Origin of the sequence: Sphingopyxis lindanitolerans, from assembly GCF_002993885.1 — a bacterium.
Lineage (GTDB): Bacteria > Pseudomonadota > Alphaproteobacteria > Sphingomonadales > Sphingomonadaceae > Sphingopyxis > Sphingopyxis lindanitolerans.
This window is the reverse complement of sequence record NZ_CM009578.1, coordinates 485,230-541,116: the sequence shown is the minus strand read 5'-3', so window position 1 is coordinate 541,116 and position 55,887 is coordinate 485,230. Positions and strand designations below refer to the sequence as shown.

The following is a 55,887-nucleotide window of genomic DNA, read 5'->3' as shown; positions in this document are numbered from 1 at the left end:
TCGAGCAAGACCGCGCCGATCGCATATTTTCGCATCGCCCCGACACCATGCGTCAGCACCAGCCAGCCTTCGTCCAGCTCGATCGGGGCGCCGCAATTGCCGATCTGGACGAATTCCCAGGGGAAACGGGGTTCGAGCAGCAGCTCGCCGCCCTCCCAATGATCGATCGAATCCGACCGCAGCAGGTAGAGATTCTTGCCGTCCTGCCGACCAATCATGCAGAATTTTCCGTCAATCTTGCGCGGAAACAGCGCCATGCCCTTGTTGCGGCCGGCGCCGCCCTTGATCGGGGTCAGCGTGAAATCGCGGAAATCGCGCGTGCGAAGCAGTTCCGAGCGAATATCGCGGCCGCTGTAGGCGGTGTAGGTGCCGATCCATTCGCTTTTGCCGCTATCGCGTTCGAACTCGACGAGGCGCAGGTCCTCGAGCCCGTTGCGCTGCGCCTCGGTGATCGGGAAGATGACGGTGCCCGAAATACTGCTGTCGGGATCGCGGTGAACCGAGATGCGATCTTCCTGATTGTCCGCCTGATGCGTGCCCAGCATGGCCGCGGTCGCAAAGGTCGGCTGGGGCATCAGCGTCAATTCTCGCCCCGGCGACACGATCCCTTCGCGAAAGGCGATCGTCGAAATATGCCCTTCGCCGACCGCGCGTAGCGAAAGGAGAATGCGAACGCTGCCCTCCTGCAACCCTGTCTGATCGGGGTGCCGTACCACGCTCGGGTTCATCAGCGCCGCCGCGGCATAGCTGTATTCGTGACAGAAATAGGCCCCGATCAGGAGCCGCATTTCGCGCTTCAAGACCGATCCGTCGAGGCCGAGCCTGGGCTCGATTTCGACGAAGCGCTCTTCGAACACTTTTTCGATTTGCCAGTGCCGATCGGCGAAATCGCGCAGGACCGAACCCAGTTCGCTTCGCACGGTCCGCATGTCGAGACCGATGACATCATGCGCGAGCCGCTGCACCCGGGCCAGATCGGGGCCCGATGCCTGCCAGGCCAGATGAAACGGTCGCACCACGACCCGGGTCGGGTCCGCGTGGAGCCGCATGTCGTGCTGGACGAGATCGATGGGGCGGGGGCGCCTAATGGATTTTGGCCGTCAAGGCGCGAAGGGCGCAGCTTGCGTGCTGATAGGCCAGGACCGATTCGGCGCCCTCGTTAAGGTTCAGGCCGCGCCGGTTGATGCCGTCGCGGCACGTACCCGAGTGCGGATCGCCAACAGCAAGTCCGCGGTCGTTGGCTCCCGAAAACCAGCGATAGGCCCGCTGGGCGTGCGTAAGCCAGATCGCGTCGCCCGTGAGGTCATAGGCCGCCGAGGCGGCGTCGATCGCCGCCCAGGCCTCGACCGGTTGCTGGTCGAAGGGGCGGGGCAATTCGTGATGCCGGCCAAAGCTGTCCGAACCCACCGGCCGGAAATGACCCGCAGGCGCGATCTGGGCGGTGTTGAGCCAGCGGAGCGTGTCGAGGCCGCACTGGGTCGCGTCGGCGCGGCGCAGCCTGATGCCGGCGCGAATGAGCGCTTCGGGGATGCGGCCATTGTCATAGGCCAGCACGGGCTCGAACCAGTGCCAGTCGGGCGTCGACGCCTGTTCGTAAAGCGCGAGAAGCCGATCGGTGCCCTGCTGCAACATTGTCATTGCGGGGGCATTTTCTTCATCGACGGCGAGGAGATAGTCGGCGCCCAGCATCGCGAAGGCGATCGCGCGCGGCGAACGGAAAGCGGACATCGAGGGCGCGGCGCGGATGAACAGCCGCCCGGCCCATAAGCGGGTGCTCGCGCTCCGGCCTTCGCGCGCGGTGGCGCCAAGGGCCCAGAGCGTTCGTCCGCAACTATCCTCGGATCCGCTGTCTTCCAGCCAGTTCCGGCGATAATCCATGAAGTTTCGAAACTGCCCGCTATCCTCGTTCCAAGACGCCTCGACGAAGGCGGCGAAAATGCTGGTCAGCCGGCTGCGATGCGGCTCGGCCTCCTTGCCCAGCCGGTGCGTCAGCATCAGCGCGCGCGCATTGTCGTCGACGCAATAGCCGTGCGCCCGGTCGGGAATGTCGTGGACGCTGTGCTGGAGGATGCCGGTGTCGTCGCAAATGCGGAGCAAGCCATCGATTCCGACACGCGCGGGAATCGGCGAAGCCCATGGGTTCACCTTGGTCGCGTCGATCAGCGCGACGAGCCGCGCGGCAAGCGCCGACCAGATCATTTGCCGCCCGCGCTGGTACGCGCGCCTTTGCATCGCGCCGAGCCGCTCGCGGTCGCTCAGCAGCGCCACGATTTCCCTCGCGATCGCCGGGCTGTCGCCAAAGGGTACGAGGATGCCGTGCCCGTCGGCCAGCAGTTCGGTCGCATGAACATAGGGCGTCGACACGACGGCCTTTCCAAGCGCCATGGCATAGGCAAGCGTTCCCGACGTCGACTGGCCCGCGCCGGTATAGGGGGTGACATAGATGTCGGCGGCCTCGATCAGGTCGAGCAAGGCATCGGTTTCCAGAAAGGCATCGATCCATTTGATATGGGCTTCGACCCCCAACGCCTTCGCCTGGTCCTGCAGCCGTTCGCGATAGGCCTCGCCTTCGCGTGCCAGCAGGTTGGGATGCGTCGCGCCGACGATGCAATAGAGGATGTCGGGACAATCGGCGATCACCGCAGGCAGCGCCGCGATCGCGGCCTCGATGCCCTTGCCGGGCGACAGCAGGCCGAACGTCATGACGACATCACGGCCGACCAGGCCCGCCGGGGCTTTGAACATTTGGGTTCGCCCGAACGGGCGGTCGGGCACGCCGTGCGGGATGACGACGATCTGCTCGTCATCGGCGGCATAGAGCGTCCTCAGCAAGAGACGCGAGCATTCGGACATGACGACCAGCTTGCTGGCGCTTGCGATCAGCCTTTGCATCACCCGCATCTGATCGGCGTCGGGGTCGGCGAGTACCGTGTGAAGCGTGACGATAAGCGGGGCGCTGATGCGATCGACGAGTTCGAAAATCATGTCCCCGGCGAGCCCGCCGAACAGGCCGAATTCATGCTGAAGCCAAATCACGTCGGCGCCGCTCGCCTCGATCCGACGCGCCGCGTCGGCAAAGCTTTCGGCCTCGCCTTCGGTGATCGTCGAACAGGTTTCGGGGTCGAAAGCGATCGCATCGGTCGCGGGCGTCATGGCATAGATATCGACAGCAAGGTCCGGAGCGGCGCGCTTCAGCGAGTCATGGATGTCGGTCGTGAATGTTGCGATCCCGCATCGCCGCGGAAGGAAGCCGCCGACAAGCGCGAGGCGCGTTCCCGATTGCGCGGCGGCTTTGGGCGCGCCTGCCGGCCAGTCCGCTTCGTCGAAGGCTGCGCGATCGATGACTTCGTACATTTTTTCCAACTTTCAGATGACAGCGCGCGCCGACGCATCGGCGATGCCTCGGGCGCCATGGTTCATGGCGTTCCCCCGACGGTGTCCCCAAGATATGTAAGAAACACATCTCCCAAAACAAGGTTGAAAATATGAATTTATAAAATATATATTAGAATATAAATATAGTATATTATAAGTAATGATAAAACTGTTCTTATTTTTTAATGGAAATTACTCAAATTTCTCCGTTTCTAGAATGCATCGCGTCATTTTCGGCAACTGCGCCTTGCCAACAACGGATCGGCGCCTTCTCGGTTCCCGGTCGATCACGGCTTCATGCAACCGACCGACCAGCGGGGGTTGCAGGAATGCGGCTTTCCTGCGGTTCAAGGAGGGACCGATGCCGCATCGCACCTTGCTGCCAGTTTCGGCCACCGCATTTCCGACAATCGGAACTCGCTGCGCGCCGGTCAACCTCAAGCCGCCAGCCAATGGTCGCAATTCCCGGCCTCAAAAGGGGAGTGCGCTAAAACTTCTTGCATGAGAGGACTTCCTCCTCCGCAAAATCGTCGAGAAGAGGAAAGCATGATTTTTGTGCTGGGTCCGGCGCTGGCGCTCGCCGCGTGCGGCGGCCCCCAAGACGGCGGGAAGGACGAAACAGCAAAGGGCGAGTCTGAGTGTTGTGCTTCGCCAATGATGCCCCGATCGGAGCGTCCATGGATTGACCGGCTGCTCGATCGGGTCAGGCGGTGGACGCCGAATAGCGGCGCGGCCAAATGAGCTCAAGGCGATCGAAATATATTTGATTTGTCGCGCGGCGCGACCGTCTGCAGACTCAATCCGTCAAAGATGGGGAGAGATATGCATTCATCCAAAGAGGTTCGCTTGGCCAGAACTCCCGCCGGGCCGCCGACCAAGGCGGATTTCGAGCTGGTAGAGGTGGATTGCCCCGGGCCAGCGGACGGGGAAGCGTTGGTCGAGTCTCTCCTTCTCTCGGTCGACCCATTCATGCGCCTCAGGATGCATGAGAGCGATTATGTCGGCCGCAATTTTGGTGGCGGTGGCGTTGGACGCGTGGCGGTTTCGCGGCATCCTGATTTCGCCGAAGGCGCGCTGGTACGTCACTTTGCCGGCTTTCGCGAACGCTTTGTGAGCGATGGCCGCGCTCTCACCCTGCTCGACGTCGCGCCGGACCTGCCGCTGGAGGTTCAGATCAGCGCCCTCGGCGGGATCGGCATGTGCGCCTATGGCGGGTTGCTCGGTATAGCCGGATTGCGCGATGGCGAGCAGGTCTTTGTTTCCGCTGCCGCTGGTGCCGTAGGATCTCTGGCGGCGCAGATTGCGAAGATCAAGGGCTGCCGCGTCGTGGGATCGACGGGTTCGGACGCAAAAACAGACTGGCTTCGCGAACTCGGGCTCGATGCCGTCATCAATTACAAACGTGAAGACATTGTCGCCGCGGTCGCCGCCGCGACGCCGGACGGGATCGACGTCTATTTCGAAAATGTCGGCGGACGGCACCTCGATGCCGCCTTGCTGCGGATGAACCCGGACGGGCGCATTCCTGTCTGCGGGATGATTTCGGCCTATAACGACAATGGTTCGCCGGTGACGGGCCTGCATCAGCTTGTCGCCAAGCGGCTCGTGATCAAGGGTTTTCAGGTCAATGAGTTCCCGCATCTGCAAGACGCATTCCGCCATGACATGCGTGATTGGATCCGAAGCGGTGCGATCCGGACGCGCGAGACGGTTTTTCAAGGAATCGAACAGGTTCCGGATGCGCTCATCAGCATCTTCAATGGTAACAGCATCGGCAAGACCATGGTACGAGTCGCCGACTAGAATGACCGAGAATATCGAGATGGACTTTGCCGTGATCGACCCGCAACCCGCGCACCCCGCCTGGCCGGCCATGACTCTCGACGAAGCGCGAGCGATCCTGTGCGCACACGGAGCGTTCTTCGAAATGGAGACGGTCGCCGTTCGCGGGGTGCCGACGCGGACGTGGGCGAACCAATGCCCGAACCTTGGAGCCTTGGCTCGCCGCGCGCGCGACCAGTTCGCCGAGCGCGAACTCGTCGTTTTCGAAAGCGAGCACATCACCTATGACGGGTTTTTTCGTGCTGCCGCTGCGGTGGCGCGGCACCTGCGGGAAGCAGGGGTCGGAAAAGGTGATCGGATCGCGATCGCGATGCGTAACCTGCCTGAATGGATACCCATTTTTTTTGGGATTACAGCGCTCGGCGCGATCGCGGTGCCGCTCAATGCCTGGTGGACCGGGGGTGAGCTTGTCTACGGGCTTGCGAACTCGGGCAGCAAAATCCTGATCTGCGACGAAGAGCGCTGGCGGGTCATCGCGCCGCATCTCGGCGAACTTCCCGATCTGTGCGAAATTTGGGTCGCGCGCGCGAATGGCGCGGAGTTGCATTCGCCCGCGCGGGCGCTGGAATCGTTGATCGGTCAGCCGACAGCATATGGCGCGCTGCCGGACGGTGATTTTCCCGCTGTGGCGGTCGAGCCCGACGACGATGCGACCATCTTTTATACGAGCGGCACCACCGGCTCGCCGAAGGGCGCGCTTGGAACGCATCGCAATATCCTGACCATTTCGCTGACTGCGTCGTATAATGCCCATCGCGCAGCCTTGCGCCGCGGGGAGGGAACCCCGCCCACCGACGCACGCACGCATCTGCTCGTCATTCCGCTTTTCCATGCAACGGGCTGTCATGCGACGCTGATGAACACGGTAATGGCGGGCAATCGGCTCGTCCTGATGCGCAAATGGGATCCGCTGGAAGCGATGCGGCTGATCGAGCGCGAACGCATCTTTTCAACCGGGGGCGTCCCGACCATCGCCTGGCAGCTGATCGAACATCCCGAGCGGCATCGTTTCGACCTGTCGTCGCTTGCCGCCGTCTCCTACGGCGGTGCGCCATCCGCACCGGAGCTGGTGCAGCGGATCGGCGGCGACCTCAACGCTTTTGCCAGTAATGGCTGGGGGATGACTGAAACATCGGGCACGGTCACCCTGCACAGCGCCGAGGATTATGCGCAGCGCCCCGACAGCTGCGGACCGCCGGTCGCGGTTGCCGACCTCCGGATCATGTCGCCCGAAGGCGACCGCGAACTGCCCACCGGCGAAGTTGGCGAACTATGGGCAGCGGGTCCGCAGATCGTGAAAGGCTATTGGCGAAATCCCGCCGCGACCGCCGCGACATTCGTGAATGGATGGGTCCGCACTGGCGACCTTGCCCGCATCGATGCCGAGGGTTTCTGCTATATCGTCGACCGGGCGAAGGACATGATCATCCGGGGCGGTGAGAATATCTATTCGACCGAGGTAGAGAATATCCTCTACGGGCACCCTGGGGTCATCGACGCGGCGCTCGTCGGTATCCCCCACCGTATATTGGGCGAGGTCCCTGGCGCAATCGTTCATCTTGCCGATGGCGCGGCCGCCACCGAAGCCGACCTGCAGGAATGGGTTCGCGCGCGCATCGCGGCATTCAAGGTGCCGGTATCGATCCTGTTCGTTCCCGAACTTCTGCCACGCAATGCCAATGGCAAGATATTGAAAGGCGACCTCAAGGCGCTCTTCGAACCACGGTAACGGCAAACGCGTGATATTCAGGCGGTGACTCCGCCATCGACGACCATCACCTGCCCGGTCATCCACGACGCGGCTGGCGACGCCAGATAAACAGCCGCGCCCGCTATGTCGCGCGGGTCCCCGACCCGCCGCAGCGGTGTGCGGGCGAGCGCGGTATCCAGCCGCTCGCCGTCTTCGAGAAGGGTGCGTGCGAAGTCGGTGCGAACAAGCCCGGGCGCGATCGCGTTCACGCGGATGTTGTGCGGGCCGTTTTCCACCGCATAGTTGCGCGTCAGCTGAAAATCGGCCGCCTTGGATATCGCATAGCCGCCGAGTTGCAGCGAACCGCGAAGGCCCGCCGTCGACGATATAATCACGATCGCTCCGTCGCGCCGCTCCCGCATTTGAGGCAGCGCGAGCTGGATGAGCCAATGGTTCGACAAGATATTATTGTCGAGAATCTTGCGAAACTGTTCGTCCGATATTCCGTCGAGCGAGCCGGCGTGGGGGTTGCTCGCCGCATTGCAGACGAGAATGTCGATGGCGCCGAAGCTATCCCGGGTGCAGGCGAACAATGTTTCGAGTGCCGTCTTGGACGAAATGCTCGCGGCGATCGCCAGAGCTCGGCCGACACCGTGCTCCGCGTTGATCGCGGCTGCCACCTCGTCACACGCCTGTTGGTCGCGGCTCGAGATCACGACACGGGCGCCGTGGCGTGCCAGTTCCTCGGCAATGCCGCGGCCGATCCCGCGTGACGAGCCGGTGATGATGGCGACCTTGCCGCCAAGGTCGAAAAGCGACATCGGGAAACTCTCATCAGGGTGCGCGGTCAGGTCGGCGGCACGCATTCTCTGCCGAACCTTTGGTTCAGGCTTGAACGAAGTCGAATTTCTCGATCATGGGCTTTTCGGCGAGGCACGCGCCGAGCTTGGGTCCCAGCGCCTTGAACCATTCGGTCTGGCTGTGGGCGGCGAGGACCTCGGCATTGTCATAGACTTCGAACAGGCGATACTGTCCGGATAGCGTCTGCGAACGGCAGAGTTGATACATACGCACGCCCGGTTCTTTCTCGAGAACCTGTCCTGCGAGATCAAGGACGATCGCCTGGAATTCCTTGTCCATGCCGTCCTTCACCACAAAATTTGCGGTCAGCGCGATACTCATCAGTCTCTCCCTTTGCTCGAAGCTCGCGGCCGCTATCGTGGGAAAATCCCTACCGCACTACACAAAAAATTTTCCCTTGCCTCAAATCGGTTGAGCCCGCTGTAGAACAGGGGTTCGTCGGCGCTGGCGGACACAGCGGAAGCGTCAAAAGTCCGTGTGCAACGGTCGAGTTTGCGCCCGCATCGACAATATCGCGGTGAGAGGAACAGGTGGATGACGATGAACCAGGGCGCACTCAAGAACGTGAGGGTCGTGGAACTGGGCCAACTCATTGCCGGGCCTTTTTGTGGGCAGCTCCTTGGCGACATGGGCGCCGATGTCATCAAGGTCGAACCGCCGGGAGCGGGAGACCCGATGCGGCAGTGGGGCAATGGCGAGCACAAACTGTGGTGGGAAGTGATTGGCCGCAACAAAAGATCGGTCAGCGCCAATCTCCGGATTCCCGAGGGTCAGGATCTGGTGCGCCGCCTCATCGCCGACGCCGACATATTGATCGAGAATTTCAAGCCGGGGACAATGGAAAAATGGGGGCTCGATCCTGCCAGTTTGCACGCCATCAACCCGCGGCTGATCGTCGTCCGTATCTCGGGCTATGGGCAGACGGGTCCTTATTCAGCACGTGCCGGGTTTGGGGGGATTGGCGAAGCGATGGGCGGCTGGCGAGCGATCGTCGGTGAGCCCGATCGACCGCCCTCGCGCGTCGGCGTTTCGATCGGCGACACATTGGCGGCGACCTATGGCTGCATGGGGGCGCTTGCCGCACTGCACGCGCGCGAAACCACCGGACGAGGGCAGGTGATCGATGCCGCGCTCTATGAGTCGGTGCTCCAGGTGATGGAAAGCCTGGTTGCCGAATATGACGTGATGGGCCTCGTGCGCGAACGGCATGGAGGGATCTTGCCGGGTATCGCGCCGTCGAACGTCTATGCCTGTTCGGATGGCGAATATATGATCGGTGCCAACGGCGACGCGATCTTTGCGCGCCTCGCCGAAGCCATGGAGCGACCCGAACTGGCGCAGGATCCGCGCTATGCCACGCATATCGCGCGCGGCAACCACCAGGCCGAACTCGATCGGCGGATCGAAGAGTGGACCCGCACGCTGACGGTCAGCGACCTCGAGGCGCTGATGGTGCGGCACAGCATCCCCGCAGGACGCGTCTATCGCGTCCCTGACATGCTCGCCGACCCGCATTTCGCGGCACGCGAGGCGATCGTCCCGATCGCCCATCGGGTTCATGGCGAAATCCGGATGCAGAACTGCTTTCCCAAGCTGTCGGACACTCCATCGGCCATCCGGCGCGGTGCCCCCGCGCACGCAGGTGCGGACAATGCCGAAGTCTATGGCGGGCGGCTGGGACTCGATGCCGCGACATTGGCCGACCTTGAGGCGCAGGGCGCCATCTAGGATCGCTTTACGGGCCGTCCATTCTGAATCAGAATAGACGGCACGGCATCGGAATTGGACGATCAAGGCTCGCGCGAAGGTATCGGTGCGGCACTGGAAAAAGGGATAGATGATGCCTGAAGGTAAGAATGTTCAATGCTACCCGCCCGCGCCGGACGATTTTCTATCGCCCGATGCGCTCGCGGAACTGACGCCCCAGTCGATCATCGAGCGGATGCGCGCCTTGACCGGGCCGCTGCGCGCCGGCGCCCGGCAAGCCGAAGAACAGCGGCGGCCGATCGACGAACTCTGGGATGAAATCCGGGCTTCGGGTTATTTCTACATGCTCGTGCCCAAGGCTTATGGCGGGCTCGAGGCCTCGATCGACGAGATCGTCGATGCGACGCTGCCGATCGCCGAAGGTTGCGCCTCGACGGCGTGGGTCGCGATTTTCGGCCTGGTCCATAATCGGCACATGGTCGCTTTCCCCAAGGCCTTTCAAGACGAGCTTTTCGGGGGCGGGCGTTACGGTATCATCGCCACCGGGACCGTGCCGATGGGTCAGGCGAAACACGTCGATGGCGGCTTCGTTCTCAACGGCCTATGGAAATGGTCAACCTGCCTGACGCAGGCGGACTGGGTGATGCTGCTCGCCGAGACCGAGGTTGACGGGCAAAAGACCGCGGGCAGTTTCATGGTCCCGGTCGGCGACGTGCTGTCCATCGATACCTGGACGACCGACGGGATGCGAGCGACAGGAACGCATGACGTCGCGGTCGCCGACCTGTTCGTCCCCGAACATCGCGTCAACCTGGTGCAGGGGCGCGATGGCAGCGGACGCGGTGCGCAGCTTTATGATAACCCCATCTATCGTGTTCCGCTCTCCCCACTGCTCGCCTTCACCACCGCCGTGCCTGTCGTCGGTGCGGCGAAGGCAGCGGTCGAACTCTATCGTGAACGCCTGTCCAAGCACGTCAAACGCGGCACCGAAGGATCGCAGTCGGACAAGCAGGCATCGCAGATCCGCCTCGCGCGCGCCGACACGATGGTGGCGGTTGCCGAGGCGACCGTTCGTCAGGCGATGAAGGACAATTTGAAGGGTATCGAACTCGATGGCGACGAACAGGTCGTCTTTCGCAGCAAGCTGCGCGCGCAGATGACCTTCGCTGCACAACTGTGCCGGCAGGCGGTCCAGATCGTTTGCGAATCCACTGGCACGTCGATTCACTATCTCGACAATCCGTTACAGCGCATCTGGCGCGACATGATGGTGATGACGAGTCACATCATCTTCGACGACGATGTGACGATGGAACAGCATGGTCGCGGCATGCTCGGGCTGCCGCCAACCACCGCGATCAACTGAGCCGGGTCGCAGACATTTCCTGCGCCAGCGCCCAGAAACGCTCGAGCGCGGGATGGCTGTGCGCGCGCAGCCGCACGCATGCGAGATCGACCGACCGGTCGCGGTCAAGGAGCGGTCGGCGATCGAGCTTCGCTGAGGGCAGGGGCTGCCAGCTCGGCATCAGCGTCACCGCGTTCTGGTCCGAAAGGTTGCGGTAAAAGCTGTAGTCCGAATATTCGGCGATCTCGGCTCCCACCGCGACTGCAGGTTCGAACAGGAGCGCGAAGAGCTCGCCATTCGAATATTTGGAGAAGGCACTGACGCGGCGTTTTGAGAGCTGCTCCAGCGTAACCGCCCGCTCCCGCTCCAATGCGTCGCCGCGGGTGAACGCATTTCAACAACGCAATGAGGTGCGCAGGCGACGCAGATCGAGTTTTGGCGTAGACGATGTAGGAGGACGTGAAATGTCCGACGACCTTGGTGGCGAAGATCAAGCTCTACCGTTCGACAATGATTTCGACGAACCGGATTTCGACGAACCCATAGCCGACCCCGCAATCAGGGCGGAATATCGAGAAGCGCTCGGACGCTTTATCATGGCGCATAATGAAGTCGATTTCTGGATGACGGGCATCCTGTCGAAGGCTGTAACTATGCTCGCTCCCGACGGCAGTTTGAATGGGCTGGCGCTGGGGGATTTTGCGACCCGCGTTACAAATCTGACGCTGTTGGCGCAAACGGCCCCGCATCTCGCGCTGGGGCGCGCCGGTGACGGCCGCCTGCACGAGCTGAACGGGACGCGCAACATCCTAGCGCACAGCCATTTTGATCAAGACCCATGGGATGGAACGTTCGAGATAGTTAAGGGACGGCATAGGAGCCTGACCGAGAAGCGGCTTACCAACCTTAATACGGATAGCATCAACAAGCAGGCCGAAGAACTCGAGAAGATTGCGGCTCACATGTCCGCAGTTTTCGATTTTATCGACCATCCGGTGCCAGCCGAGTATCTCACCCAGTGGCCAATAATGCTCAAGAGTCGTGAGCTTTGGGATATGATGCGAGAAGAAAATGAGAAAGCAGTGGAAGCGAGCCCTACCGACTAGCGAACACGGTTAATGCCTTTTTAGCTCCGATCGGTGCTTTGTATCTGCGTCCCTGTCCCGCGCAATTTTGCGCGCCGAAATGGCCAGTCGGGCTTTCGGCGCGGCAGATTCTGGAACTTGCCCTGCGCCGGGACCAACCAACCGTCAGTCTCTCCGCAGGATGTACGAGCAAAGTTCAGCGCCGACCTCGTGACCGCCGCCACCCGAAGTTATGGCTAACCACGTTACCTTCTTCGATCTGCGGTCGAAATCCGGTAGAATTCGGCAGTGACGCCTCACGCTCCCTGCTGACATTGCTCCTCAAGTCATCAAGATAATCAGACCACCATTGCGCCATCGCAACGCGCTCATCCCAGTGTGCGCCTCGATGGTAGGCGGCGCGCACTCGATTATTGTCGCCATGTGCCAGAGCCCGCTCGATTGCGTCATACGACCATTTGCAGGACTCATTGAGCAGAGTGCTCGCCATCGCGCGAAAGCCGTGGGCGGTCATTTCGTTGCTGGCATAGCCCATCCGCCTCAGCGCGGAATTCATCGTATTGTCCGACATCGGCCGCTTCCGCGAACTCAGCGATGGAAAGAGATAGCTCCAAGGCCCGGTGATCGAACGAATCTCCTCAAGGATCGCCAGCGACTGACGCGAAAGTGGCACATGATGCGGCTTTCGCATCTTCATCTTCTCGGCCGGAATAGTCCAGACGCGCGCTTCGAGATCGAATTCCTCCCACTGGGCAGTCCGTAACTCTCCCGGCCGGACGAAAACATGAGGCGCGAGCTTCAATGCCCAATCCGTTATGCTCTGACTTTTATAGCCGTCGATCGCGCGCAAGAGCGCGCCAACCTTGGTCGCATCAGTAATCGCTCCATAATGCGTGACCGTCGGGTTGATGAGTGCTCCGCGCAAATCCCGCGTCGGGTCGGATTTTAGACGGGCCGTCGCAACTGCGTAACGGAATACAGCACCAGCAAGTTGAAGCGTGCGCCGGGCGCTCTCTAACTTTCCCTTCGCCTCGATTTTTCGCACCGCGGCCAATACGTCGATCGGTTCGATCTCGTGGATCGGCATCTTGCCGATCGAGTTGTCGAGAAGGCTCAGGAGATACTCGCAACGAACCGCCGTTGCCGGCGCCCACGCCTTGTCGCCATCGCGGCGGCGTTTATTGCAATATTCCTTCTTGATCGCGGAGAAAGTGTCTTCGGCCAAGACCTTTGCACGAAGCCTTTCCCGCTTCTTTTCATAGGCGGGGTCCGTGCCCTTGGAGAGGCTGTTGCGCGCGTCGTCTCTCAGGCGACGAGCTTCGCGAAGCGACATCCGGGGATATTCCCCGAAGCTCAGCTTCTTCTCACGGCCGTCGAATCGATATTTCATCTTCCAGAGCTTGCCGCCCGACGGCAGCACCTGAATGTACAGCCCCAACATGTCGGCCATCTTATAGGATTTGTCTCTGGGCTTCGCGTGGCGAACCGAGATGTCTGTCAGCGGCATTTCCAATCCTCCTTTCGAGGCCCCCAAATGAGAGGGCCAAGAAGGTCCAAAAAGGCCCCACCGAGGCCCCCAATTTCGAGAGCTTCCCTGAGATGGCGTGAAACACGGCGAGCCGATAAATGGCAGAATACCGCCATTTTTTTGGATTTGTAAATGCTTTGAGACGGCCTGAAACAGGCCCTTGGAGCGGGTAGCGGGAATCGAACCCGCCTAGCTAGCTTGGAAGGCTAGAGCATTACCACTATGCTATACCCGCATGTCCAAGGCTGGCGCGATTGCCATTTTGGCTGGCTGCCGTCAAGCGCTACCCCGTGCTGTTCGTCGCCGCGCCCTCGGCCGTGCGGTCCATCGCTTCGCGGTGCGCTTCGGGTGGCTCGCACGGGGCGGGGGGCTCGCCCTCGGCGAGGGAGAAGCGCGACCCGCGCTCGAGCGTGCGGTGGACGGGGCAGCGCTCGGCGATCTCCATCATCCGGGCGCGTTGTTCGGCGTCGAGCGCGCCTTCGATCGCGATCCGGCCGTTGAATAGATCGGGGTGGGCATCGTCCGGCTGTTTCTCGTGCCCGACCGCGGTGCGGATTCGCGTCACCGGCCAGCCCTTGCTGTCGGCATAGAGGCGCAGCGTCATCGTCGTGCAGGCGGCGAGCGCGGCGGAAAGCAGGTCGAACGGGCTCGGCCCCGACCCCAGCCCGCCGACGCTGACCGGCTCGTCGGCGAGGAAGACATGGTCGCCGGTGCTGATCGCGACCTGAAATTTCCCGTCGCGCGTCTCCTCCGCCTCGGCATCGACCGGCGTCGCGGGCGGATCGGCGGGCGGGGTGAGATAAGGCATGGCCCACGCCGCGATCATCGTGGCGACGCGTTCGGCATCCTGCGGGCGGCTGAGCAGATGGTCGGCCTCGTCGAGCGAGACAAAGCTTTTGGGATGGCGCGCCGCGACATAGATCTTGGTTGCATTCTCGATCCCCACCATCTCGTCGAGCGGCGCGTGCATCACGAGCAGCGGCCGGTGCAACTCTGCAATGCGGGCGCCCTGGTCCTGCGCCCGCAAATCGTCGATCAGCCCGCGCCCGACGCGGAACCGCCGCCCGGCGAGCAGCACGTCGGCGGCCCCCTGCGCGTCGATTTCGGCGAGCGCGGCGGGGTCGAACTGGTGGAGCGTATGCGCGACGTCGAAAGGCGCGTTGATCGTCGCGACCGCGCGGATCGCGGGAAGATCGGCCGCCGCGGCGATCGCCGCCGCGCCGCCCAGGCTGTGGCCGATCAGCAGCGACGGCGGCTTGCCTTCGGCGGTCAGCGCGTTCGCCGCCGCCTGCAGATCCTGCACGTCGGACGAAAAGCGGCTGTCGGCGAAATCGCCCTCGCTCTCGCCAAGCCCGGCGAAGTCGAAGCGGAGGACGCCGACGCCTTGCCGTGCGAGTAACTCCGCGATGTGCACCGCGGCGCGATTGTCCTTTCCGCAGGTGAAACAGGGCGCGAAGACCGCCCAGCCGCGAACGCGCCCGCCGGGCATTTCCAGCCGCCCCGAAAGCTGTTTGCCGGTCGATCCCGAAAAGCGAAACGGGCGCGTGACCATGGCATCTTCCTCCCAACCGGGCGCCGACTCCGGCGCAGCTCGCGCGATGGTCAAGCCTTGGGCGGTGATTGTCCAACAGGAAGTTCCGCTTGCGCCGCCATGAACGGCGCGGCGCTTTTGCGACATTTTGCGACAATTTTTCGCCGATCCGGCACCCGCGTGGGACAAATCGCCCCTAGAACCGCTTCATCGGAACGCTTTCACCGTTCCTGCGACAGGAGTTCGTGACCATGAAGAAGATTTCGCTTTTGACGCTGGGGGCCGCGCTGATTGCCGTGCCCGTTCTCGCCGCTCCGGGCGCCGGTTCGCGCGGCGATGCCGACGGCAACGGCACGCTGACCCGCGCCGAGGCGCAGGCGCATGCCACGCAGCGGTTTGTGAAGATGGACGCCAACAAGGATGGCAAGATCGACGCGACCGACCGTGCCGCGCAGCGCGCCGCGATGCAGGCGAAGATGTTCGAGCGGCTCGACGCCGACAAGGATGGCAGCATCAGCAAGGCCGAATGGGACCAGCACAGCGCCGACCGCGCCGCCAAGCGCGGCGAGAAGCGCGCCGATGCCGGTGAAGGCAAAGGCGGCATGCGCGGTCATCACGGCATGCGCGGCGGACGCCATGGCATGCGCGGCGGCATGATGATGGGCAAGGCTGATACCAACGGCGACAAGGCGATCAGCCAGGCCGAGTTCGAGACCGCGGCGCTCGCCCGCTTCGATGCCTCCGACGCGAACAAGGATGGTCAGGTGACCGCCGAGGAACGCGCCGCGCAGCGCGAGGCGCGGAAAGCGAAGGCCGCCGAATGGCGCGCCAAGCGCGCGGCTGCGCCCGCCGCCCCCGCGAGCGAATAAACGGTTTGGCAGGGGCGGCGGCAGAGCGGCCATCCCCCTCCCTGGCATTGCCTTTGCGTGCCGTCCCTGCCAGCTATCGCCCACCGGCCCCTGGGGCCGGTGGGCGAACTATATTTTTCGCCGGATTTTTTGACGGATCGATGATGACCGATACGCCGCGCATCCTGCTGATCGACGACGAACCCTCGATCCGCGAGCCCTTGTCCGAATATCTGGAGGCGCAGGGCTTTGCCGTGTCCGATGCGGCGAGCGCCGCCGAGGCGCGGTCGGTGCTGCGCGCGCAGACCGTCGATCTGGTCGTCAGCGACATCATGATGCCGGGCGAGGACGGGCTGTCGCTGACCCGCCACCTGCGCGAGACGAGCCATATTCCGGTCATCCTGCTGACCGCGCGCGCCGAGGATACCGAACGGATCATCGGGCTGGAAATCGGCGCTGACGATTATGTCGTCAAACCCTTCAACCCGCGCGAGCTGGTCGCGCGCATCCGCACCGTGCTGCGCCGGACACAGGCGAACGGCCGCGCGCTCGATCCCGGCGGGACGAGCTATGCCTTCGGTCCCTGGGTGCTGCGCGAAGTCGAGCGCGTGCTGGTCGACGAGGCGGGCGAGGAAGTCGCGCTGTCGTCGGGCGAATATCATCTTCTCCACGCGCTCGTCCGTCATCCGCGCCAGGTGATGAGCCGCGACCGCTTGCTCGACCTCGTGCGCGGGCGCGAGGCCGATATCTTCGACCGCGCGATCGACAATCTGGTCAGCCGCCTGCGCAAGAAGATCGAGACCGACGCCGCGCACCCGCAACTCGTCAAGACCGTCTGGGGCGGAGGCTATACGCTCGCTTGCGAGGTCAAGCGGATGGGGCCGACGGCGTGACGCCGCGCCTGTGGCCCCGCAGTCTTGTCGGCCAACTCGTCTTCGCGGTCGCGGTGGTGCTGTTCATCGCGCAGGCGGTCAATTTCGCGCTGCTGTCGCGGGGACTGAGGCAACAGGGTTTCGCGCACGGCGGCGGCATGGCGGTGGCGCGGATCGTCGATGCGATCGAGCGCGACCGGCACGGCGATGTGCGGCGCCCCGGGCGCGACCGCGAGCAGCGCGAACGCAACCAGCGGCTGATCATTTCGGACCGCCCGCTGCCGATGCCGCCGGGTGCGGCGCATCTCCCCGATCTCGCGACCTATGTCGCGGGCCTGCTCGCCGAGACCGAGGTTCATGCCGCAAGCGTCGATGCCTGGGCGCTGCCGCAGCGCCAGCGGATGTCGCACGCCGACATGCCGCGCCCGGTCATCGTCAGCGCCCGGGTCGGTGACCGCTATTTCGCCGTCCGCACGCGCATCGGGCCGGGCAGCAGCCGGCTTCAGGGATTCCTCGTCTGGCAGACGCTGTCGCTCTATCTGCTGCTGCTGATCCCGATCATGGTCATCGCCTGGCGCGCCGCCGCGCCGCTGCGCGGGCTGACCCGCGCCGCGCGCGCCAACCCGGCGCTGCGCGACACGATTCCGCTCGACGAAGCGGGACCGTCGGACGTTCGCGACCTGATCGCCGCCTTCAACGCCTATCGCGCGCGGATCGCGACGATGCTGTCGGACAAGGACCGGATGCTCGGCGCGGTCGGGCACGACCTGCGCACGCCGCTCGCCAGCCTGCGCGTGCGCGTCGAGGGGGTCGCGGACGAAAGGCTGCGCGACAAGATGATCGCCTCGATCGAGGAAATGACCGCGATGCTCACCGACATATTGGCGCTTGCGCGGTCGGGCGCGGGGACCGAGGTGCGCGAGCGCGTCGACCTTGCCATGCTGCTCGGCGAACTCGCGGGCGATTATGGCGAACAGGGCAAGGATGTCGGCCTGGGCGATGTTGCCCCGGCGACGGCGGTCCTCGCGCGGCCGATGCTGCTGCGCCGCGCGCTGCGCAATCTGGTCGACAATGCGCTGGCCTATGGTCTCCGCGCCCGGCTGGCGGCGGCGGTCGAGGGCGGGACGGCGCGGATCATCGTGTCCGACGATGGCCCCGGCCTGACAAGCGAGCAGATCGCCACGCTGATCGAACCCTTCGCACGCGGCGAACAGTCGCGCAACCGGGCGACCGGCGGAGCGGGGCTGGGCCTGTCGATCGCGCGCGATATCGCCGAGGGCGAGGGGGGGCGCTGGCGCTGGCGAGCCGCGCCGGTGGTGGGCTGGATGCGATCATCGAACTGCCGGTTCAACCGTAAGGCGGCTTTGGGGTGGGAAGGGGCCGTGGGTCTCCTAGGGGAAACCCAATAGACCGCATCCCCGAGCGAAGACGAGGGGCTCGTTCGAGCGGAGCGAGAGCCGCGCGCCTCCGCTGCCTCGACTTCGCTCGGCAGAGCCCCTCGTCTTCGCTCGGGGATGCGGCTTCTATGACGGCTCGCCACGCTGATTGCGGCAACAATCGGTCGTTATCAGGCGTAGATCGCGATCCCCTGGCTGCCGCTCAATATCGGTTCGCCGGCGCGGTTCCAGATCATCATGTCCTGCACCGAAAAGCCGCCGCGCGCATAGGCGGTCTTCGCCGACAGCAGCCACCAGCCATCGTCGGTCGCGGGCGTCCCGGTCAGCATGTTGATCGTCCAGTTCATCGAGCTGATCGGCCCAAATTCGGAAAACAGCGCCATCGCCGCGGGCGGTAGCGCGTCGCCGAGCGCGAGCAGCGCGACCGCGGGGTGACACGCGGGCTCTTCGACGAAGCGCACCCAGGTCAGATATTCGCCGGCGTCGCTCTTCCAGTCGAAGCGCGGGCCGGTGGTCGGGCGCATATCGAAATGGCGCGTGAAGGGCGGGCGCACCTTATGCTCGGGGACGGGTTGCAGCGCCTCGGGATCGGGCACCTGCGGCATGGTCAGGCGGTTGTGATCGAGATGGCTGGTGCGCTCGCCCGAGAAGGCAAAGACCGCCGCGGTGCCGAAACCCTGATCGCTCGACACCCCGGCATCGACGAACAGGCTCGATTTCGACTGGCGCAGCACGCGCGTGCTGACCGTGCAATCGCCGCCGACCGGGCCGACGAAGCTGATCTGGGCATAGCGCAGCGGCGTCTCGGTCGGGTGCAGCCGCATCGTCGCCGCGAGCGCGACCGCCGAGCTGATCCCGCCATAGGCGGTGCGGCCCTGCATCCAGCCTGCGTCGATATGCGCGGTGGCGGTGTCGCCATCGATGCGCAGGGTGGAAAGGAGGGTGTCGAGAGCGGAGGGAGAGTGGCTTTGAGACATGGGAATCCGGTCTGTTTATGAAAAAGCGAATCCTTTTCTCTTCGTCATGCTGAACTTGTTTCAGCATCCATGGTCCGGCCTCTCGTTTTACGCTGCGCCGAAGGAACCGGCAGGCCATGGACCCTGAAACAAGTTCAGGGTGACGAGGAAAAAGATGTCAGTCCTCGATCTGAAAGGTTAGCCCGGCATTCGCCGTCAGCCGGTCGATCAACGCTTGCCCAAGCAGCGCGCCGGGGGTCCAGACGCCGCCTTCGCCGTTGTTCTCGAGCAAGGCGATGCCCGTCTCCGCCAGCATTTTCGACGTCGAGCCATAGCCGGGGTCGCGGTCGCCCTGCACGCTCGCGCGCACCATGGTGCCGTCGGGATATTCGCCGACGAACAGGATGTCGTAAAAGCCGTTCTCGCGCTCTTCCTTGCTCGGACCTTCGCCGGGCTGGAGCTTCGCGTCTCCGAACGGGTTCGCCTTGGCGATTGCTTCGGCCATCGCTTTTCCGGCATCGCCGATCGTCGTCATCATCATCTCGTCATAGACGAGATCGTCGCCCCACGCATGGCCGAGCAGATAGTTGGTGCGGTGGACATTCTTGGTGTTGATCGCTGCCATCACGAACGGCGCGGTCCAGGTGCCGGTCGCGGCGTCATATTCGGGGATCAGCCCGGTCGGTTGCGACGGCCCCTCGAACCCCGGGGTCAGCGCGAAACTCGATTTGAGCAGCAGCGCGAGCGACGGTTTCTTCGCCACCGCCTTCAGCGTTTCGGTCAAGCTGGCGATCGTGCCGCCCGATGCGCCGCCCGCCATCTTGCGGACGCGGCCCTTGACGCGCGGCGCGGGCTTGCCATGGCGCTTCACCGCCTCGGCCTGCAAGAACAGCACGCCAAGGTCGAAAGGGATCGAATCGAAGCCGCACGAAAAGGTGATGCGCGCGCCCGATGCCTTGGCCGCATCCTGATGCTCGTCGATCATCTCGCGCATCCAGCCCGGCTCGCCGCACAGGTCGGCATAGGCGGTGCCCGCCTTGACGCAGGCGGCGACAAGGGGCGCGCCGTAAAGCTGATATGGGCCGACGGTGGTGAGCACGACCTTGGTGCTTTCGGCCATCGCGTCGAGGCTCGCGGGATCGCTGGCGTCGGCGACGATCAGCGGGGTTTCCTCGTCGGCGCCGATCAGGTCGCGCACTTCGGCGAGCTTGGCGAGACTGCGCCCCGCCATCGCCCATTTGGGGGCGTCGTCGCGACCCCTGTAACGATGCGCGAGATATTCGGCGACAAGGCGGCCGGTGAAGCCCGTCGCGCCATAGACGATGATGTCGAGATCGCGGGATGCCATGGAAAACCCTCCCTTTACGTAAACGTTAAGTGGAGGCTAGCGCAGGCGGAAGGCAATGCCAAGCAGATAGCGCTGCCCTTTTTCCCGTCATTGCGAGCAGCGGAGCCGCGTCGCAATCCAGAGCGGAGCCAGGCCGCCCTGGATTGCCGCGGGCCTGCGGCCCTCGCAATGGCGAAAGGCTAAAAGCGCCACCATGGACGGCGGTCCGCGACCGGCGTGCCCACGGCTTCGGCCTGACCCTCTGCGCGCGCGGCGCGCAACTCGGCCTCGTGCACTTCGATCTCGTCGCGGCGCTTGCGGCGCAGCGCGTCATAGCTCCAGCGCGTGTTACCATATCCGAAGAAGCAGAGCAGGCCGCCCGCGATCGCCAGATTCTTCATCGCTGCCGTCGCCTGCACGGGATCGGTGAAATCGCGGTGGAAGAAAAGGATGGTGAGCAGGACGAACGCCGCGAGCAGCAGCGAGAAAGCCCGCGCATAGATGCCGAGCGCAATGCAGACGCCCGCGATGAGTTCGAACAGTCCGGTCGGAACGGCGAGCCAGCCGGGCAGGCCGGCAGCGGAGATCATCGCATGGGTGTCGGTGACGTGGATCAGCTTGTTGATCCCCGACACGACGAAGATCAGCGCGATGAACAGGCGGCCGATGAAGACGGCGATCATGGACATAAGGCATCCTCCAACACGCGCCCCGTCCGCTTGTGTGGAGAGGACGCGCGAGAGGGCGGGCGGTTCCCCGCGTCAGAGCTTGGGCAGCGTGACGCCCTTTTGCCCCATATATTTGCCCGCGCGGTCGGCGTAGCTCGTCTCGCACGGTTCATTGCCTTGCAGGAAGAGGAACTGACACGCGCCTTCATTGGCATAGATTTTGGCGGGCAGGGGGGTGGTGTTCGAAAACTCCAGCGTCACATGGCCTTCCCAGCCGGGTTCGAGCGGGGTGACGTTGACGATGATGCCGCAGCGCGCATAGGTCGACTTACCGAGGCAGATGACGAGGATATCGCGCGGAATGCGGAAATATTCGACGGTGCGGGCGAGCGCGAAGCTGTTCGGCGGAATGATGCAGACGTCGGTTTCGCGGTCGACGAAATTCTTGGGATCGAACGCCTTGGGATCGACGATCGTCGAATCGACATTGGTGAAGATCTTGAACTCGGGCGCGACGCGCGCGTCATAGCCGTAGGAGGAGAGGCCGTAGCTGATGCAGCCGTCGCGGCGCTGCGCCTCGACGAACGGCTCGATCATGCCCTGCGTTTGGGCGGCTTCGCGAATCCATTTGTCGGAAAGAATGCTCATGCGGCTGTCTTGTCGGTCCTGTTTTGGTTTCGCAAGCGGTCAGTCGATCAGACCCAGGTCCTTCGGCCCGAAAGAGGCCGGCAGCAATTCGCTGAGCCGATAGCTCTTCACCGCTTTGCCGTCGCCCGAGGCGCAATGGACGAGGATGTCGGTTTTCGACCGTTCGGCGGCTTCGTTGAGAATCTGGCGGCAGCGGCCGCACGGATGGACCGGGTCGCTGCCGATCAGGGCGTCGCCGTCGGGCCGCCCGCCGACGATCGCAACCTCGGCCAGCTCGCCGATCCAGCCCTCGTTCGCGATCTTCGCGACCGCGCTCGTCTCGGCGCAGAGGGTGAGGCCATAGCTTGCATTCTCGACATTGGCGCCGGTGACGACGTCGCCATTGCGGAGCAGCAGCGCCGCGCCGACGTGAAAGCCCGAATAAGGCGCGTAAGCGCGGCTCGCGGCGTCGCGCGCGGCGGCGATCAGGGCGTCGGTCGTCTCGCTCATCGCTTGTCTCCTTTGGGGCGCAGCACATTCCATCTGACCGTGCCGTCCGCCCCCGACACGCGCAGATAGTGGTTCGCCTGCCACATCGTCCAGAGATGCGCGCCATAATCGGGCTCGAAAAAGTCGCTGCGCATCGCGGCGGTGCGAAAGATCGTGGCGGTCACGCCATAATCGGCCTCGAACCCCGCGGTGGGCGCAATCACGCTTTCCTGGCCCATATGCGCCTCGATCTGCGCGAGGAAGGTGGCGAGTTCGGAGCGCAGCAGCGCGCGTGTCGGGCGGTCGGGGCAGCGGTCGTCGAAATCGAGCCAGACGACCGACGGCATCATGTCGGCGCGGCGGGGGACGTGGCGGATGAAGTTCGCGGCCTGATCGGTCGCGAGGCTGCACAGGCTGTAGCGATGGATGACGCCGACCGGAATGCCCGCGGCCCGGGCACCAGCCAGGTTGCGCTGGAACATCGGATCGACGTCCTTGTCGCCCGCAGTCGCCACGACATAAGCGAAATCGGCGCCCGCGGCCTTGATCGATCCCCAGCGCACCTCGCCGTTGCTCGCGTCGATTGTCACGCCCTGGGTCGGAAACAAGTCGCGCGAGGGCGTCCAGCGCGAGGCCCACCACAGCGCCAGTCCGGCGAGCAAAAGCAGCAGGATCAGCGCGCCGCCCATGCGGCGCAAAAGGCGCGCGGCCGCGCCGCGCCAATCGCGCACCGGCTTTGCCGCCTTGCCCTTGCCCCTGCCGCGTGCCCCCGTCGCCATCGTCAGCCCTTGATGTGGAGGACGCAGATCAGCGTGAACAATCGCCGCGCGGTGTCGAAGTCGACCGCGATCTTGCCGTCGAGCCGGTCCATCAGCATTTCGGCCGCCTCGTTGTGCAGCCCGCGCCGCGCCATGTCGACGGTCTCGATCTGCTGTGCGGTCGAGGTCTTGATCGCCTGATAATAGGAGTCGCAGATCGCGAAATAATCGCGGATCGGGCGGCGGAAACGGCCGAGGCCGAGGATGATCGCCTCGAGCGGCGAGTGATCCTCGCGGCTGATCTCGAAGATCAGCCGGCCTTCCTCGACGCGGAGCAGCAGGCGATAGGGGCCGGCATAGCCGTCGGGGTGGCCGCGCTGCGGCACGAACTTATTATCCTCGATCAGGTCGAAGATCGCGACGCGCCGTTCCTGCTCGACATCGGGGTTGCGCCAGACGATCGAACCCTCGTCGAGGTCGACCGAGATGATGCGCTGTCGGGAAGGATCGGCGTCGGACATGCTGGTTGTGCTTCTACCCGCCGCGCCGCGAAGGGCAAGGGGGGCGGATGTCGCCATCCTCTCGGTCCGTTCGTGTCGAGCGAAGTCGAGACACCCATCGGCTTGGCGCTATCTCGATGGGTGTCTCGACTTCGCTCGACACGAACGGGGTTTTGAAACTTATGCACAGACCGCCCACAGCAATAATGCAGAATGCACGATCACCCGTTGCGCAGGTTCAAGTGGCAGCGCATGATGACCACATGCCAGAACTAGCCCTTTTTCCCGTCCCGGCGCCCGCCGGGGATGAACGTCAATTACCCCGTAATATCGAGGCGGAGGCCGCGTTTCTGGGCGCGATCCTGATCGATAACCGAGTCGTCGAGGATCTGCCCGTCGCGCTCGTCCCCGATCATTTCTTCGAGCCGCTCCATGGCCGCATCTTTCAGCAGACGATGGCGCTGATCGAGCGCAACAGCATCGCGACCCCGGTGACGCTCAAACCCTTTTTTGAGAATGACGAGGCGATGAAGGCGGTCGGCGGGGTCGGCTATCTGGCGCAGCTTACCGGCAGCGGCGCCGGGCTGATCGGCGCGCGCGATTTTGCGCGGCAGATTTTCGATCTTGCACTGCTGCGCGAACTGGTCGGCGTCGGGCGCACGCTCGTCGAAAGCGCGCTCGACACCAGCGAGAGCGTCGATCCGCAGGCGCAGATCGAGGAGGCCGAAACCGCGCTCTATCGCGTTGCGGGGGGCGAGGCCGAGATGGGATCGGTCAAGAGCTTCAGCGCCGCGAGCCTCACCGCGCTGCAGGCGGCCGAGCGCGCGCTCAATTCGGGCGGCCATCTGTCGGGGATCACCACCGGCATCGGCAGCATGAACGCCAAGATCGGCGGCATGCACAATTCGGACCTGATGATCCTTGCCGGGCGTCCGGGCATGGGCAAGACCTCGCTCGCCACCAACATCGCCTATAACGCCGCCGAGCGGTTTCGCCGCGACGAGGAGGACGGAATTCCGCCCGAAAAGAATATGGGCGCGAAGGTCGCTTTCTTCAGCCTCGAAATGTCGGCCGACCAGCTCGCGACGCGCGTCCTCGCCGAACAATCGGGGGTGTCGGGCGAAGCGCTGCGCATGGGCAAGATCAGCAAGGAGCAGTTCCAGCAATTGAGCCGCGCCGCGCAGACGCTCCAGACGCTGCCTTTGTTCATCGACGACACGCCGGGGCTGACGATCGCCGGACTGCGCACCCGCGCGCGGCGTTTGCAGCGGCGCCATGGCATTGGTTTCATCGTGGTCGATTATCTCCAGCTGCTCCAGGGATCGCCGAAGAGCGGCGATAATCGCGTTCAGGAAATTTCAGAAATTTCCCGCGGCCTCAAGACCTTGGCAAAGGAACTTAATCTTCCGGTGATGGCGCTGTCGCAGCTGAGCCGCCAGGTCGAAAGCCGCGAGGACAAGCGTCCGCAGCTCTCCGACCTTCGTGAATCGGGATCGATCGAGCAGGATGCCGACATGGTGCTTTTCGTGTTTCGCGAGGATTATTATGTCGCGGCGCGCGAACCCAAGCGCCCGATCGAGGGCGACGATGTGAAAATCCACGCCCAGCATGAGGAATGGGCGGCCGAGATGGAGCGCGTCTTCGGCCTCGCCGAAATCATCGTCGCCAAATCGCGCCACGGCTCGACCGGCAAGGTGCGCCTGCACTTCGAGGCGAAGACGACGAAATTCAGCGACCTGGCCGATGAGAGCCAGGCTTATGCGGATTATGAGTAGGCCCGACGTTGCATCGCTGCGTCATTGCGACCCCGGCGAAAGCCGAGGGAAGCAATCTCCAGCTATCAACCTTGCGCGAGGTCGATAGCTGGAGATTGCCGCGTCGCCTTCGGCTCCTCGCAATGACGGATAGTTAGAAAGCCGGGTCGTTCGCCGGATCGTCGTCGATCGGCGTCACTTCGGTGTGGATGCCGCATTCGGTCTTGTCCCAGCCGCGCCAGCGGCCCGCGCGCGGGTCTTCGCCGGGCTTGACCTTCGAGGTGCAGGGCGAGCAGCCGATCGAGGGATAGCCTTCGGCTTCGAGCGGGTGGCGCGGCAGGTCGTGCGCGGCGAAATAGGCGTCGAGGTCTTCGCGCGTCCAATTGGCGAGCGGATTGAATTTCAGGCGGCCGGTCGCGCCGTCGAGTTCGAAGCGCGGCAGGCCGGTGCGCGTCGAGGCCTGGAAGCCCTTGCGGCCGGTGATCGAGGTGTCGAAACGCCCCAGCGCCTTTTCGAGCGGTTTGACCTTGCGAATCTCGCAGCAGCCGTCGGGGTCGTAGGACCAGCGCAATTCGGTCGCATCCTTCGCCGCGAGTTCGTCCGCATCGGGAACGACGTTGACGAGGTTGAGCCCCAGCCGCGCCGTAAGGTCATCGCGATAGGCGAGCGTTTCGGGAAAATGCTTGCCCGTATCGAGGAACAGCACAGGCATGTCGGGGGCGGCGCGCGTCACGAGATGGAGCAGCACCGCGCTCTCGGCGCCAAAGCTCGACACGATCGCGCCGTCGCCGAGCAGCCCGGCCCCGATCACGCTCGCGACGGTTTCCGCCGCGTCCTGGCCGCGGAACAGATTGTTGAGGCGGATGACGTCGGCCTGGGTAAAGCGCGGCGCCGCGTCGATCCGGTCGCGGGTGCGGTCGTCGGGCAGGGCCTTCACTTCAGCCATGCCTCAGCTTCCAGACCGGTACGGCGCCGTCGGCGGCGTCCTGATAGACCGTCGGGTAACGGCTGAGCGCTGCGTCGACGTCGGCGCGGTTCAGCCCGGCCTGCGCCGCGAAGCTGTCGAAGCCGCAGCGGCGCATGAAGAAGACGAGGTCGACGAGGATGTCACCCTCGGCGCGCAGCTCGCCCTCATAGCCCGCCTCGCGCAGGATGCGCGCCGAGGTGAAGCAGCGCCCGTCGCGAAAGCGCGGGATGCCGATCTCGACCAGCTTGACGCGGGCGAGGTGCGGGATCAGACGGCTGGGATCGTCCCCAGCCTCGATCCGCACCGCGCTGGCGCCGTCCTGATCGAGGAAGGCGTCGAGCGAAACCGCAGGCTCCTCGATCGGGTCGTCGTTGCGGAAACGCAGGGCATCAGCCATAAATAGCTTCCTTGAAGGCGTCGAAACCGACGCGGCGATAGGTGTCGAGAAAGCGCTCGCCGGGATCGCGGAGCGTGCGATAGCATTCGACCGCGCGTTCGACCGCGTCGACGACGCCGTCCTCGTCGAAGCCCGGACCCGTGATCTTGGCCTGCGTCGTGTCTTCGGCGCCCGATCCACCAAGCAGAAGCTGGTAATTTTCGGTGCCCTTGCGGTCGACGCCGAGGATACCGATGTGCCCCGCATGATGGTGGCCGCAGGCGTTGATGCAGCCCGAAATCTTGATCTTGAGCTCGCCGAGATCAAGCTGGCGGTCCATGTCGGCGAAGCGCTGCTGGATTTTCTGCGCGACCGGGATCGAGCGCGCATTGGCGAGGGTGCAATAATCGAGACCGGGGCAGGCGATGACGTCGGTGACGAGGTCGAGGTTCGCATCGGCGAGCCCCGCCTCGTGCAGCGCCTGCCACACCGCATGAAGATCGGCCTTGCGAACGTGCGGCAGGACGAGGTTCTGCGCGTGGGTGACGCGAACATCGTCGAAGCTGTAGCGTTCGGCGAGGCCCGCGACGACGTCCATCTGCTCGGCGGTGATGTCGCCGCCGATGCCGGCGATCGGCTTCAGACTGATGTTCGCGATCGCATAGCCCGGCGCCTTGTGCGCGATGACCTGCTGATCGACCCACAGCGCAAAGTCGGGGTCCGACCGGTCGATGTCGTCGGACAGGCCCGTCTCGAACGGCGGCGGGGTGAAATAGGCCGCGATGCGGTCATATTCGGCCTGCGGAAAGTCGGTGCCGAGGGTCAGGAAATGCTGAAACGCTTCCTCGACCTGGCGGCGGAATTCCTCTTCGCCCAGGTCGTGGACGAGGATCTTCATCCGCTGCTTGTGGATATTGTCGCGCCGTGCGTGGAGGTTCCACACGCGCAGGATCGCCTGAATATAGGAGAAGATCTGCGCCGCCGGGCAGAAGTCGCGAATTTTGTAGGCGATGAAGGGGGTTCGCCCCATGCCGCCGCCGGCATAGACTTCAAAGCCTTCCTCGCCCGCTTCGTTGCGCACGATGCGCAGCGCGCAATCGTGCCAGCGCAGCGCCGCGCGGTCGGCGGGGGAGGAGATGACGCAAATCTTGAACTTGCGCGGCAGATAGCTGAATTCGGGGTGAAAGCTCGTCGCCTGGCGCAGCAATTCGGCCCAGGGGCGCGGGTCGCAAATCTCGTCGGCGGCGGCCCCCGCATATTGGTCGGCCGAAATATTGCGGATGCTTTCGCCGCTGGTCTGGATCGCGTGCATCTCGACCGTCGCCAGTTCGGCGAGGATGTCGGGTGCTTCCTCCAGCTTGATCCAGTGATACTGCAAATTCTGGCGCGTCGTGAAATGACCATAGCCGCGATCATATTTGCGCGCGATGTCGGCGAGCTTGCGAAGCTGCCGCGAATTGAGCGTGCCATAGGGGATGGCGACGCGCAGCATATAGGCGTGAAGCTGAAGATAGAGGCCGTTCTTGAGCCGGAGCGGCTTGAACTGGTCGTCGTTCATCTCACCGGCGATGCGGCGGCGCACCTGATCGCGGAAATCCTCGACGCGGGCATCGACCATCGCCTGGTCATATTGGTCATATTTATACATATCAGATCACCCACTCGCCGGCCGCGGGATCGACCGGCTTCAGCGTCAGGTCGGGACGCACCGTCGGGCCAAGGGCGCGGATGCGGTCCTTGATATGCGCGGGGCGCGGCCCCTTGGGCGTAGCGTCGGCGTTGATGATATAACCCCCGTTGACACGGCGCGCGCCATCCTCGGCGGCGAGGATCGCCTCGCCATGCTCGCCGACGTCGGCGGCGTCCTCGACATGGATCGACCAGTCGCGGCCGGTCCACCAGATGACGGCCCCCGTCTTCAGGTCGTTGCCGGTCAATACTCGCATGAAAAATCCCTTATCGAAGCCGTGATTCCGGGGGTGCCGAGGCAGTCGAGCGCGTCGGCGCGCGCCGCGACCTTGCCGACGATGATCAGCGCCGGGCTCTGGACCGCCTCGCGCGCGACGAGGTCGCCGAGGTCGGTGAGCAAGGTGCGCAGGACGCGGGCGTCGGAGGTGGTGCCGCGCTCGACGATCGCGACCGGCAGGCCGGGCGAGACGCCATCGGCGATCAGCTTGTCGGCGATCGCCGAAGCCGTCGCGAGGCCCATATAGATGACGAGAGTGCGGCCGTGCCCCGCGAGGCCCGACCAGTCCTGGTCGGTCAGATCCTTGCACTGGCCGGCGACGAAGCTGACCGCGCTCGCATCCTCGCGGTGGGTGAGGGGGAGGCCGGCCTGCGCGGCGCAGCCCGCGGCGGCGGTGATGCCGGGGACGACCTCGCACGCGATGCCCGCTGCACGCGCGGCGTCGAGTTCCTCGCCGCCGCGGCCAAAGATGAACGGGTCGCCGCCCTTCAGCCGCACGACCTGCTTGCCGGCGCGCGTTTCGCGGACGAGCAGGTCGTTGATCGCTTCCTGCTTCATCGTGTGACGGCTGCGCTGCTTGGCGACGCTGATGCGGGTCACATGCGCCGGGATCAACGCGAGCACGCCCTTGCCGACCAGCCCGTCATGGACCACCAGATCGGCACTTGTCAGCAGCCGCGCGGCGCGCAGCGTCAACAGGTCGGGGTCGCCGGGACCGGCGCCGACGAGCCATAGCTTGCCCGCGGGAGGGAGAGTCTTTTCCATGCGAAACAGATGGTCCGTCAGGGCCGGGATGGCAAAACAGGCTTTATTGACGGCTATGAAGCAAAATTTGCCGGGTTAGAGATAGTTTTTTGTTACCAACCGCGAGCCTTCGGGATCGCGCAATCCCACGCCGATCGAGGCGCGCATCGCGTCGCTTTCGGCGCTCGCCACCGGATAGGCGCAATAATCGGCGGCGTAGAAGGCGCTCGGGCGGTGGTTGCCCGACAAGCCGATGCCGCCGAAGGGCGCCGCCGAGGAGGCGCCGTTGGTCGGGCGGTTCCAGTTGATCACCCCGGCGCGGGCATTGGCCCAGAACTGGTCGTAGAGCTGCGGCGTGCCGCCGATCAGCGCGGCGGAAAGGCCGAAGCTGGTGTTGTTCGCCTCGGCGATCGCGGCCTCGAAACTGTCGACGCGGATGACCTGGAGCAACGGGCCGAACAGCTCGATATCGGGCCGTTCGGGCATCGCGGTGACGTCGATGATGCCGGGGGTCAGAAAGGGGCGGCCGGCGACCGGGCGCGTCATGTGGCGGATCACCTGGCCGCCGTTCGACATCAGGATCAAAAAGCTTTCGGTCAGTCCGTCGGCGGCCTCATTGTCGATCACCGGCCCCATATAGGGCGCGGGGTCGGCGTGCGGATGGTCGACGATCAGTCGGTTGGCGAGCGCCTTGACCTCGTCGAGCAGCCGGTCGGCCAGGCTGTCCTTGACGATCAGGCGGCGTGCGTTGCTGCACCTTTGCCCGGCGCTGAGGAAGGCCGACTGGACGACCAATATCGCGGCGGTGGCGATGTCGGCGGTGTCCCAGACGACGATCGGGTTGTTGCCGCCCATTTCGAGCGCGAGGATCTTGCCCGGCTGGCCCGCGAACTGGCGACTGAGCGCGACCCCGGTGCGCGCCGATCCGGTAAACAGCAGGCCGTCGAGCCCCGGATGGCCCGCCAGCGCCTTGCCCGCGTCGGAGCCGCCGATGACAAGGCGCAGCACCTCGTGCGGAACGCCCGCGCTATGGAACAGTTCGACGAGCTTGGCGCCGGTCGCCGGGGTCTTTTCGGACGGTTTGAACAGCACCGAATTGCCCGCGAGCAGCGCCGGGACGATATGGCCGTTGGGCAGGTGCGCCGGGAAATTATAGGGGCCGAGCACCGCCAAAGCGCCGTGCGGCTTGTGGCGCACCGCGCTGCGCAGCCCCATCGCGCCCTCGATCCGGCGGTTGGGGGTGCGTTCGGCATAGGCTTTGACCGAAATATCGACCTTGTTCGCGACCGATTCGACCTCGGTACGCGCTTCCCACAGGGGTTTGCCCGTCTCGCGCGCGATCAGGTCGGCGAGGGTGTCGGCTTCGGCCTTGACCCGGTCGGCGAAGCGGCGGAGCGTTTCGGAGCGGAAGGTGACCGCTTTTGCCGCCCATTCGGGCCAGGCGCGCCGCGCGATTTCGACTTCCTGGTCGACGTCGCTGACCGCGCCGCGCCACAGCTCGTCACCGGTCGCGGGTTCAAAGGAAAGCAACTCTTCGCTCATGGTCCTCCGCCTCTTATCGGCGAAAGCGGGTGGCGGCAACCGGCTGGCAGGCAACATCCTGATCCGTTTGGGTTCGAGCGGGGCGGGAAGGGCGAGCGAGACGATCGGGCGCGATGGCTTGCGCCCCCGCGCCGGTTGGCGATAGACGGGGCGGACACGGAGCCAAGGGGACGGTCGATTACGGTCAGACAGGATAGCGGGCGCGATTGGGACGATCATTATTGGTGGTCGCACGACGGCGTCCGGCTGCATGCGCGCATCTATGCCGGTCCGGCGGCGTCGGCCGCCGCGCCGCCGATCCTGTGCCTGCCTGGCCTCGCCCGCAACGCCCGCGATTTCGAGGCGCTGGCGCCGCATTTGGCGACGAAGCGGCGTGTGATCGTCCTCGATTTCCGTGGCCGCGGCGAAAGCGCCTATGCCAAGGATCCGATGACCTATGTCCCGCTGACCTATGTGCAGGACATCACCCTGCTGCTCGACGAACTGGGCATAGCGCGCTGCGCGACCGTGGGCACCTCGCTCGGCGGGCTTGTCTCGATGCTGCTCGCCGCGACGCAGCCGGGGTGCGTCACCGGCGCGCTGCTCAACGATGTCGGGCCCGAACTCGAAAAGGCGGGGCTCGACCGCATCCGCGATTATATCGGTGTGGGGGGCAGCCAGCCGACCTGGATTCACGCGGCGCGCGCGGTGGCCGACCTCAACGCCGCCATCTATCCGGGGTTCAGCATCCACGACTGGCTGCGGTTGACCAAGCGCACCCACCGGCTGACCCCCGAGGGGCGGATCGTCACCGATTATGACAAGCAGATCGCGGCGCCGCTGCGCGTGCCGAACGGCGATGAGGCCGGGGTCGACCTGTGGCCCGCCTATCGGGCGTTCGGCGAAGTGCCGGTGCTGGTCCTGCGCGGGCAATTGTCCGATATATTATCGGCGGTCGCAGCGCGAAAGATGGCGAAGGAATTGCCGCACGCGCGGCTCGTCGAGGTGCCGGGGGTCGGCCATGCGCCGACGATGGACGAGGGCGAAGCGCGCGCCGCGGTCGACGCCTGGATCGCCGAGCTTCCGGCGGCGTGAGCGAAGCCGAGCCGCCGGGGCGCGATCAGCCGGTCCGCATCCTGCACCTCCATTCGAGCTTCTCGCTCGGCGGCAAGGAAGCCCGCGCGGTCCGGCTGATGAACCTGATGGGCGACCGCGCGCATCACATAATCCTGTCGGCGATGCCCGATGCGCTCGGCGCCCGCGATGCGATCGATCCCGATATTGTCGTCGATTTCCCGAAGGATGCGCCGCCGCTGCACGGCAAGCCGTCGCTCGGACGCTACCGCGATCTGGCGCGCTACATGCGGAATTTCGATCTGGTGCTGAGCTATAATTGGGGCGCGATGGACGGGGTGATGGCGCGCCGCCTTCTGGGCTCGCGCGGGCAGCACAATATGCCCGACCTGATCCATCACGAGGACGGCTTCAACGAGGATGAAAGCGTCCGGCGCAATTGGAAACGCAATCTTTTCCGGCGGATCGCGCTGCGCACAGCGCAATCGGTCGTCGTGCCCTCGACGCTGCTTCAGCGGATCGCCGCCGACGAATGGCACGCGGAATCGCGCACCCGCCTGATCCGCAACGGCATCGACGTCGCCGCCTATGCCGCCGGGCCGTCGGTCCCGATTCCGGGTTTCGAGCGCCGGGCGGGCGAGGTGGTGATCGGCACCGTCGCGGGATTGCGCAAGGTCAAGGATCTGCCGCGGCTGGTGCGCGCCGTCGCGGCGCTGCCGCCCGGCGTTCGGCTCGTGATCGTCGGCGAGGGAAGCGAGCGCGCGGCGATTGGCGCCGAAGCGGCCGCTTGCGGGATGGCCGACCGGCTGGTGATGCCGGGCTTCATGGCCGAACCCGCGCGCTGGATCGGCCATTTCGACCTGCTCGCGCTGTCGTCGCTCAGCGAACAAGCGCCGATTGCGGTGATCGAGGCGATGGCGGCGGGGCTTCCCGTCGTCAGCCCCGCTGTCGGCGATGTCGCCGCGATGGTTGCAGACGGCAACCGGCCGTTCATCGCCGGGGACGCGCAGGGGTTCGGCGCGGCGCTGGCGCGGATGGTCGGGGACGCGCCGCTTCGCGCGCGGATCGGGGCCGAAAATCGGCGCGCCGCGGCCGATCGCTTCGACGAATCAAGGATGGTCGGCGCTTATGAAAAGCTTTATGCTCGCGCGCTTGACGGATATGGCCTGTTCAGCGGGCGCTGGATTGGCGTCGATTGACAAAGGTCGCCGTATTCCGCTTACGGAAACGGCACATGGGGGCTGCGGCGTGGCTGCGTCGCGGTGGGAAGAAAGAGGTTCATAGTGTTCAAAGGTTTGAAGCCCATTCTTTACGGGGGTCGTGAAGTATGGCCGCTGGTCGAGGGGGGCAAGGGCGTCTCGGCAACCAACCATATGTCGAGCGGCGCCTGGGCCGCGGCGGGCGGGATCGGCACCGTGTCGGCGGTCAACGCCGACAGCTATGACGCCGAAGGCAAGATCATTCCGCAAATCTACCGCGCGCTGACGCGCAAGGAACGCCACGAGGAATTGATCCAATATGCGATCGACGGCGCGGTCGAACAGGTGCGGCGCGCTTATGACGTCGCCAGCGGCAAGGGCGCGATCAACATCAACGTCTTGTGGGAAATGGGCGGCGCGCAGCAGGTGCTCGAGGGCGTGCTCGAAAAGACCAAGGGTCTCGTTACCGGAGTGACCTGCGGCGCGGGCATGCCCTACAAGCTCAGCGAGATCGCAGCGAAGCACAATGTGAACTATCTGCCGATCATCTCGTCGGCGCGCGCCTTCCGCGCGCTGTGGAAGCGCGCCTATCACAAGGTCGCCGACCTGATGGGGGCGGTGGTTTACGAAGATCCGTGGCTCGCGGGCGGGCACAACGGCCTGTCGAACGCCGAAGACCCGCTGGTGCCGCAGGATCCCTATCCGCGCGTCAAGGCGCTGCGCGACACGATGCGCGCCGAGGGGATTTCGGACGACGTACCGATCGTGATGGCGGGCGGTGTCTGGTATCTGCGCGATTGGGAGCATTGGATCGAGAATCCCGAACTCGGCCAGATCGTCTTTCAATATGGCACGCGCCCGCTGCTGACCGAGGAAAGCCCGATTCCGCAGGGATGGAAGGACCGCCTCCGCACCCTCGACGAAGGCGACGTGCTGCTCCACCGCTTTTCGCCCACGGGTTTCTATTCCAGCGCGGTGCGCACGCCGTTCCTGCGCGACCTCGAGGCGCGGTCGGAACGCCAGATTCCCTATTCGAAGCAGGAAGCGGGCGATCATGTCGTCCAACTCGACGTCGGGGTGAAGGGCAAGAATTTCTGGGTCACCCCGCACGACCGCGACCGCGCGCGCGATTGGGTGGCCGAAGGCTATACCGAGGCGTTGAAGACCCCCGACAACACCGTCGTCTTCGTCACCAACGCCGACAAGGGCGTGATCCGCAAGGATCAGGCCGACTGCATGGGCTGTCTGTCGCATTGCGGCTTTTCGGCGTGGAAGGACCATGACGATTATTCGACCGGCTACCTTGCCGACCCGCGCAGCTTCTGCATCCAGAAGACGCTCCAGGACATCGCGCACGGCGGCGACGTCGACCAGAATCTGATGTTCGCGGGCCACGCCGCGTTCAATTTCAAGACCGATCCCTTTTATTCGAACAACTTCACCCCGACGGTGAAGCAACTCGTCGACCGGATTCTGACGGGGGATTGACAGGCGTCGCCCCCGCGCAGGCGGGGGCCGCAAGCAGGTTTACGCCAGGCGGCTGGCGCCCCCGCCTGCGCGGGGGGCGACGAGTGGCTAAACCCATCCCTCCAGCACCTGGTCGGGCGGGCGATGCCCGTCGCACCAGGCGCGGATGTTCGCGATGACCTTTGCGCCCGACGCTTCGCGCCCCTCGATCGTCGCCGAGGCGAGGTGCGGGAGCAGCACGGCGTTGTCGAGCGCGAGCAGGTCGGGGTCGACCACCGGCTCCTGCGCATAGACGTCGAGCCCGGCGCCCGCGATCCGGCGGGTCTTGAGCGCCGCGATCAGCGCCTTTTCGTCGACGATCTCGCCGCGCGCGGTGTTGATCAGATAGGCGGTCGGCTTCATCGCCGCGATGCGCGCGGCATTGACCATTTCGTGCGTTTCGCTGGTGTGCGGGCAGTGGACCGAGACGATGTCGCTGATCCGCAGCAACGTATCGACGCTGGCATGATAGCTCGCGCCCAATTCCCCCTCGATCGCTTCGGGCAGGCGGCGGCGGTTGTGATAATGGATCGACAGGCCGAACGCCCGCGCGCGCTGCGCGACCGCCAGGCCGATGCGCCCCATGCCGATGATGCCGAGCAGCTTGCCGCCGACGCGGTGGCCGAGCATCGTGCTCGGCGCCCAGCCTTCCCACTGGCCCGATCGCATCAGCTTCTCGCCCTCGGCCAGGCGGCGCGGGACCGACAGGATCAGCGCCATCGTCATGTCGGCGGTGTCTGCGGTGAAGACGCCGGGGGTGTTCGCCACCATGATGCCCTTCGCGCGCGCCGCGGCAAGGTCGATATGGTCGACCCCGGCGCCGAAATTGGCGATCAGTTTCAGCCGTTCGCCCGCGGCGTCAATAATTTCGGCATCGATCTCGTCGGTCACCGTCGGCACCAGCACATCGCAATCGGCGACCGCGGCCTTCAACTCTTCGCGGGTAAAGGCGCGGTCGAACGCCGACAGCGCGACGTCGAACAGTTCGGCCATGCGCGCCTCGACAGGCGGCATCAACTGGCGGGTGACGATGACGCGCGGGCGCTTGGGACGGGATGAATCGGGCATGGCCGCCGATAGAGCGCGGCGCGGCAGCGCGGTCAAGAGGCGCGGCGCGGCGCGGCTGTGGATGAACACTGCCCCAATCGCGGCGAGCGGTTGTAATGACGGGCCGACTTTGACAAGGCTGGATCATGACCAGCCGCCAGATTCTCGCCGCCGCCGCGCTGCTTGCCGTCGTGGGACCGGCCGCCGCGCAATCCGATGTCGAACTGCCCTATTGGGCGTCGATCAGCGTCGACGAGGCGCGGATGCGCAAGGGGCCGTCGCCCGACGTGCCCGTGATCTGGGAATATCGGCGCAAGGATTTGCCGGTAAAGGTGATCGCGCGCTTCGAAACGTGGCGCAAGATCGAGGATCCCGACGGGACGCACGGCTGGATGGCGGCGCGACTGCTCAGCCGCACGCGCACCGCGATCGTTACCGGCGGCATCCGGCCGATGCGCGAGGAGCCCAATGTTTCGGCCGCGGTCGCCTATCGCGCCGAGCCGGGCGTCGTCGGCCGTATCACCGATTGCAAGAATGGTTGGTGCCGGATCGACGTCCGCGGTCGCAAGGGTTGGGTCGAAACCGACCATATCTGGGGCGACTGACGTCCCCCCCCCCCCCCGATACGGTCGGCTGCTCGGCTCATTTCTTCTTCGGCGCCACCGTCACGACGGTTCCGTCGTCCGCCGTCGCGGTAAAGCTGCCGTCTGCTTCGGGTTTTGACACGGCCCAGCACATCCCGGGCGCGTCGCCCTCGGGATCGAAACAATCCTTGCCGTCATGCTGCGCGAACAGGCCCTTGACGACCTTGCCCTTCGCATCGGTGTCGGCATAGGTGCCGTCGGCGTTGATGGTGGTCGTGCCCATCGTGCCGTCGGCCATTTTCACGTCATAGGTGCCCGGCGGGGTGCCCGAGTCGGCGGTGGTCGCGGGCGCCGCGGGTGCGGTCGTTTCGGCGGGCGCGGCGGCATTTTCCTTCGATTGTTCAGCCTTTTGCGAACAGGCCGACAGCATTGCGAGCGCGGCCATCAGAACCAGCTTTTTCATGTCGATGTCTCCCCAGCTTCGATGGACGGAAACTATGCCTTTCGCGGGGAGTCGGCAACGGCGATCATCGCAGGCGAAAAAGGGCCGATGGTTGCCCGTCGACCCTCTCGTGCGTCCGATTGCTATGGTTTAGCGCCACCGGAACTCGTTGCGATAGACCTTCACCACCTTGCCGTTCCGCACATTGACGAGCAGCAGATCGTTATAGTGGCGGACATAGGTCAGACCGCGCCCGGCGCGGGGTACGCCCCAGCGGCTGTCCCAGGTCGGACGATAGGCCGGCGCATAATAATTGGGGCGCAACGCCTGGCCGACGCGGAACTGCTGATATTTGAATGGCGCGCGATAATTCTGGTAGCGCGTATCATGGCGCCAGTCGCGCTTGTCCTGGCGATATTCCTTGCGGGCGTCGCGGACATCGCGATGGTTGCCGTGCGTCTGGGCGTGACGGACTTCCTGCCGATCGCGGCGAAGTTCGCCGGTCTGGGCCTGCGCCGCGGCCGGGATCATCATCGCGGCGATCAGGCCGGCGGTGAGAAAGTTGATCTTCTTCATTATGCCATTCCTTTGCATCGTCAGGGGGAGGGGGATCTGCCCGATGACTGGGAATGGATTAGGCGATTCGATTTGAACCGAAGCGGAATGCCGCGTTTATTTTCCGGTCATGAGTGTCGCAATCTGTCGCGGGGATTGCGATGGGACGGTGGAGGGATACGGCGGGATTCCGGAACCTTCCAGAAAATCGTCGCCCCCGCGAAGGCGGGGGCCGCTATCGGCATGCGCAAGGCTGCCAGCGGCCCCCGCCCTCGCGGGGGGCGACGGTGTCTCAGACCAGTTCGACCGCCACCGCCGTCGCTTCGCCGCCGCCGATGCACAGGCTCGCGATACCGCGCGTCTTGCCGTGGCGTTGAAGCGCGGCGATCAGCGTCGTGATGATGCGCGTGCCGCTGGCGCCGATCGGGTGGCCGAGCGCGGTCGCGCCGCCGTGGACGTTGATCCGATCGTGCGGAATGCCGAGGTCGTGCATCGCAAACATCGCGACGCAGGCAAAGGCTTCATTGACCTCGAACAGATCGACGTCGCCGATCGTCCAGCCCGCCTTCGCCAGCACCTTGTTGATCGCGCCGACCGGGGCGACGGTGAAATCTTTTGGTTCCTGCGCGTGCGCTGCGTGGGCGACGAGACGCGCCACCGGTTTTGCGCCCTTGGCGTCGGCGACCGACTGGCGGGTCAGCACCACGGCGGCGGCGCCGTCCGAAATCGACGAGCTGGTCGCCGCGGTGATCGTGCCGTCCTTGGCAAAGGCGGGGCGCAGCGTCGGAATCTTGTCGGGATTGCCCTTGCCGGGCTGTTCGTCGGTGTCGATGACGACCTCGCCCTTGCGCGTCGTCAGCGTCACGGGGGTGATCTCGCCCGCAAAGGCGCCGTCGGCGATTGCGGCCTGCGCGCGTTTCAGCGATTCGATCGCATAATCATCCTGCGCCTGACGGCTGAGCTGATAGGCATCGGCGGTATCCTGCGCAAAGGTGCCCATCGCGCGGCCCGCCTCATAGGCGTCCTCCAGCCCGTCGAGGAACATATGGTCATAAGCGGTGTCGTGGCCGATGCGCGCGCCCGAGCGGTGCTTCTTGAGCAGATAGGGCGCGTTGGTCATCGATTCCATGCCGCCCGCGACGACCAGGTCGATGCTGCCCGCGGCGAGCGCTTCGGCGCCCATGATGACGGTCTGCATGCCCGAACCGCAAACCTTGTTGACGGTCGTCGCCTGCACCGACTTGGGCAGCCCGGCCTTGATCGCGGCCTGCCGCGCCGGTGCCTGGCCGAGGCCCGCGGGAAGCACGCAGCCCATATAGATACGCTCGATATCGTCGCCGGACACCCCCGCACGCTCGACCGCCGCCTTGACCGCGGTGGCGCCGAGGTCGGTCGCGCTCGCGTCCGACAATACGCCCTGCATGCCGCCCATCGGGGTGCGGGCATAGGAGAGGAAGACGACGGGATCGGTGGCGGTCATGGCGGGAGACTCCGTAAGGGAAAGACTGTTAGGGAGTCGGATTAGCCGAAATGCTGCACCTGCGAAAGGGGGGGCAGGTCAGGCCGCGCGAACGGCGTCAGGGCTGGGAGGCGCAGCGGCTATAGTCGCCCGCCTGGCAGGCGGCGACGTCGGCCTCCCATTTCCGCTTTGCATCCGCGGCTGCCTGCACGGCGGCGCGATAGCGCTCCATCTCGCTGCTGTAGGTGCGCTGCTGCGCTTCGTAAGCGCGCTGGCGGTCGGCGGCGGCGCGTTGCTCCGCTTCGATCTGGCGGAGCTGGGCCGCCGCCCGTTCTGCCTGCTCAGCATTGAGCGCGCGCCGATTCTCCGTTGCTGCCCGCTGCTCCTCCGCTATTCGTGCCGCTTCTGCGCGTTCGGCGGCTTCGCGCGCTGCCCTTTCCTCGGCTGCTGCTGCACGGAGGCGCTCCTGCTTGCCGTTGTCCGACGGTGTCTGGGCGGCCGGCTGCTCGGTTCCCGTCGCGGCGATCGCGCGGCCGCCGCGTGGCATCCAGTCGATCGTTTCCAGTCGCCAACTCGACTGGTTGGATTGTGCGGTCATGGTCGCGAAATCCTGAAGCTCCTCGACCGTCGGCCGGGTGTAGCAGGTGGAGTCGAGCAATTCCTTGCCGAATCGTCGTTTCACCTCGGCCGCAAATTCCTTTGCCGGGGCGACATCGCGAACCATGCCCTCCACTGCCGGCGCGCCCTGCGGATAGGAAAAGGGGGCGGACAGGATCATGCTGTTCTCGCCGCCATCGATCGAAATGCCCTGGCAGAACAGTGGAATCAACGGAGCGCCGCCCTGTGCTGCCAGCGGGCCGCCCGACGTCGCGGCGAACAGAATGACACCCGATGCAATCCATCTCCATCGACCTGGCATGCGCGGCATTTCCATTCCCCCGTTGTGGCCTAGCGTCTGCGTCGCATAGCATGTGTGCGGTCCTTTTCACGGCATTTCCTGTTGCCGCGCGACGAGGGTCGCGACTATGCTGCGAAAAAGGGGGCGGTAGTGACAGATTCAACAAAAGCAGCGGGATGCGCCTGTTGCGGGGGCGCCGTGCACATGTCCCGCGGCAACCCCCTTCGCGTCAGTCGGCGAGGGGCGATCGCGGGACTGGTCACGCTCCCGCTGACGGTCTCGCGCACGGCATGGGCACAGGGGCTGATCGACCCAGCCAGCCTGCGCAGCAGCCGGGTCGGCTCGCCTGCCGATGATCCCGCCCCGGCGCGACCCGATGGCATGCTCGATCCGTCCTATGCCCGCGACATGGCAGGCAGCGTCGTCAGCGCGATCCTGTCGCTGATCAATTCCTATGCGTCGGTGGCGGGGGAGATCGGCAAGCTCGAAGAGCGCGAGAAGAAGCTGTCGGCCGACTTCATGCAGGCCGTTCGCGACAGGGATTCGAAGCTCGAGGAATATCGGCAAGGCCTTTTCTGTTCGGGCTGCGGCAAGACGCGTTCGGAGATATTGGCCAAGGGCGAGCAGTTCCCGCATCCCGGCCAGACGATCATCCGCCCCACGCCCGAACAGATCGCGGCGAAGGAAAAAGAGCTTCAGGGCGTGATCGATCGACTCGCGGAAGAGCTGAAGAAGGCGAAGGCGCGCAAGGCCGAACTGGAACCCGACATTGGCGCGATCCGCGAACAGCTTTTCGCCGGCACCTTGCTATGGAGTTCAGCGACCGCTTTCGAACGGCGGCTGATCCGGCAGGGGGAGAATGTCCAGATCACCGCCTATACGCGCGAGCGCGCCCGGATCGACGAGCAACTCGCGCTGTGCCACAAGGATGCTCGCAGCGCACAGGGGGAGGGAGCGATCCGGCGCACGCTCGGCGACTTCACCCTGTGGGTCGATACGCTTCAGCGCACCGAAAAGCGGCGCGCGGATGAACGCGCGCGCGCCGATCGCGCCTTCGCCGACAATGTGACCCTGGCCAAACGGCAGATCAACCAGGTCGATGTCGCGTCCAAGGCCGCTGCGGCCAAGATCACCGCCTTCGGTCTTGCCGGCCATTTGCAGATATTCTCGTCGCTGATGTCGCCGAACCAGGATCCGGTGGCGGGATATGGCGGCGCGTCGGGCTATAATTTCCGCATGGGCAAATATGACAAGGCCGGCTTTGGCGAGATCCTGCCGCGGGTCGCCGAATTTTTGGCGCGCGCGCGGGCCATGCAACCGGGAATATTGGGGAGTGACGCGCCCTCGGCGGCCACCGAACTGGCGCGCGCGGGTGTAGTGACCGCGGATTTGCAGCGCGAGCTGGCGTTGATCGAGGCGGCCGCCGAACAAGTGCGCAGGCAGCAGGAACTGGAGCGGCAGCAGCAGCAGTCGCAACAAGACTTGTCGTCGAACGGTAACTGAGACGCAGTGTGAGAAGGAAAAGCATGGCAAAACATCGTCTGTCTCGCCTGTGTCGTGCGCAGCTTGTCCTGGCGGCGACGCTGATGGTCGTGGCGCCTAGCGCCGGTGCACAGGCTCAGGGTGCCGACCCCGTGGCCGAAGCCGAAACGCTGATCGCGAGCGAGCGGTTCGTGGAGGCTTTGGCGGCCGCCAAGACCGCCGTCCGCAGCGACGAAAGCGATTATCGCGCGCATTATTATGTTGGCATGGCCTATCTGGGGCTGCGCGACTTCGATGCGGCCGAGAATGAGGCCGCTACTGCCTTGTTGCTGGCCCCCGATCATGCGAAGCCCGCAGTGGAAAAGCTCGCTGCGATGGCGAAGTCGCTGCGGTCCGGAACGGCCAATGTCGCCGACGCCGACGCCGCGCTTGCCGAGGGGTTGATCGGCAAGGCCGCGCGCCTGTACGAAGGCGCCTGGATGACGGGGAGGAACGCGCCGGATTATGCGTTGAAAGCCGCCGATCTCTACGCGACCCGCCTCAGCCAGCCTGCCGAAGCGGCACGGCTGCTTCGCGACGTTCAAAGGGCAATGCCGGCCAGCGCGCCCTTCGACCAGGCCGACACCCGGTTGAAAACGCTTCAGCCCCAACTGCGCGCCATCGCCGAGGCGCGCGTAAAGGAGGCGGCGTTGCTGGACTGGGCGAGCGCTGAACCGAAACTGCGCGAGGCCGAGGTTGCCGATCCGTCCTATCCGGCGCTGCATATCACCCGAGCGCGGCTCGCCGCCGCAAGCGGCTCGGCGGCGTTGCTCGAATCGGCGATCAAGGCGCTGGCGGAGCGAAATCTGGCCGATATCGATCAACTGAGCCAGTTGCCCGGAATAGCCAATTATATGAAGCAACCCGATTTCGCGCAGTTCATCGGGGATGTGGTGGGCCAGCAACAGGCGGCTACGCTCGCCCAAATGGCCTCGCCCGAAATCCAAATCGCGATCCTTGCCGACATGGCGAAGCGCGGCCAACTCCAGCTTTTCGTCGGACGCGATCCGGCCGGGACCGGCTTCCAGACCCATTCGCGCCGGATGGTCACCAATGTGCGAAGCGTCGGTGAATGCTCCGCGGTGCTGACGATGGGAGCGGTGGTCAGCATCAGCAGCAACCTTCAGGCCAGCATCAAGGAGCGCGTCCTCGACTGGCGGAAGACGGCGCCGGTCCAGCGGGACAAGGATTTCCTGGGCCTTGGTCCGGGGCTGGACGGCTGGGCGATCCACGGCTTCAATGTCGGTAACGACGCAGCGATCCAGCAGCAGGCGTTCACTGCGGTTCGCAATATCCAGAACGGGTGCCAGATCGCGCCATAGGCTGACGCCCCTATACCGTTTCATCTTGCAACCCGCCGCGCGCCATGATCAAACATCGCCTTAAATCATAGGGGAGACGGGTCATGGCTGCCGCCATCAAGCAGGATATCGACGGCGAAACACGGCGCATGCACGACGTGCTCGCGGCGCAGAAGGCGAGCTTTACCGCCGCCATGCCCGAAAGCCTGGCGGTGCGCACCGACCGCATCGACCGCGCGGTCGCGCTGCTTGTCGATCATGCCGAGGATTTCGCGAAGGCGGTGAGCGAGGATTTCGGGCACCGCAGCCGCGACCAGACGCTGATGACCGACATCATGCCCTCGGTCAGCGCGCTCAAACATGCGAAGAAGCATCTGACAAGCTGGTCGAAGGGTGAGAAGCGGAGGCCCACCTTTCCGCTCGGCCTGCTCGGCGCCAAGGCCGAGGTTGTCTATCAACCGAAGGGCGTCGTCGGGGTCGTCGCGCCGTGGAATTTTCCCGTCGGCATGGTGTTCGTGCCGATGGCGGGTATCCTTGCCGCGGGCAACCGCGTGATGATCAAGCCGTCCGAATTCACCGAGAATGTTTCAGCCCTGATGGCGCGGCTCGTCCCCGATTATTTCGACGCGAGCGAGATGGCGGTGTTCACCGGCGACGCCGACGTCGGCATCGCCTTCTCGAAGCTCGCCTTCGACCATATGATCTTCACCGGCGCGACGAGCGTCGGCAAGCATATCATGCGCGCCGCCGCCGATAATCTGGTGCCGGTGACGCTCGAGCTTGGCGGCAAGTCGCCGACCTTCATCGGCCGTAGCGCGAACAAGGATCTGGTCGGCCAGCGTGTCGCGCTCGGCAAGATGATGAACGCCGGGCAGATCTGCCTCGCCCCCGATTATCTGCTCGTCGCCGAGGATCAGGAGGGCGAGGTGATCGACAGCGTGACGAAGGGCGCGGCCGCGCTCTATCCGACCCTGCTGTCGAACGACGATTATACCTCGGTCGTGAACACCCGCAATTACGATCGCTTGCAATCCTATCTGACCGACGCGCGCGAAAAGGGCGCCGAGGTGATCGAGGTTAATCCGGGGAATGAGGATTTCGCGAGCGCCAACGGCCACAAGATGCCGCTCCATATCGTCCGCGGCGCGACCGACGACATGAAGGTGATGCAGGAGGAAATCTTCGGCCCGATCCTGCCGGTCAAGACCTACAGGACGATCGACGAGGCGATCGATTATGTGAACGACCACGACCGCCCGCTCGGCCTATATTATTTCGGGCAGGACAAGAGCGAGGAGGAGCGCGTGCTGACGCGCACCATTTCGGGCGGCGTCACGGTCAACGACGTCCTGTTCCACAATGCGATGGAGGATCTGCCGTTCGGCGGCGTCGGGCCGTCTGGGATGGGCAATTATCACGGGGTCGACGGCTTCCGCACCTTCAGCCACGCGCGCGCCGTCTATCGCCAGCCGAAGATGGATGTTGCCGGGCTCGCGGGCTTCAAGCCGCCCTATGGCAAGGCGACCGCGAAGACGCTGGCGAAGGAACTCAAGAAATAGCTTGGCAAGCGACGGCGCTTCGCCCTAGGGGAAGCGCCGCATATCCGCACCCAGGGCCCCTGTGGTGAAATTGGTAGACGCGCCGCACTCAAAATGCGGTTCCGAAAGGAGTGCTGGTTCGAGTCCGGCCAGGGGCACCATCTCTCGCTCAATCGGACCTTCCTGACGGTTCTTTCCCGAAAAACGCGCCGTGCCGGGACGGCGAGTTCGGCAAATATCGGTCAGGCGCGGGAAACCCACGGCCTGCCTCACGACGCAATTGACGGTGGGTCCGGCTTTCCACATGCCCGATCGCTGGAGAGGGCGGGAGGCCGGGGGGCGGGACCGTTGACTCCATGTCCATGTTCTTTTCCAAGGTGCCGCCCCATAAATGAACTTTTTTCAACGCTTTTCGCGCCACGCCCATGATGTCGCGATCGACCTCGGGACCGTGAACACCGTCATCTATGTTCGCGGACAGGGAATTGTCCTCAACGAGCCTTCGGTCATCGCGCTCGAAACGCGGAACGGCGTTCGCAGCGTCAAGGTCGTCGGCAACGACGCCAAGCTGATGATGGGCAAGACGCCCTCGAACATCGAGGCGCTGCGCCCGCTGCGCGACGGCGTCATCGCCGACATCGAGGTCGCCGAACAGATGATCAAGCATTTCATCGACAAGGCGCTCGGCGGGCCGAGCCGGTTGCGGCGGCGCAGCAATGTCGTCGTCTGCGTGCCCACGGCCTCGACGATCGTCGAACGCCGCGCGATCCGCGACGCGACGTCGAACGCGGGGGCGATGAGCGTGCAACTGATCGAGGAACCGCTGGCCGCGGCGATCGGCGCCGGGCTTCCCGTCACCGAACCGCTCGGCACGATGGTGGTCGATATCGGCGGTGGGACGACCGAGGTCGCGGTGCTGTCGCTCGGCGGGGTCGCCTACAGCAATTCGGTTCGTGTCGGTGGCGACAAGATGGACGAAATGATTACGTCGTCGATCCGCCGGAAGCATAATATGATGATCGGCGAAATGACCGCCGAGCGGGTCAAGCTGACGATCGGGTCGGCGGTCGGACCCGCCGGGCCTGGCCTGTCGATGGCGGTCAAGGGCCGCGACCTGGTCAACGGGCGCCCGTCCGAAGTGCCGGTGACCGAGGCCGAGATCGCCGACGCGCTCAGCGAACCCGTCTCGCAGATCGTGAGCGCGGTGCGCGCGGCGCTCGAAGGGACGCCCCCCGAACTGGCCGCCGACATCATCGACCAGGGCATCACGCTGACCGGCGGCGGCGCGCTGCTGCGGCGGATGGATCAGGCGATCGCCGAGGCGACCGGACTTCCGGTCCGGGTCGCCGACAATGCGCTGACCTGCGTCGCAACGGGCGCGGGCCATGCGTTCGAGGAAATCGCCTATCGTCATGTGCTGCTCGCCGCCTGAGCCGGCGTCCGGCGGCTCTTAGCTGGCGCCGGACGCAAACTAACGCGCCTTGCCAGAACGCCGCGACGCGCCTAGAACATAGCAATAAAATGATTGTTATGGGTGGTTCAGAAATAAATTTGACATGGATGTTGCTGTCGCGCGCACCTTTCTCGAGATTGTGAAAACCGGCAGCTTTGTCGGCGCGGCGGCCAATCTGAACCTTACCCAGACAGCGGTCAGTGCGCGCATTCGCGGGCTGGAGGCGCAGCTCGACCGCCCGCTTTTCATCCGCAACAAGGCGGGCGCGCGGCTCACGCCGGCGGGTGAACAATTCCTGCGCTTTGCAACGACGATGGTCCAGGTCTGGGATCGCGCGCGGCGGGCGATCGCGCTGCCGCCGGGGCGCGACACCGTCGTGACGATCGGCGCGGAACTCAGCCTCTGGAACCCGCTCCTGCGCCACTGGCTGGTCTGGATGCGCCGCGAATGCCCCGATATCGCGGTCAGCACGTCGATCGACAGCTCGGACAGGCTGATGGAGCGCGTCCAGGAGGGCTCGCTCGACGTCGCGGTCGTTTACGCGGCCCCGCCTCTGCCCGGTGTCGTGGCCGAACTGTTGTTCGAGGAAAAGCTGGTTCTCGTCCGCACCACCCCGGCGAACCGGCCGCTGGTGCCCGAGGATCATGTCGCGATCGACTGGGGCGCGGACTTTGCCGCGGGCTATCGCGCGGCCTTTCCCGACCAGCCCAATGCCGTGGTTTCGATCGACTATGGACCGCTCGCGCTCGACTATATCCTCGCCACCGGCGGCAGTGGCTATTTTCGGGAGGGCTTCATCCGGCCCCATCTCGAGCAGGGACGGCTGGCGATCGTCGCCGACAGCCCCGAATTTTCCTATTCGGCGCACGTCGTCCATTCGGCGACGGCGGACGCGGGCGTGATGGAACGCACCCGCCGCGGACTGCGCGCGGCGGCGGTGGGGGCGGCATGACCGGCGATCGCGCCTCGCCGGTCTGTTACGGCGCCGACGCCGACGACGTCTATATGGGCTATGCGCCGCGCGACGAGATATTGGCCGCGCTCAACGAATTGCTCGAGGCCGAACGCGCCGGCGCGCGCGTCGCGCTGGCGAGCGTCGGTGATGCGGTCAGCGCCGACCACGCCGCGATGATGCGCGACATCCGCGCCGACGAAGCGCGCTGGTGCGCGATGCTGACGCGCCAGATCCGCCGACTTGGTGGCACTCCGTCGCGCCGGTGCGGCGCCTTTCGCGGCAAGGCGATGGCGATTTCCGATCCGATCGAACGTCTCGCTTTCCTCAATCGCGGCCAGGCGTGGGTGGTGCGCAAGCTCGCCGAGCTGACGCGCCGGGTCCGCGACGATGCGCTTCATGCCGACCTGCGGCAAATGGCCGAAAGCCATCGCGTCAATATCGACGGCGCCGCCGCTTTTCTGGACGAGGTGGGACGTTCGGACCCTTGAGACGGCGCATCGCGGAGCGGATTTGACTGCAAGATTTGGCGTGTCACCCATCAAGAATATATATTTGCCGAACCCCCGAAGGCTGCGCACTAAGGCCGCAACAACCGATAGAGACAGGAACCCCATGGACGAGCCGAAACATTCGCCGCGGCCCGAGACGATCGCGGCGGCCTATGGCGTCGCGAGCGACACCGCCTTCGGCGCGGTGGCGCCGCCGCTCTATCTGTCGAGCACCTATGAATTCGCTGGGTTCGAGAATCCGCGCGCTTATGATTATGGCCGCGCCGGCAATCCGACCCGTGACCTGTTGGGACGCGCGCTCGCGAAGCTGGAGGGCGGTGCGGGGGCGGTCGTCACGTCGAGCGGGATGGCGGCGCTCGACCTGATCGCGTCACAGCTTCCCGCCGGCGCGTGCGTGATCGCGCCGCATGATTGCTATGGCGGCACGATGCGGCTGCTCAAGGCGCGCGAGGCGCTGGGCCAGCTATCGCTGCACCTCGTCGATCAGCGCGACGACGATGCGGTCGCGGCGGCGCTTGCCGGGACGCCCGCGCTGCTGCTGATCGAAACGCCGAGCAATCCGCTGCTCCGCGTCGTCGATATCGCCGCGCTTTCGGCGCGCGCGAAAGCGGCGGGGGCGGCGGTCGCGGTCGACAACACCTTTCTGTCGCCGGCGCTCCAGCAACCGATCGCGCTCGGCGCCGATTATGTCATCCATTCGACCACCAAATATCTGAACGGCCATTCCGACGTGATCGGCGGCGCGGTGGTCGTCGCCGACGCCGAACGGCTGGAGCGTGTGGCGCAATGGGCCAATGTCGTCGGATGCGGCGGGTCGCCGTTCGATGCGTGGCTGACGCTGCGTGGTTTGCGCACCCTGTTCGCGCGGATGCGCGGGCAACAGATCAGCGCGATGACGATCGCTGAAATGCTGAGCCGCCATCCCGCGGTCGCGGCGGTTCACTATCCGGGGCTGGCGAGCCATCCCGACCATGCGCTCGCGGCCCGCCAGCAGTCGGGCTTCGGCGCGATGCTGAGCTTCGAGCTTGCCGGGGGCGTCGAGGCGGTCAAGCGACTGATCGCGGCGCTGCGCGTCTTCACCTTCGCCGAATCGCTGGGCGGCGTCGAAAGCCTGATCGTCCATCCCGCGACGATGACCCACGCCGATATGGGCGACGAAGCGCGCGCGCTCGCCGGGATCGGTCCCGGCCTGCTCCGGGTCTCGGTCGGGCTCGAGGCCGAAGCGGATCTGCTCGACGATCTGGCGGCGGGGCTGGCGACCTGCTGACGCTGCGGTCGCGGTGTCCTATCCCATTGGGACCAAACGCCCTTTTATTCCGCCAATCCGGTAGGGGAATCGGCTCGGCAGATTCGCGACCATAAGGCACAGCTGATATAAGCGTCCGCGCACAGGGGGGTGGTTCTTGGAGCTTACCCGGTGGAACACAGATATCTTTATGCGTCGATTGTGGCCGCGTTTCTGATCGCGTTGATCATTTCCGCAACGATGGCTGCCATCAAAAAGGCACGGCATCGCCGCCGCATGCGCGGGGGATATTGGCGGCATGGCGGCTGACCATGCGGATATCCCGGCCCCGCGAACGCGCGGGACGGGTTTCAACCTAGGCCTCTGCCGACACCGCCGCTAATTGGCCGTCCTCCCTGTTGCGTTCCTTGGACGATTTCACGAGCCGGTGAATATGGGCCGTCGCATAGATCGCGAGCGGCCATGCGATCGTGTTGAGCAGGTCGGATTTCGTGTCGGGCCAATTCCAGTTGCCGAGGTGAATGCGATCGAGGCATTCATTTCCGCCCGCCAGGACCATGACGGTCAGCAACGGAAGGAAGCGATCGAACGTTCGTCCCGTCATCAGGCTCGCGGCCAGAAAGATGAGCATCCCGGCATGGATGTGCAAAATAGCGTCGGGCAACCCGGTCGTCGTGCTGATCCAGAGAATGCGTTCGTGATATTGTGCAGCGGCTTCGTGCAGAAAAAGCATGCCGGGTTCCTTCTGGGAGAGAATGGAAGGGAAGGGGGTGTCGACGCTTTGGGCAAGGCGATGGCTGATAATCTTTATAAATAAAAGTCTTGGCGGAGCGGGAGGGATTCGAACCCTCGATACGGTTTTGCCGTATACTCACTTTCCAGGCGAGCGCCTTCGACCACTCGGCCACCGCTCCGCTGCACCCGGTCGTTTCGTGCGCGGCACGGAAGCGTGATCGGGTGCGTTACCAATTCGCACTGGAAGGCGCGCCCTAATCGCTTGGCGGGGCTTTCGCAAGTCGATTGGGCATGGCAGACAGGCGGGATGCGACAGATGCTCCTTGCCGCCGCCGCGGCCTCGCTCGTGCTGCCCGCCCATGCCGACGAAAAGGCTCCGATCCCGTCGCCCGGCGAGATCGCGGCCGCCGCGCCCGCCGGTGACTGGGTCGCCATCGCGCCCTCCGACCTGCTCGTCATGGACCTCACCCCCGATGCGAAGGGCAAGCCGCGCCGCGTCGTCATCCAGTTGATGCCGCCGCCGTTCAGCCAGGGCTGGATCAGCAATATTCGCAAGCTGGCCGCCGCGCGTTGGTGGGATGGCACCAGCGTCAACCGCGTGCAGGACAATTATGTCGCGCAATGGGGCGATGCGACCGAGAAGAAGGCGCTGCCGAATGGGTTGGTGGCGGTGCCGGAGGGTGAGTATGTGCGCTCATATGCGCCTGCCATGTTCAGCAAGGTCTGGACCTACGGTGCGCCCGGTGATGCGATCAAACCCATATATCCGAGTCCGCCAGCCTCGTCGCCCGTCACTAGCTATGTCGATCCTTACGCCAAGGGATATGCCTTTGCAGGCGGGTTTCCCTTCGCGATGACGATCAAGTTCGATCCGAACGCCGGAAGTCTTGTGCGCCGGCCGGAAACCGTCTGGCCTATCCATTGCTACGGCGCGGTCGGCGTCGGCCGCAACATGTCGCCCGATACAGGCTCAGGCGCCGAACTCTATGCCGTCATCGGCCACGCGCCGCGCCATCTCGATCGCAATATCGCGGTCGTCGGCCGCGTGATCAGCGGGATCGAGCATTTGTCGAGCCTGCCGCGCGGAACGGGCGACCTCGGCTTTTATGAAGATGCAGCCGAGCGGGTGCCGATCGCCTCGATCCGGCTCGCGACCGACCTGACTGCGGCCGAGCAGCCGAAGTTCGAATATCTGTCGACCGACAGCGACAGCTTTGCGCGCTACGCCGATGCGCGCGCCAACCGCCGCGATCCCTTTTTCATCACGCCCGCGGGCGGTGCGGACATCTGTAATATCCCGGTCCCGATCCGGCCCGCGTCCGCGAAGTGATCCGATGGAAGATTTCACCGTCACGACGCCGCTCTGGCGCTGGCAGTCGGCGACCGCGCCGGCGGCGTGGTTCTTCGTCACCATCGCGGGCGAGGCGGCTGACGGGATTCGCTTCGCCGCGATCGGCGGCCAATGGCTCGACGGCCGTAGGGGATTCGGTTCGGCCAAAGTGCGTGCGACGATCGGCGGTACGAGTTGGAACACCTCGGTCTTTCCGCACCGGGAAAGCGGCGGCTGGCTGCTTCCGGTCAAGGCCGCCGTTCGCAAGGCCGAAGACCTCGCCGAGGGCGACGATGTGACGGTGACCGTCATTCTTTAGGCGGATGTTCGGCTTTTGCTTCGCGTGCCTGCGTCTTGCGCTTGCGCAGATTGGCGCGCAGCGCCTCGGCCAGGCGGCGCTCGCGTTCGAGGTCGGCGGGGGAGGGCGGCTTGCTCACCAGGGCGCGATGCGGCGAAATCGGCACAGCGTCAAGCCTCGTGCCTTGACAGCGGCAAGGCACCCCGCCATAGGCCGCGCCTGCCCAGCGAACAGCTTTCGCGGGCGTCCCGGATGCTGCTGTAGCTCAGTGGTAGAGCGCACCCTTGGTAAGGGTGAGGTCGAGAGTTCAATCCTCTCCAGCAGCACCATTTTCAATCCTGGACGATTCCCGAAAACATGCGGAGGACAAGCGGCCGGCAAAGGTCAGGACGCCTGCTTGAGCAAAGTGGGGCGGACCATGGTTCGCGCGGGATTTCCGACCACGACCGCGTTGGCGGGAACGTCCCGCACCACGACGGCCCCCATGCCCACGATCGCATTCTCGCCGATCGAGATGCCCTGCCTGATCGAGGCATTGGCTCCAATATAGGCATAGCTACCGATGGTGACGTTGCCGTTGCACCGGACGCCTGGGCCGAAGGTCACGAAATCGCCGATGATGCAGTCGTGTGCGACAGAGCTATAATGATTGGCATGGAACAGCTTGCCGATCCGGGCGGACGGACCAAGGATGACGAAATCCGATATCAGGGCCCCGTCGCCGATCATCGCCTGGTCGCTGACCAGCGAGGTGGCCGCGATGAAGGATGCTGTCATGATCCCATTTGCCAATCGCTGTCTCGTGCGGCCGTCGTTGATCGCGATCAGGACGCGGTCCGAATCGCGAATATCCTGGGGGGCCATGATGGGAACGCCCTGCACCGATTGACCGGCCAATTTCTTGTCGCAGAAGAGGATTTCACACGCGACACCCTGCGCGGCCAGGAGTCTGACGAGCGAGGCGTGGATATCGCGCCCGCACCCGCCTGCGCCATAAATGACGTACCGCATCGCTCGACGCTCCTTTGATGGTCGGACAGCGACGCCATCTTTGCCGATCAACGTGAAGCTTTAGAGACAGAGGAAAACGGCCGGCCTATGCAGTCGCCTTGCTGGCCGCGGATCAGATGCGCGCCGACAGCAACCAGTCATGGAACAGCTTGACCGACGGCTGGCGCAGCGCGCGCGGTCGGCAGACGAACCAATAGCTGTAGGGGCTGTCGACATCGAAATCGAACAGGCGAACGAGGCGCGGATCCTGCGCATCGTCGAAATGGTGGCCATGCATGAAGGCGACCCCGATGCCCTGTGCCGCGGCTTCGAGCATCAATGGACCCGAATCGAAGAAATCGATCCCCGCCGGTTCGAGATAGGGCATTCCGACCGCTTTCTTCCATTCGACGAAGGTTTCCGGCATTTCGCGGTGGAGCAGCACGGTCAGGCGCTGCAATTGTTCGGGAACGGTGATCGCGCGGCCGTCATCGGTCAGTGCTTTGGCCGCGATGGGGAATATCTTGTCCTGGTCCAGCCGCGCCGCATAGAGCGCCGGGTCGATCGACCGTGCGAGCGCGATCGCGGCGTCGATCCCTTCGCCCAGCCGCGCCTCGGCGTGCGACAGCGTGTCGAGATCGATATGCAGTTCGGGGTGCAGGCGGCGCAATTCGGGCAGGCGCGGGAACAGCCGTTGCTGGGCAAAGAGCGGCAGGACGTTGAGGTGCAGGCGCAGCGACGCATCGGGGCTGCCGACGCGGGCCATTACTCCGCGCAGATCGTCGAGGATCGGCGATAATTGCTCCTGCAACGTGCGCCCCGCCTCGGTCAGGCTGAGGCCGTGGTGATGGCGGTTGAAGAGCGGCCGTCCGACTGCATGCTCGAGCGTCTGGATGCGCCGCGACAGCGCGGGCATCGACAGGCCAAGCTCGCTCGCGGCCGCCTTCACCGTGCCGTGGCGCGCAACCTCGAGAAAAGCTTCCATGCTGCTGAGGGGGGGAAGGCGTTGCATGATCGTCTCGACCGGGTGATGGCATGGCGCATGGGCAGATGCCAGAAATTTGTGCGGTGCGGCGTAATCGCCTAATTTCATTCTGCACCGACAGGGGGTCGAAAATCGGGAACGACCATCCTATCTTCCGCATATTGACCTCTTTGCGGGAGAAACAATTTGGCCGACGCCGCGGTAAAAGAGAGAAGCGTGAAACTGCAAGTCGCCAATGCGCGCGCTGAGGAAAGCGGAGGCGGCTTTGCCCGCATCCCGCGTTCGGCGATGGCCCAGCTAGGGGTGACCGAAGGTGACGTGATCCAGATCAGCGGCAAGCGCGAGACCGCCTCGCGCGTCGTCGCGCCCTATGCCGAGGATGAGGGGCTGGAGGTCATCCGCCTCGATGGCCTGCAGCGCGCCAATGCCGGAGCAGGGGCGGGCGACATGGTGCAGTTGAGCCGCGCCGAAACGCGCCCCGCAACGCGCGTGGTCTTTGCGCCCGCGCAGGAAAATCTGCGGCTCCAGGGTTCGGCGAACGCATTGAAACGCAGCTTCTTCGGACGGCCGCTCGTCGCGGGCGACACGGTTGCGACCGCGGGACAGCAGCGACTGCCGTCGGGTGATATGCCGCCGCAACTGCGCCAGATGCTCAACGCGCCTGCCTATGCGCTCGCCGAAGTGCGCCTGCTCGTCGTCTCCGCCAGCCCCAAGGGCGTCGTCACGATCGACGAGAATACCGAGGTCGAGCTGCTTCCTGAATATCAGGAGCCGCAGGATACGCGGCGCACCGATGTCACTTATGACGACCTTGGCGGCCTCGGCGACACGATCGGCCAGCTTCGCGAGATGGTCGAACTGCCGCTGCGCTATCCCGAATTGTTCCAGCGCCTCGGCGTCGATCCGCCGCGCGGCGTGCTGCTGCACGGCCCGCCGGGCACGGGCAAGACGCGGCTCGCGCGCGCGGTCGCGAACGAAAGCGACGCGCAATTCTTCCTGATCAACGGGCCCGAGATCATGGGCAGCGCCTATGGCGAATCGGAAAAACGTCTGCGCGACGTGTTCGAGGCGGCGACCAAGGCGGCGCCGTCGATCCTCTTCATCGACGAGATCGATTCGATCGCGCCGAAGCGCGGGCAGGTGACCGGCGAGGCGGAGAAGCGCATTGTCGCGCAGCTTCTGACCTTGATGGACGGGCTCGAGCCGCGGACGAACCTCGTCGTCATCGCGGCGACCAACCGTCCCGATGCGATCGACGAGGCCTTGCGGCGCCCCGGCCGGTTCGACCGCGAGATCGTGATCGGCGTTCCCGACGAGAGCGGGCGCCGCGAGATTCTTGGCATCCACACGCGCGGCGTGCCGCTGGGCGAGGATGTCGATCTCGCCGAACTCGCACGCACCACCTTCGGCTTTGTCGGCGCCGATATGGCGGCGCTGACGCGCGAAGCCGCGATCGACGCGGTGCGCCGGATCATGCCGAAGCTGGATCTGGCCGAAGGGACGATCCCGCCCGATGTGCTCGCGGAGCTTCGCGTCACGCGCGAGGATTTCAACAATGCGCTGAAACGCGTCCAGCCCTCGGCGATGCGCGAAGTGATGGTGCAGGCGCCGAAGACGCGCTGGAGCGACATCGGCGGGCTCGACGCTGCGCGTGACAAATTGATCGAAGGGATCGAACTGCCCTTGAAGAATCCCGAGGCGTTTCGCCGCCTCGGCATCCGCGCGGCAAAAGGTTTCCTGCTCTATGGGCCGCCCGGAACCGGCAAGACGCTGTTGGCGAAAGCGGCGGCGCGCGAATCGGACGCCAATTTCATTTCGATCAAGTCGTCCGACCTTCTTTCCAAATGGTATGGCGAGAGCGAGCAGCAGATCGCAAGGCTGTTCGCGCGGGCGCGGGCGGTCGCGCCGACGATCGTTTTCATCGACGAACTCGACAGTCTGGTGCCCGCCCGCGGCAGCGGGACGTCGGGCGAGCCGCAAGTGACCGAGCGCGTCGTCAACACGATCCTTGCCGAGATGGACGGGATCGAGGAAATGCAGTCGGTCGTCGTCATTGGCGCCACCAATCGCCCGAACCTGATTGATCCGGCGCTGCTGAGGCCAGGGCGGCTCGATGAGTTGATCTATGTCTCGGTGCCGAACGCCGAGGGGCGGCGACGCATTCTCGAGATTCACACAGCGAAGACGCCGCTCGCAAAGGATGTCGATCTGACCGATCTTGCCAACCGGGCCGATCGTTTCACTGGCGCCGACCTCGAGGATCTTGTCCGGCGTGCGGGTCTTGCGGCGCTCAAGCGCTCGCTTGAAAGCGACTTCGTCACGATGGAGGATTTCGAGGCAGCGTTGAAGGACACGCGGGCTTCGGTGACCGAAGCGATGGAAAAGGATTATGAAAAAATCCAGGGTGAGATCAAGCAGGCGGCGATGAGTGTCAATCCGATCGGCTTCTTCGCGCCGGGCATGCTCAAGCCCGCGCGCGAGCGCAAGCATCCCGACGATCCGGACGATGACGATTAGGTGGCAGGCTGGTCCTGCCGCAGCGCGGACCAGCCCCACACCACCAGCCAGAGGCAAAAAGCCGCCATCAGGCCGTAAGCCGCCATCGCGTGCCAGTTGTAGAGCAGCACGCCGATCGCGGGCGAGATGATATAGGCCGACCCGTTGATCGACGCGGTCATACCCGCGACGCTGCCCTGATCGCGGCGCGAAACCGATAGCGACGCGCCCGCGGTGAAGCCGGGCCGAAAGAGGCCGAAACCGAGCGATGCGAAAGCAAAGCCGATGACGATGGCGTGCAGATCGTGCGCCAGCCCTGTCATGACGATACCGACCGCGCCAAAGGCGGCGCCGTAAAGCACGGTCGTGCGCGGCGTCATCTTGAGCAGCGGGATCAGCCCCCATTGCGAGAGCAAGGTCGCAAAGGCGCCTCCCATCAGCACGATCCCGGTGATCGCGGCGCCTTCATCAGGTTTCAACCGCAGATGCAGCCGATCGAGAATGAGGAAGCCGATGACGCCCAGCATCATCGCCTGCGCCTGGCCGCCGAAAAAGCCTGCGAATAGCCAAGGGCGAACCCGCTTGTCGCGCCAGCCGAGCGTCTCCTGCGTCCTGGGCTCGCCTTCATTTTCGTCCTCGGCGGTCGGTTCGGCCGGGCCCGCGGAAAGCGGGTAGGAGGCGATCGCGCCGCGCGCGGCAAAGCGGGGCACGTCGTCGGGAAGGCGCCAGCGCAGCATGATGAGGACGATGAGGCCGATCAGCGCGAAGACGAGAAGCGGTCCGGCGAGACCGAAAACCGGCAGGATGAAGAAAGGCGCGACCGCGGGTCCGATGACGGTTCCGAGGCCGAAGGATGACGAGACCAGCGAAAGCGCCTGCGTGCGTTCCTCGGGGTCGGTGCGCGCGGCGACATAGGCCTGCACCGCTGGCGGGGACGCCGAACCGAAGCCACCGTAGAGGCTGCGGAACAGTGCGAAGAGGATGAAGGTCGTGCTGGCGGCGAGCCAGCCCGACAGGCCTGCCCACAAGGCC

The 55,887-nt window shown here is 64.8% G+C and carries 54 protein-coding genes and 4 tRNA genes (2 of these 58 cut by a window edge); 26 read left to right on the top strand and 32 right to left on the bottom strand.

Translation table 11 applies throughout. The annotated features are described in order from the left end of the window. Together CVO77_RS02595 and CVO77_RS02590 are read right to left on the bottom strand one after the other, a co-directional pair. Positions 1-1,049, bottom strand: partial view of a glycoside hydrolase family 130 protein gene (locus CVO77_RS02595; protein ID WP_192878856.1) — the 5' portion only. The gene continues 220 nt to the left of window position 1, outside the view; the window shows 1,049 of its 1,269 coding nt (coding positions 1-1,049); it begins with the start codon at positions 1,047-1,049; its stop codon lies off the left edge, out of view. Positions 1,050-1,083: 34 nt separating this feature from the next. Beyond that, on the bottom strand, positions 1,084-3,354 hold the full coding sequence (locus CVO77_RS02590) for a glycosyltransferase family 4 protein (RefSeq protein WP_105997754.1): 2,271 nt from the start codon (positions 3,352-3,354) through the stop codon (positions 1,084-1,086). Between the two features lie 318 nt (positions 3,355-3,672). Here CVO77_RS02590 and CVO77_RS21200 point away from each other — a divergent pair, with 318 nt between their 5' ends. From CVO77_RS21200 to CVO77_RS02580, 3 genes are all read left to right on the top strand, one after another. Then, positions 3,673-4,116: a hypothetical protein gene (locus CVO77_RS21200; protein WP_158257980.1), complete on the top strand. Its 444-nt coding sequence runs from the start codon at positions 3,673-3,675 to the stop codon at positions 4,114-4,116. Positions 4,117-4,221: 105 nt separating this feature from the next. Next, positions 4,222-5,178: an NADP-dependent oxidoreductase gene (locus CVO77_RS02585; RefSeq protein WP_158257979.1), complete on the top strand. Its 957-nt coding sequence runs from the start codon at positions 4,222-4,224 to the stop codon at positions 5,176-5,178. Between the two features lies 1 nt (position 5,179). Then, positions 5,180-6,946 carry a class I adenylate-forming enzyme family protein gene (locus CVO77_RS02580; RefSeq protein ID WP_105997752.1) on the top strand — a complete coding sequence of 589 codons (1,767 nt, stop codon included), beginning with the start codon at positions 5,180-5,182 and terminating at the stop codon, positions 6,944-6,946. Between the two features lie 17 nt (positions 6,947-6,963). On the opposite strand, the gene CVO77_RS02575 is transcribed toward CVO77_RS02580, so the two are convergent. Next, on the bottom strand, positions 6,964-7,728 hold the full coding sequence (locus tag CVO77_RS02575; protein WP_106000587.1) for an SDR family NAD(P)-dependent oxidoreductase: 765 nt from the start codon (positions 7,726-7,728) through the stop codon (positions 6,964-6,966). A 64-nt stretch (positions 7,729-7,792) separates the two neighbouring features. After that, positions 7,793-8,089: a putative quinol monooxygenase gene (locus CVO77_RS02570; RefSeq protein ID WP_105997751.1), complete on the bottom strand. Its 297-nt coding sequence runs from the start codon at positions 8,087-8,089 to the stop codon at positions 7,793-7,795. 219 nt (positions 8,090-8,308) lie between these two features. On the opposite strand from CVO77_RS02570, the gene CVO77_RS02565 reads away from it, so the two are divergent. Both CVO77_RS02565 and CVO77_RS02560 read left to right on the top strand, forming a co-directional pair. Beyond that, positions 8,309-9,496 (top strand): CaiB/BaiF CoA transferase family protein, encoded by a 1,188-nt coding sequence (locus CVO77_RS02565; RefSeq protein WP_420822539.1) that lies wholly within the window; start codon positions 8,309-8,311, stop codon positions 9,494-9,496. A gap of 112 nt (positions 9,497-9,608) precedes the next feature. Continuing rightward, complete coding sequence (locus tag CVO77_RS02560) at positions 9,609-10,841, top strand: acyl-CoA dehydrogenase family protein (protein WP_158257978.1); 1,233 nt, start codon at positions 9,609-9,611, stop codon at positions 10,839-10,841. On the opposite strand, the gene CVO77_RS02555 is transcribed toward CVO77_RS02560, so the two are convergent. Further along, a complete protein-coding gene (locus tag CVO77_RS02555) occupies positions 10,834-11,190 on the bottom strand; it encodes a hypothetical protein (RefSeq protein WP_105997748.1) in 357 nt (118 codons plus the stop codon). The genes CVO77_RS02560 and CVO77_RS02555 overlap by 8 nt on opposite strands. Positions 11,191-11,284: 94 nt before the next feature. Here CVO77_RS02555 and CVO77_RS02550 point away from each other — a divergent pair, with 94 nt between their 5' ends. Further along, a complete protein-coding gene (locus tag CVO77_RS02550) occupies positions 11,285-11,926 on the top strand; it encodes a hypothetical protein (RefSeq protein ID WP_146130809.1) in 642 nt (213 codons plus the stop codon). Between the two features lie 175 nt (positions 11,927-12,101). On the opposite strand, the gene CVO77_RS02545 is transcribed toward CVO77_RS02550, so the two are convergent. The 3 genes from CVO77_RS02545 to CVO77_RS02535 form a co-directional block, all read right to left on the bottom strand. Then, positions 12,102-13,412, bottom strand: a complete 1,311-nt coding sequence (locus CVO77_RS02545; RefSeq protein ID WP_105997746.1) for a tyrosine-type recombinase/integrase — start codon at positions 13,410-13,412, stop codon at positions 12,102-12,104. Between the two features lie 182 nt (positions 13,413-13,594). Then, positions 13,595-13,668, bottom strand: a tRNA-Gly gene (locus CVO77_RS02540). A gap of 48 nt (positions 13,669-13,716) precedes the next feature. Then, positions 13,717-14,985: a bifunctional alpha/beta hydrolase/OsmC family protein gene (locus CVO77_RS02535; RefSeq protein WP_105997745.1), complete on the bottom strand. Its 1,269-nt coding sequence runs from the start codon at positions 14,983-14,985 to the stop codon at positions 13,717-13,719. Positions 14,986-15,215: 230 nt separating this feature from the next. Here CVO77_RS02535 and CVO77_RS02530 point away from each other — a divergent pair, with 230 nt between their 5' ends. The 3 genes from CVO77_RS02530 (at position 15,216) to CVO77_RS02520 (ending at position 18,093) form a co-directional block, all read left to right on the top strand. Next, positions 15,216-15,833, top strand: a complete 618-nt coding sequence (locus CVO77_RS02530; protein WP_105997744.1) for an EF-hand domain-containing protein — start codon at positions 15,216-15,218, stop codon at positions 15,831-15,833. 143 nt (positions 15,834-15,976) lie between these two features. Further along, complete coding sequence (locus CVO77_RS02525; protein ID WP_106000586.1) at positions 15,977-16,705, top strand: response regulator; 729 nt, start codon at positions 15,977-15,979, stop codon at positions 16,703-16,705. Further along, complete coding sequence (locus CVO77_RS02520) at positions 16,672-18,093, top strand: sensor histidine kinase (protein WP_242446072.1); 1,422 nt, start codon at positions 16,672-16,674, stop codon at positions 18,091-18,093. Before CVO77_RS02525 ends, CVO77_RS02520 begins: the two co-directional genes overlap by 34 nt. Positions 18,094-18,251: 158 nt before the next feature. On the opposite strand, the gene CVO77_RS02515 is transcribed toward CVO77_RS02520, so the two are convergent. The 7 genes from CVO77_RS02515 to CVO77_RS02485 all read right to left on the bottom strand — a co-directional run bounded on the left by CVO77_RS02515 (position 18,252) and on the right by CVO77_RS02485 (position 23,427). Continuing rightward, positions 18,252-19,058, bottom strand: coding sequence for an acyl-CoA thioesterase (locus CVO77_RS02515; RefSeq protein ID WP_105997743.1), 807 nt, complete (start codon positions 19,056-19,058; stop codon positions 18,252-18,254). 157 nt (positions 19,059-19,215) lie between these two features. Next, entirely contained in the window at positions 19,216-20,385 is a 1,170-nt protein-coding gene (locus tag CVO77_RS02510; RefSeq protein ID WP_105997742.1) for a saccharopine dehydrogenase family protein, read from the bottom strand. A gap of 179 nt (positions 20,386-20,564) precedes the next feature. After that, on the bottom strand, positions 20,565-21,053 hold the full coding sequence (locus CVO77_RS02505) for a DoxX family protein (RefSeq protein ID WP_105997741.1): 489 nt from the start codon (positions 21,051-21,053) through the stop codon (positions 20,565-20,567). Between the two features lie 72 nt (positions 21,054-21,125). Further along, complete coding sequence (dcd, locus tag CVO77_RS02500) at positions 21,126-21,680, bottom strand: dCTP deaminase (protein ID WP_105997740.1); 555 nt, start codon at positions 21,678-21,680, stop codon at positions 21,126-21,128. Positions 21,681-21,719: 39 nt separating this feature from the next. Then, positions 21,720-22,169 (bottom strand): cytidine deaminase, encoded by a 450-nt coding sequence (locus tag CVO77_RS02495; RefSeq protein WP_105997739.1) that lies wholly within the window; start codon positions 22,167-22,169, stop codon positions 21,720-21,722. After that, on the bottom strand, positions 22,166-22,927 hold the full coding sequence (locus CVO77_RS02490) for a glycoside hydrolase family 25 protein (RefSeq protein ID WP_105997738.1): 762 nt from the start codon (positions 22,925-22,927) through the stop codon (positions 22,166-22,168). The genes CVO77_RS02495 and CVO77_RS02490 overlap by 4 nt, the downstream gene beginning before the upstream one ends. Positions 22,928-22,929: 2 nt before the next feature. Then, entirely contained in the window at positions 22,930-23,427 is a 498-nt protein-coding gene (locus CVO77_RS02485) for a UPF0262 family protein (RefSeq protein WP_105997737.1), read from the bottom strand. A gap of 242 nt (positions 23,428-23,669) precedes the next feature. Here CVO77_RS02485 and CVO77_RS02480 point away from each other — a divergent pair, with 242 nt between their 5' ends. Continuing rightward, the gene (locus CVO77_RS02480) at positions 23,670-25,181 is read left to right on the top strand and encodes a replicative DNA helicase (protein ID WP_106000585.1); all 1,512 of its coding nucleotides are present in this window, start codon (positions 23,670-23,672) and stop codon (positions 25,179-25,181) included. A gap of 133 nt (positions 25,182-25,314) precedes the next feature. Here the strand turns inward: CVO77_RS02480 and CVO77_RS02475 are convergent, their stop codons facing one another. The 6 genes from CVO77_RS02475 to astD all read right to left on the bottom strand — a co-directional run bounded on the left by CVO77_RS02475 (position 25,315) and on the right by astD (position 30,755). Beyond that, positions 25,315-26,106: a phosphoadenylyl-sulfate reductase gene (locus CVO77_RS02475; protein ID WP_105997736.1), complete on the bottom strand. Its 792-nt coding sequence runs from the start codon at positions 26,104-26,106 to the stop codon at positions 25,315-25,317. Further along, positions 26,099-26,524, bottom strand: coding sequence for a DUF934 domain-containing protein (locus CVO77_RS02470; RefSeq protein ID WP_105997735.1), 426 nt, complete (start codon positions 26,522-26,524; stop codon positions 26,099-26,101). The genes CVO77_RS02475 and CVO77_RS02470 overlap by 8 nt, the downstream gene beginning before the upstream one ends. Then, positions 26,517-28,151 carry a nitrite/sulfite reductase gene (locus CVO77_RS02465; protein WP_105997734.1) on the bottom strand — a complete coding sequence of 545 codons (1,635 nt, stop codon included), beginning with the start codon at positions 28,149-28,151 and terminating at the stop codon, positions 26,517-26,519. The genes CVO77_RS02470 and CVO77_RS02465 overlap by 8 nt, the downstream gene beginning before the upstream one ends. Position 28,152: 1 nt before the next feature. Continuing rightward, positions 28,153-28,449: a DUF2849 domain-containing protein gene (locus CVO77_RS02460; RefSeq protein WP_105997733.1), complete on the bottom strand. Its 297-nt coding sequence runs from the start codon at positions 28,447-28,449 to the stop codon at positions 28,153-28,155. After that, positions 28,437-29,234 carry a uroporphyrinogen-III C-methyltransferase gene (gene cobA / locus CVO77_RS02455; RefSeq protein ID WP_105997732.1) on the bottom strand — a complete coding sequence of 266 codons (798 nt, stop codon included), beginning with the start codon at positions 29,232-29,234 and terminating at the stop codon, positions 28,437-28,439. Before cobA ends, CVO77_RS02460 begins: the two co-directional genes overlap by 13 nt. A gap of 75 nt (positions 29,235-29,309) precedes the next feature. Next, positions 29,310-30,755: a succinylglutamate-semialdehyde dehydrogenase gene (astD, locus tag CVO77_RS02450; RefSeq protein WP_105997731.1), complete on the bottom strand. Its 1,446-nt coding sequence runs from the start codon at positions 30,753-30,755 to the stop codon at positions 29,310-29,312. Between the two features lie 177 nt (positions 30,756-30,932). Here astD and CVO77_RS02445 point away from each other — a divergent pair, with 177 nt between their 5' ends. The 3 genes from CVO77_RS02445 (at position 30,933) to CVO77_RS02435 (ending at position 34,495) form a co-directional block, all read left to right on the top strand. Continuing rightward, positions 30,933-31,829 (top strand): alpha/beta fold hydrolase, encoded by an 897-nt coding sequence (locus tag CVO77_RS02445; RefSeq protein WP_106000584.1) that lies wholly within the window; start codon positions 30,933-30,935, stop codon positions 31,827-31,829. Further along, the gene (locus CVO77_RS02440; RefSeq protein ID WP_146130808.1) at positions 31,826-33,007 is read left to right on the top strand and encodes a glycosyltransferase family 4 protein; all 1,182 of its coding nucleotides are present in this window, start codon (positions 31,826-31,828) and stop codon (positions 33,005-33,007) included. Before CVO77_RS02445 ends, CVO77_RS02440 begins: the two co-directional genes overlap by 4 nt. A gap of 84 nt (positions 33,008-33,091) precedes the next feature. After that, positions 33,092-34,495 carry an NAD(P)H-dependent flavin oxidoreductase gene (locus tag CVO77_RS02435; protein WP_105997730.1) on the top strand — a complete coding sequence of 468 codons (1,404 nt, stop codon included), beginning with the start codon at positions 33,092-33,094 and terminating at the stop codon, positions 34,493-34,495. Between the two features lie 87 nt (positions 34,496-34,582). Here the strand turns inward: CVO77_RS02435 and CVO77_RS02430 are convergent, their stop codons facing one another. Next, positions 34,583-35,581, bottom strand: a complete 999-nt coding sequence (locus CVO77_RS02430; RefSeq protein WP_106000582.1) for a 2-hydroxyacid dehydrogenase — start codon at positions 35,579-35,581, stop codon at positions 34,583-34,585. Positions 35,582-35,706: 125 nt separating this feature from the next. On the opposite strand from CVO77_RS02430, the gene CVO77_RS02425 reads away from it, so the two are divergent. Further along, entirely contained in the window at positions 35,707-36,165 is a 459-nt protein-coding gene (locus tag CVO77_RS02425) for an SH3 domain-containing protein (RefSeq protein ID WP_105997729.1), read from the top strand. A gap of 37 nt (positions 36,166-36,202) precedes the next feature. Here the strand turns inward: CVO77_RS02425 and CVO77_RS02420 are convergent, their stop codons facing one another. The 4 genes from CVO77_RS02420 to CVO77_RS02405 form a co-directional block, all read right to left on the bottom strand. After that, a complete protein-coding gene (locus CVO77_RS02420) occupies positions 36,203-36,607 on the bottom strand; it encodes a hypothetical protein (RefSeq protein WP_105997728.1) in 405 nt (134 codons plus the stop codon). 129 nt (positions 36,608-36,736) lie between these two features. Next, positions 36,737-37,162: an RcnB family protein gene (locus CVO77_RS02415; RefSeq protein ID WP_105997727.1), complete on the bottom strand. Its 426-nt coding sequence runs from the start codon at positions 37,160-37,162 to the stop codon at positions 36,737-36,739. Between the two features lie 271 nt (positions 37,163-37,433). Beyond that, positions 37,434-38,621 carry a thiolase family protein gene (locus CVO77_RS02410; protein WP_105997726.1) on the bottom strand — a complete coding sequence of 396 codons (1,188 nt, stop codon included), beginning with the start codon at positions 38,619-38,621 and terminating at the stop codon, positions 37,434-37,436. 97 nt (positions 38,622-38,718) lie between these two features. Then, positions 38,719-39,528 carry a hypothetical protein gene (locus CVO77_RS02405; RefSeq protein ID WP_105997725.1) on the bottom strand — a complete coding sequence of 270 codons (810 nt, stop codon included), beginning with the start codon at positions 39,526-39,528 and terminating at the stop codon, positions 38,719-38,721. A gap of 174 nt (positions 39,529-39,702) precedes the next feature. Here CVO77_RS02405 and CVO77_RS02400 point away from each other — a divergent pair, with 174 nt between their 5' ends. The 8 genes from CVO77_RS02400 (at position 39,703) to metB (ending at position 48,042) form a co-directional block, all read left to right on the top strand. Further along, the gene (locus CVO77_RS02400) at positions 39,703-41,001 is read left to right on the top strand and encodes a hypothetical protein (RefSeq protein WP_105997724.1); all 1,299 of its coding nucleotides are present in this window, start codon (positions 39,703-39,705) and stop codon (positions 40,999-41,001) included. Positions 41,002-41,024: 23 nt separating this feature from the next. Beyond that, a complete protein-coding gene (locus CVO77_RS02395) occupies positions 41,025-42,341 on the top strand; it encodes a tetratricopeptide repeat protein (RefSeq protein WP_105997723.1) in 1,317 nt (438 codons plus the stop codon). A gap of 83 nt (positions 42,342-42,424) precedes the next feature. After that, complete coding sequence (locus CVO77_RS02390) at positions 42,425-43,879, top strand: coniferyl aldehyde dehydrogenase (RefSeq protein WP_105997722.1); 1,455 nt, start codon at positions 42,425-42,427, stop codon at positions 43,877-43,879. 55 nt (positions 43,880-43,934) lie between these two features. After that, positions 43,935-44,019, top strand: a tRNA-Leu gene (locus CVO77_RS02385). Positions 44,020-44,249: 230 nt separating this feature from the next. Continuing rightward, positions 44,250-45,290 (top strand): rod shape-determining protein, encoded by a 1,041-nt coding sequence (locus tag CVO77_RS02380; protein WP_105997721.1) that lies wholly within the window; start codon positions 44,250-44,252, stop codon positions 45,288-45,290. Between the two features lie 124 nt (positions 45,291-45,414). Further along, on the top strand, positions 45,415-46,263 hold the full coding sequence (locus tag CVO77_RS02375) for a LysR family transcriptional regulator (protein ID WP_105997720.1): 849 nt from the start codon (positions 45,415-45,417) through the stop codon (positions 46,261-46,263). After that, positions 46,260-46,754, top strand: a complete 495-nt coding sequence (locus CVO77_RS02370) for a DUF6306 domain-containing protein (protein ID WP_105997719.1) — start codon at positions 46,260-46,262, stop codon at positions 46,752-46,754. Before CVO77_RS02375 ends, CVO77_RS02370 begins: the two co-directional genes overlap by 4 nt. Before the next feature lie 124 nt (positions 46,755-46,878). After that, complete coding sequence (gene metB, locus CVO77_RS02365) at positions 46,879-48,042, top strand: cystathionine gamma-synthase (RefSeq protein WP_105997718.1); 1,164 nt, start codon at positions 46,879-46,881, stop codon at positions 48,040-48,042. A gap of 334 nt (positions 48,043-48,376) precedes the next feature. Here the strand turns inward: metB and CVO77_RS02360 are convergent, their stop codons facing one another. Further along, entirely contained in the window at positions 48,377-48,754 is a 378-nt protein-coding gene (locus CVO77_RS02360) for a hypothetical protein (RefSeq protein WP_192878855.1), read from the bottom strand. A 90-nt stretch (positions 48,755-48,844) separates the two neighbouring features. Beyond that, positions 48,845-48,935 (bottom strand) — tRNA-Ser (locus CVO77_RS02355). Positions 48,936-49,063: 128 nt separating this feature from the next. Between CVO77_RS02355 and CVO77_RS02350 the strand changes: the two genes are divergently transcribed. Together CVO77_RS02350 and CVO77_RS02345 are read left to right on the top strand one after the other, a co-directional pair. Further along, complete coding sequence (locus CVO77_RS02350; protein ID WP_105997717.1) at positions 49,064-50,086, top strand: peptidylprolyl isomerase; 1,023 nt, start codon at positions 49,064-49,066, stop codon at positions 50,084-50,086. 4 nt (positions 50,087-50,090) lie between these two features. Then, complete coding sequence (locus CVO77_RS02345) at positions 50,091-50,405, top strand: DUF1905 domain-containing protein (RefSeq protein ID WP_105997716.1); 315 nt, start codon at positions 50,091-50,093, stop codon at positions 50,403-50,405. On the opposite strand, the gene CVO77_RS21195 is transcribed toward CVO77_RS02345, so the two are convergent. Next, positions 50,395-50,550 carry a hypothetical protein gene (locus tag CVO77_RS21195; protein WP_158257976.1) on the bottom strand — a complete coding sequence of 52 codons (156 nt, stop codon included), beginning with the start codon at positions 50,548-50,550 and terminating at the stop codon, positions 50,395-50,397. The two genes, CVO77_RS02345 and CVO77_RS21195, sit on opposite strands and share 11 nt — an antisense overlap. Before the next feature lie 88 nt (positions 50,551-50,638). Between CVO77_RS21195 and CVO77_RS02340 the strand changes: the two genes are divergently transcribed. Next, a tRNA-Thr gene (locus CVO77_RS02340) sits at positions 50,639-50,713 on the top strand. 55 nt (positions 50,714-50,768) lie between these two features. On the opposite strand, the gene CVO77_RS02335 is transcribed toward CVO77_RS02340, so the two are convergent. Further along, positions 50,769-51,395 (bottom strand): NeuD/PglB/VioB family sugar acetyltransferase, encoded by a 627-nt coding sequence (locus CVO77_RS02335; protein WP_105997715.1) that lies wholly within the window; start codon positions 51,393-51,395, stop codon positions 50,769-50,771. A 112-nt stretch (positions 51,396-51,507) separates the two neighbouring features. After that, positions 51,508-52,386 carry a LysR substrate-binding domain-containing protein gene (locus tag CVO77_RS02330; RefSeq protein WP_105997714.1) on the bottom strand — a complete coding sequence of 293 codons (879 nt, stop codon included), beginning with the start codon at positions 52,384-52,386 and terminating at the stop codon, positions 51,508-51,510. Positions 52,387-52,545: 159 nt separating this feature from the next. Between CVO77_RS02330 and CVO77_RS02325 the strand changes: the two genes are divergently transcribed. Then, positions 52,546-54,876: a CDC48 family AAA ATPase gene (locus tag CVO77_RS02325; RefSeq protein WP_105997713.1), complete on the top strand. Its 2,331-nt coding sequence runs from the start codon at positions 52,546-52,548 to the stop codon at positions 54,874-54,876. Here CVO77_RS02325 and CVO77_RS02320 read toward each other — a convergent pair. Then, positions 54,873-55,887, bottom strand: the 3' portion of a protein-coding gene (locus CVO77_RS02320) for an MFS transporter (RefSeq protein ID WP_106000581.1). It continues 305 nt past the right edge of the window; only the last 1,015 of its 1,320 coding nucleotides appear in the window; the start codon falls outside the window, past its right edge — the gene reads right to left on this strand; its stop codon occupies positions 54,873-54,875. The two genes, CVO77_RS02325 and CVO77_RS02320, sit on opposite strands and share 4 nt — an antisense overlap.

Coding starts and splice junctions, on each gene's coding strand:
- CVO77_RS02590 (WP_105997754.1), bottom strand. CDS start 3,354: ATGTACGAAGTCATCGATCGCGCAGCCTTCGACGAAGCGGACTGGCCG.
- CVO77_RS21200 (WP_158257980.1), top strand. CDS start 3,673: ATGCAACCGACCGACCAGCGGGGGTTGCAGGAATGCGGCTTTCCTGCG.
- CVO77_RS02580 (WP_105997752.1), top strand. CDS start 5,180: ATGACCGAGAATATCGAGATGGACTTTGCCGTGATCGACCCGCAACCC.
- CVO77_RS02575 (WP_106000587.1), bottom strand. CDS start 7,728: ATGTCGCTTTTCGACCTTGGCGGCAAGGTCGCCATCATCACCGGCTCG.
- CVO77_RS02570 (WP_105997751.1), bottom strand. CDS start 8,089: ATGAGTATCGCGCTGACCGCAAATTTTGTGGTGAAGGACGGCATGGAC.
- CVO77_RS02565 (WP_420822539.1), top strand. CDS start 8,309: ATGAACCAGGGCGCACTCAAGAACGTGAGGGTCGTGGAACTGGGCCAA.
- CVO77_RS02560 (WP_158257978.1), top strand. CDS start 9,609: ATGCCTGAAGGTAAGAATGTTCAATGCTACCCGCCCGCGCCGGACGAT.
- CVO77_RS02550 (WP_146130809.1), top strand. CDS start 11,285: ATGTCCGACGACCTTGGTGGCGAAGATCAAGCTCTACCGTTCGACAAT.
- CVO77_RS02545 (WP_105997746.1), bottom strand. CDS start 13,412: ATGCCGCTGACAGACATCTCGGTTCGCCACGCGAAGCCCAGAGACAAA.
- CVO77_RS02535 (WP_105997745.1), bottom strand. CDS start 14,985: ATGGTCACGCGCCCGTTTCGCTTTTCGGGATCGACCGGCAAACAGCTT.
- CVO77_RS02530 (WP_105997744.1), top strand. CDS start 15,216: ATGAAGAAGATTTCGCTTTTGACGCTGGGGGCCGCGCTGATTGCCGTG.
- CVO77_RS02525 (WP_106000586.1), top strand. CDS start 15,977: ATGACCGATACGCCGCGCATCCTGCTGATCGACGACGAACCCTCGATC.
- CVO77_RS02515 (WP_105997743.1), bottom strand. CDS start 19,058: ATGTCTCAAAGCCACTCTCCCTCCGCTCTCGACACCCTCCTTTCCACC.
- CVO77_RS02510 (WP_105997742.1), bottom strand. CDS start 20,385: ATGGCATCCCGCGATCTCGACATCATCGTCTATGGCGCGACGGGCTTC.
- CVO77_RS02505 (WP_105997741.1), bottom strand. CDS start 21,053: ATGTCCATGATCGCCGTCTTCATCGGCCGCCTGTTCATCGCGCTGATC.
- dcd (WP_105997740.1), bottom strand. CDS start 21,680: ATGAGCATTCTTTCCGACAAATGGATTCGCGAAGCCGCCCAAACGCAG.
- CVO77_RS02495 (WP_105997739.1), bottom strand. CDS start 22,169: ATGAGCGAGACGACCGACGCCCTGATCGCCGCCGCGCGCGACGCCGCG.
- CVO77_RS02490 (WP_105997738.1), bottom strand. CDS start 22,927: ATGGCGACGGGGGCACGCGGCAGGGGCAAGGGCAAGGCGGCAAAGCCG.
- CVO77_RS02485 (WP_105997737.1), bottom strand. CDS start 23,427: ATGTCCGACGCCGATCCTTCCCGACAGCGCATCATCTCGGTCGACCTC.
- CVO77_RS02480 (WP_106000585.1), top strand. CDS start 23,670: ATGCCAGAACTAGCCCTTTTTCCCGTCCCGGCGCCCGCCGGGGATGAA.
- CVO77_RS02475 (WP_105997736.1), bottom strand. CDS start 26,106: ATGGCTGAAGTGAAGGCCCTGCCCGACGACCGCACCCGCGACCGGATC.
- CVO77_RS02470 (WP_105997735.1), bottom strand. CDS start 26,524: ATGGCTGATGCCCTGCGTTTCCGCAACGACGACCCGATCGAGGAGCCT.
- CVO77_RS02465 (WP_105997734.1), bottom strand. CDS start 28,151: ATGTATAAATATGACCAATATGACCAGGCGATGGTCGATGCCCGCGTC.
- CVO77_RS02460 (WP_105997733.1), bottom strand. CDS start 28,449: ATGCGAGTATTGACCGGCAACGACCTGAAGACGGGGGCCGTCATCTGG.
- cobA (WP_105997732.1), bottom strand. CDS start 29,234: ATGGAAAAGACTCTCCCTCCCGCGGGCAAGCTATGGCTCGTCGGCGCC.
- astD (WP_105997731.1), bottom strand. CDS start 30,755: ATGAGCGAAGAGTTGCTTTCCTTTGAACCCGCGACCGGTGACGAGCTG.
- CVO77_RS02430 (WP_106000582.1), bottom strand. CDS start 35,581: ATGCCCGATTCATCCCGTCCCAAGCGCCCGCGCGTCATCGTCACCCGC.
- CVO77_RS02425 (WP_105997729.1), top strand. CDS start 35,707: ATGACCAGCCGCCAGATTCTCGCCGCCGCCGCGCTGCTTGCCGTCGTG.
- CVO77_RS02420 (WP_105997728.1), bottom strand. CDS start 36,607: ATGAAAAAGCTGGTTCTGATGGCCGCGCTCGCAATGCTGTCGGCCTGT.
- CVO77_RS02415 (WP_105997727.1), bottom strand. CDS start 37,162: ATGAAGAAGATCAACTTTCTCACCGCCGGCCTGATCGCCGCGATGATG.
- CVO77_RS02410 (WP_105997726.1), bottom strand. CDS start 38,621: ATGACCGCCACCGATCCCGTCGTCTTCCTCTCCTATGCCCGCACCCCG.
- CVO77_RS02405 (WP_105997725.1), bottom strand. CDS start 39,528: ATGCCGCGCATGCCAGGTCGATGGAGATGGATTGCATCGGGTGTCATT.
- CVO77_RS02400 (WP_105997724.1), top strand. CDS start 39,703: ATGTCCCGCGGCAACCCCCTTCGCGTCAGTCGGCGAGGGGCGATCGCG.
- CVO77_RS02395 (WP_105997723.1), top strand. CDS start 41,025: ATGGCAAAACATCGTCTGTCTCGCCTGTGTCGTGCGCAGCTTGTCCTG.
- CVO77_RS02390 (WP_105997722.1), top strand. CDS start 42,425: ATGGCTGCCGCCATCAAGCAGGATATCGACGGCGAAACACGGCGCATG.
- CVO77_RS02380 (WP_105997721.1), top strand. CDS start 44,250: ATGAACTTTTTTCAACGCTTTTCGCGCCACGCCCATGATGTCGCGATC.
- CVO77_RS02375 (WP_105997720.1), top strand. CDS start 45,415: ATGGATGTTGCTGTCGCGCGCACCTTTCTCGAGATTGTGAAAACCGGC.
- CVO77_RS02370 (WP_105997719.1), top strand. CDS start 46,260: ATGACCGGCGATCGCGCCTCGCCGGTCTGTTACGGCGCCGACGCCGAC.
- metB (WP_105997718.1), top strand. CDS start 46,879: ATGGACGAGCCGAAACATTCGCCGCGGCCCGAGACGATCGCGGCGGCC.
- CVO77_RS02360 (WP_192878855.1), bottom strand. CDS start 48,754: ATGCTTTTTCTGCACGAAGCCGCTGCACAATATCACGAACGCATTCTC.
- CVO77_RS02350 (WP_105997717.1), top strand. CDS start 49,064: ATGCGACAGATGCTCCTTGCCGCCGCCGCGGCCTCGCTCGTGCTGCCC.
- CVO77_RS02345 (WP_105997716.1), top strand. CDS start 50,091: ATGGAAGATTTCACCGTCACGACGCCGCTCTGGCGCTGGCAGTCGGCG.
- CVO77_RS02335 (WP_105997715.1), bottom strand. CDS start 51,395: ATGCGGTACGTCATTTATGGCGCAGGCGGGTGCGGGCGCGATATCCAC.
- CVO77_RS02330 (WP_105997714.1), bottom strand. CDS start 52,386: ATGCAACGCCTTCCCCCCCTCAGCAGCATGGAAGCTTTTCTCGAGGTT.